47 protein-coding genes (1 of these 47 running past the window's edge) are annotated in these 57,671 nt (G+C 69.7%); 25 read left to right on the top strand and 22 right to left on the bottom strand.

Translation table 11 applies throughout. The features are described from left to right. The 8 genes from ACGFI9_RS30660 to ACGFI9_RS30625 all read left to right on the top strand — a co-directional run. Positions 1-906 carry the 3' portion of an MFS transporter gene (locus ACGFI9_RS30660; protein WP_393183471.1) on the top strand. It extends 414 nt beyond the left edge of the window, so 906 of the gene's 1,320 nt are visible here — the last part of the coding sequence; the start codon falls outside the window, past its left edge; the stop codon is at positions 904-906. A gap of 154 nt (positions 907-1,060) precedes the next feature. Next, positions 1,061-1,723: a TOPRIM nucleotidyl transferase/hydrolase domain-containing protein gene (locus ACGFI9_RS30655; RefSeq protein WP_393183470.1), complete on the top strand. Its 663-nt coding sequence runs from the start codon at positions 1,061-1,063 to the stop codon at positions 1,721-1,723. 36 nt (positions 1,724-1,759) lie between these two features. Beyond that, positions 1,760-2,116, top strand: a complete 357-nt coding sequence (locus ACGFI9_RS30650; RefSeq protein ID WP_393183468.1) for a VOC family protein — start codon at positions 1,760-1,762, stop codon at positions 2,114-2,116. Between the two features lie 147 nt (positions 2,117-2,263). Continuing rightward, the gene (locus tag ACGFI9_RS30645) at positions 2,264-3,883 is read left to right on the top strand and encodes a peptide-N4-asparagine amidase (protein WP_393183466.1); all 1,620 of its coding nucleotides are present in this window, start codon (positions 2,264-2,266) and stop codon (positions 3,881-3,883) included. A gap of 241 nt (positions 3,884-4,124) precedes the next feature. Next, positions 4,125-5,330, top strand: coding sequence for an acyltransferase family protein (locus ACGFI9_RS30640; protein ID WP_393183464.1), 1,206 nt, complete (start codon positions 4,125-4,127; stop codon positions 5,328-5,330). 61 nt (positions 5,331-5,391) lie between these two features. Continuing rightward, positions 5,392-6,411 carry an AraC family transcriptional regulator ligand-binding domain-containing protein gene (locus ACGFI9_RS30635; RefSeq protein ID WP_393183462.1) on the top strand — a complete coding sequence of 340 codons (1,020 nt, stop codon included), beginning with the start codon at positions 5,392-5,394 and terminating at the stop codon, positions 6,409-6,411. Between the two features lie 75 nt (positions 6,412-6,486). Beyond that, complete coding sequence (locus ACGFI9_RS30630; RefSeq protein ID WP_393183460.1) at positions 6,487-6,933, top strand: SRPBCC family protein; 447 nt, start codon at positions 6,487-6,489, stop codon at positions 6,931-6,933. A gap of 271 nt (positions 6,934-7,204) precedes the next feature. After that, on the top strand, positions 7,205-8,752 hold the full coding sequence (locus ACGFI9_RS30625; protein WP_393183459.1) for an alkaline phosphatase D family protein: 1,548 nt from the start codon (positions 7,205-7,207) through the stop codon (positions 8,750-8,752). Between the two features lie 263 nt (positions 8,753-9,015). Here ACGFI9_RS30625 and ACGFI9_RS30620 read toward each other — a convergent pair whose 3' ends face one another. The 11 genes from ACGFI9_RS30620 to ACGFI9_RS30570 all read right to left on the bottom strand — a co-directional run bounded on the left by ACGFI9_RS30620 (position 9,016) and on the right by ACGFI9_RS30570 (position 25,665). Further along, entirely contained in the window at positions 9,016-10,422 is a 1,407-nt protein-coding gene (locus ACGFI9_RS30620) for a mannitol dehydrogenase family protein (protein WP_393183457.1), read from the bottom strand. A gap of 302 nt (positions 10,423-10,724) precedes the next feature. Next, positions 10,725-11,732 (bottom strand): substrate-binding domain-containing protein, encoded by a 1,008-nt coding sequence (locus ACGFI9_RS30615; protein ID WP_393183456.1) that lies wholly within the window; start codon positions 11,730-11,732, stop codon positions 10,725-10,727. Between the two features lie 24 nt (positions 11,733-11,756). Then, positions 11,757-12,818 (bottom strand): ABC transporter permease, encoded by a 1,062-nt coding sequence (locus ACGFI9_RS30610; protein WP_393183455.1) that lies wholly within the window; start codon positions 12,816-12,818, stop codon positions 11,757-11,759. After that, positions 12,815-14,353, bottom strand: coding sequence for a sugar ABC transporter ATP-binding protein (locus ACGFI9_RS30605; RefSeq protein WP_393183453.1), 1,539 nt, complete (start codon positions 14,351-14,353; stop codon positions 12,815-12,817). Before ACGFI9_RS30605 ends, ACGFI9_RS30610 begins: the two co-directional genes overlap by 4 nt. A gap of 83 nt (positions 14,354-14,436) precedes the next feature. Next, complete coding sequence (locus ACGFI9_RS30600) at positions 14,437-17,691, bottom strand: DUF2961 domain-containing protein (protein WP_393183450.1); 3,255 nt, start codon at positions 17,689-17,691, stop codon at positions 14,437-14,439. Between the two features lie 286 nt (positions 17,692-17,977). Next, a complete protein-coding gene (locus ACGFI9_RS30595) occupies positions 17,978-19,612 on the bottom strand; it encodes a fucose isomerase (protein ID WP_393183447.1) in 1,635 nt (544 codons plus the stop codon). Beyond that, entirely contained in the window at positions 19,609-21,147 is a 1,539-nt protein-coding gene (locus ACGFI9_RS30590; protein WP_393183444.1) for an FGGY-family carbohydrate kinase, read from the bottom strand. Before ACGFI9_RS30590 ends, ACGFI9_RS30595 begins: the two co-directional genes overlap by 4 nt. 154 nt (positions 21,148-21,301) lie before the next feature. Next, complete coding sequence (locus ACGFI9_RS30585; RefSeq protein WP_393183442.1) at positions 21,302-22,396, bottom strand: glycoside hydrolase family 172 protein; 1,095 nt, start codon at positions 22,394-22,396, stop codon at positions 21,302-21,304. Between the two features lie 19 nt (positions 22,397-22,415). Further along, on the bottom strand, positions 22,416-23,252 hold the full coding sequence (locus ACGFI9_RS30580; RefSeq protein WP_393183441.1) for a carbohydrate ABC transporter permease: 837 nt from the start codon (positions 23,250-23,252) through the stop codon (positions 22,416-22,418). Further along, positions 23,242-24,213: a carbohydrate ABC transporter permease gene (locus ACGFI9_RS30575; protein ID WP_393183439.1), complete on the bottom strand. Its 972-nt coding sequence runs from the start codon at positions 24,211-24,213 to the stop codon at positions 23,242-23,244. The genes ACGFI9_RS30580 and ACGFI9_RS30575 overlap by 11 nt, the downstream gene beginning before the upstream one ends. A gap of 57 nt (positions 24,214-24,270) precedes the next feature. Then, a complete protein-coding gene (locus ACGFI9_RS30570; protein ID WP_393183436.1) occupies positions 24,271-25,665 on the bottom strand; it encodes an ABC transporter substrate-binding protein in 1,395 nt (464 codons plus the stop codon). Between the two features lie 436 nt (positions 25,666-26,101). Here ACGFI9_RS30570 and ACGFI9_RS30565 point away from each other — a divergent pair, with 436 nt between their 5' ends. After that, the gene (locus ACGFI9_RS30565; RefSeq protein WP_393183434.1) at positions 26,102-27,100 is read left to right on the top strand and encodes a LacI family DNA-binding transcriptional regulator; all 999 of its coding nucleotides are present in this window, start codon (positions 26,102-26,104) and stop codon (positions 27,098-27,100) included. 126 nt (positions 27,101-27,226) lie between these two features. On the opposite strand, the gene ACGFI9_RS30560 is transcribed toward ACGFI9_RS30565, so the two are convergent. The 5 genes from ACGFI9_RS30560 to ACGFI9_RS30540 all read right to left on the bottom strand — a co-directional run bounded on the left by ACGFI9_RS30560 (position 27,227) and on the right by ACGFI9_RS30540 (position 37,759). Then, positions 27,227-28,669 (bottom strand): FG-GAP-like repeat-containing protein, encoded by a 1,443-nt coding sequence (locus ACGFI9_RS30560; protein WP_393183433.1) that lies wholly within the window; start codon positions 28,667-28,669, stop codon positions 27,227-27,229. Positions 28,670-28,860: 191 nt separating this feature from the next. Further along, a complete protein-coding gene (locus ACGFI9_RS30555; protein WP_393183430.1) occupies positions 28,861-32,061 on the bottom strand; it encodes a DUF2961 domain-containing protein in 3,201 nt (1,066 codons plus the stop codon). Between the two features lie 87 nt (positions 32,062-32,148). After that, positions 32,149-34,203 carry a DUF4185 domain-containing protein gene (locus ACGFI9_RS30550; protein WP_393183428.1) on the bottom strand — a complete coding sequence of 685 codons (2,055 nt, stop codon included), beginning with the start codon at positions 34,201-34,203 and terminating at the stop codon, positions 32,149-32,151. Next, a complete protein-coding gene (locus ACGFI9_RS30545; protein WP_393183427.1) occupies positions 34,200-36,248 on the bottom strand; it encodes an N-acetylmuramoyl-L-alanine amidase in 2,049 nt (682 codons plus the stop codon). Before ACGFI9_RS30545 ends, ACGFI9_RS30550 begins: the two co-directional genes overlap by 4 nt. Before the next feature lie 44 nt (positions 36,249-36,292). Further along, on the bottom strand, positions 36,293-37,759 hold the full coding sequence (locus ACGFI9_RS30540; RefSeq protein ID WP_393183424.1) for an FG-GAP repeat domain-containing protein: 1,467 nt from the start codon (positions 37,757-37,759) through the stop codon (positions 36,293-36,295). Between the two features lie 360 nt (positions 37,760-38,119). Between ACGFI9_RS30540 and ACGFI9_RS30535 the strand changes: the two genes are divergently transcribed. Then, positions 38,120-40,711: an FG-GAP-like repeat-containing protein gene (locus ACGFI9_RS30535; protein ID WP_393183422.1), complete on the top strand. Its 2,592-nt coding sequence runs from the start codon at positions 38,120-38,122 to the stop codon at positions 40,709-40,711. Positions 40,712-40,805: 94 nt separating this feature from the next. On the opposite strand, the gene ACGFI9_RS30530 is transcribed toward ACGFI9_RS30535, so the two are convergent. Further along, positions 40,806-41,624 (bottom strand): PIG-L family deacetylase, encoded by an 819-nt coding sequence (locus tag ACGFI9_RS30530; RefSeq protein WP_393183421.1) that lies wholly within the window; start codon positions 41,622-41,624, stop codon positions 40,806-40,808. A gap of 204 nt (positions 41,625-41,828) precedes the next feature. On the opposite strand from ACGFI9_RS30530, the gene ACGFI9_RS30525 reads away from it, so the two are divergent. Together ACGFI9_RS30525 and ACGFI9_RS30520 are read left to right on the top strand one after the other, a co-directional pair. Further along, a complete protein-coding gene (locus tag ACGFI9_RS30525) occupies positions 41,829-42,236 on the top strand; it encodes a YciI family protein (protein WP_393183418.1) in 408 nt (135 codons plus the stop codon). 4 nt (positions 42,237-42,240) lie between these two features. After that, complete coding sequence (locus tag ACGFI9_RS30520; RefSeq protein ID WP_393183416.1) at positions 42,241-43,386, top strand: RNA polymerase sigma factor; 1,146 nt, start codon at positions 42,241-42,243, stop codon at positions 43,384-43,386. 92 nt (positions 43,387-43,478) lie between these two features. Here the strand turns inward: ACGFI9_RS30520 and ACGFI9_RS30515 are convergent, their stop codons facing one another. After that, complete coding sequence (locus tag ACGFI9_RS30515) at positions 43,479-45,092, bottom strand: FAD-binding oxidoreductase (protein WP_393183414.1); 1,614 nt, start codon at positions 45,090-45,092, stop codon at positions 43,479-43,481. A 121-nt stretch (positions 45,093-45,213) separates the two neighbouring features. Here ACGFI9_RS30515 and ACGFI9_RS30510 point away from each other — a divergent pair, with 121 nt between their 5' ends. Next, entirely contained in the window at positions 45,214-45,924 is a 711-nt protein-coding gene (locus ACGFI9_RS30510) for a DNA alkylation repair protein (protein ID WP_393183412.1), read from the top strand. 46 nt (positions 45,925-45,970) lie between these two features. On the opposite strand, the gene ACGFI9_RS30505 is transcribed toward ACGFI9_RS30510, so the two are convergent. Continuing rightward, entirely contained in the window at positions 45,971-46,543 is a 573-nt protein-coding gene (locus ACGFI9_RS30505; RefSeq protein ID WP_393183410.1) for an alpha/beta fold hydrolase, read from the bottom strand. 415 nt (positions 46,544-46,958) lie between these two features. Between ACGFI9_RS30505 and ACGFI9_RS30500 the strand changes: the two genes are divergently transcribed. Then, positions 46,959-47,138: a DUF397 domain-containing protein gene (locus tag ACGFI9_RS30500; RefSeq protein WP_393183408.1), complete on the top strand. Its 180-nt coding sequence runs from the start codon at positions 46,959-46,961 to the stop codon at positions 47,136-47,138. A 303-nt stretch (positions 47,139-47,441) separates the two neighbouring features. Here ACGFI9_RS30500 and ACGFI9_RS30495 read toward each other — a convergent pair whose 3' ends face one another. Further along, the gene (locus ACGFI9_RS30495) at positions 47,442-47,801 is read right to left on the bottom strand and encodes a hypothetical protein (RefSeq protein WP_393183406.1); all 360 of its coding nucleotides are present in this window, start codon (positions 47,799-47,801) and stop codon (positions 47,442-47,444) included. Between the two features lie 659 nt (positions 47,802-48,460). Between ACGFI9_RS30495 and ACGFI9_RS30490 the strand changes: the two genes are divergently transcribed. Further along, positions 48,461-48,967 (top strand): MarR family winged helix-turn-helix transcriptional regulator, encoded by a 507-nt coding sequence (locus ACGFI9_RS30490; protein WP_393183404.1) that lies wholly within the window; start codon positions 48,461-48,463, stop codon positions 48,965-48,967. Positions 48,968-49,096: 129 nt separating this feature from the next. After that, positions 49,097-49,285, top strand: a complete 189-nt coding sequence (locus tag ACGFI9_RS30485) for a hypothetical protein (protein ID WP_393183403.1) — start codon at positions 49,097-49,099, stop codon at positions 49,283-49,285. 228 nt (positions 49,286-49,513) lie between these two features. Here the strand turns inward: ACGFI9_RS30485 and ACGFI9_RS30480 are convergent, their stop codons facing one another. Next, positions 49,514-50,125, bottom strand: a complete 612-nt coding sequence (locus ACGFI9_RS30480) for a hypothetical protein (protein ID WP_393183401.1) — start codon at positions 50,123-50,125, stop codon at positions 49,514-49,516. 126 nt (positions 50,126-50,251) lie between these two features. On the opposite strand from ACGFI9_RS30480, the gene ACGFI9_RS30475 reads away from it, so the two are divergent. Next, a complete protein-coding gene (locus ACGFI9_RS30475) occupies positions 50,252-50,860 on the top strand; it encodes a hypothetical protein (RefSeq protein ID WP_393183399.1) in 609 nt (202 codons plus the stop codon). Between the two features lie 26 nt (positions 50,861-50,886). Here the strand turns inward: ACGFI9_RS30475 and ACGFI9_RS30470 are convergent, their stop codons facing one another. Beyond that, positions 50,887-51,339 carry a winged helix-turn-helix transcriptional regulator gene (locus tag ACGFI9_RS30470; RefSeq protein WP_393183397.1) on the bottom strand — a complete coding sequence of 151 codons (453 nt, stop codon included), beginning with the start codon at positions 51,337-51,339 and terminating at the stop codon, positions 50,887-50,889. A gap of 90 nt (positions 51,340-51,429) precedes the next feature. Between ACGFI9_RS30470 and ACGFI9_RS30465 the strand changes: the two genes are divergently transcribed. From ACGFI9_RS30465 to ACGFI9_RS30430, 8 genes are all read left to right on the top strand, one after another. Beyond that, a complete protein-coding gene (locus tag ACGFI9_RS30465; protein ID WP_393183395.1) occupies positions 51,430-52,023 on the top strand; it encodes a dihydrofolate reductase family protein in 594 nt (197 codons plus the stop codon). Beyond that, on the top strand, positions 52,020-52,205 hold the full coding sequence (locus ACGFI9_RS30460; RefSeq protein WP_393183393.1) for a hypothetical protein: 186 nt from the start codon (positions 52,020-52,022) through the stop codon (positions 52,203-52,205). Before ACGFI9_RS30465 ends, ACGFI9_RS30460 begins: the two co-directional genes overlap by 4 nt. 12 nt (positions 52,206-52,217) lie before the next feature. Further along, positions 52,218-52,601, top strand: coding sequence for a PPOX class F420-dependent oxidoreductase (locus ACGFI9_RS30455; protein ID WP_393183391.1), 384 nt, complete (start codon positions 52,218-52,220; stop codon positions 52,599-52,601). 247 nt (positions 52,602-52,848) lie between these two features. Beyond that, the gene (locus ACGFI9_RS30450) at positions 52,849-53,196 is read left to right on the top strand and encodes a hypothetical protein (RefSeq protein WP_393183389.1); all 348 of its coding nucleotides are present in this window, start codon (positions 52,849-52,851) and stop codon (positions 53,194-53,196) included. Positions 53,197-54,177: 981 nt separating this feature from the next. Further along, positions 54,178-54,360, top strand: a complete 183-nt coding sequence (locus ACGFI9_RS30445; RefSeq protein WP_393183387.1) for a hypothetical protein — start codon at positions 54,178-54,180, stop codon at positions 54,358-54,360. 354 nt (positions 54,361-54,714) lie between these two features. Further along, complete coding sequence (locus ACGFI9_RS30440; protein WP_393183384.1) at positions 54,715-55,107, top strand: hypothetical protein; 393 nt, start codon at positions 54,715-54,717, stop codon at positions 55,105-55,107. Between the two features lie 26 nt (positions 55,108-55,133). Beyond that, a complete protein-coding gene (locus ACGFI9_RS30435) occupies positions 55,134-56,237 on the top strand; it encodes a glycoside hydrolase family 26 protein (RefSeq protein WP_393183585.1) in 1,104 nt (367 codons plus the stop codon). A 143-nt stretch (positions 56,238-56,380) separates the two neighbouring features. Continuing rightward, complete coding sequence (locus tag ACGFI9_RS30430; RefSeq protein ID WP_393183383.1) at positions 56,381-57,514, top strand: glycoside hydrolase family 26 protein; 1,134 nt, start codon at positions 56,381-56,383, stop codon at positions 57,512-57,514. The last annotated feature ends 157 nt before the right edge of the window (positions 57,515-57,671 follow it).

The following is a 57,671-nucleotide window of genomic DNA, read 5'->3' as shown; positions in this document are numbered from 1 at the left end:
GCGCGTGACCTCGTCGAACGCCGAGAAGGCAGCGCCACCTCCACCGCGGTGATCGCCATGATGCGCATCGTGTTGTCCATCGGTTCGTTCACCGGATTCGGCATCGGCGGCCTCGGCCTGGCCTATTCCGGGGCACGTCCGCTGTTCCGGGTCGTGGCCGTCGTCTGCCTCGGCTGTCTAGCGCTGTCGGGGTACCTGCTGCGCGGGCGCGGCGCCGTTACCACCGCGGCGCCACAGCCCATGGAAGAGAACACCGACGGCGGGCACCACGTCCGGGACAGGACAGTCGGTGGTCAACGGCCACTGCTGATCCTCGTGGTCGTCATGGTGCTGTTCTCCAGCGGACGCGTCATGCTGCTGTCCCAGCTACCGATCCTGATGACCGTGTCCCTGCACGGACGGGTGCAACTGACCGGATTCGCGCTCGCGCTGCCGCCACTGTGTGAACTGGTCCTCATGCCGGCGATGGCGTTTGCGGCCGTGCGCTGGGGACGCGGCACGGTGTTCCTGGTGGGCGCCGCCGCCAGCGTGGTCTACTACGGCGGCCTGGTCGTGGTCGGCACACCGGGGCTGCTGATGCTGCTGCAGGTCGTCTACGCGGTTTTCGGCGCCGCCACGGTCATCGCCGGCATCGACCTCGCCCAGCGGTTGATGGCGGGTCGTGCCGGCATGGCGACGTCGATATACCTCAGCCACGAGAACGTGGCGACCGTCAACGGAAGTCTCGTGGCCACGGTGTCCGTTGCCACGCTGGGACACCAGATCGGCTTCCTCGTGCCGGCGGCGCTGTGCCTGGTGGCCTTCGCCCTCAGCGCCTGGGCGTTCACCCGGCACCCGGACACGTTCGACCTTCGCCGCAGGCCACCGAGCGGACAGCGGCCTCGGACACCCGCCGGGACGGCCTGACCTCACCGGCCGAACATGCCGGTCCCGTGCCACCCGGTGGGGATCCGCGTCCCGGCCGGGGTACCTCAGCCGCGTCGGGCGCGGAGCTCGTCGACCAGATCGGCCCTGGTTAAATCCCTGGTCGCCTCGTAGGCGTATCACCGATGATGGCGCCATGGCCACGACAGCTGAGATGTTCACCGACGGGGCGCTCGATGGCCACTTGGGTGGCAATGCCGCCTCGATCCGGGCGACGGCGCATGCCCTGTCGAAGGTCGAGTCCGCGGTGGCCGTGGTGCTCGTCGAGGGCATCAGCGACCAGATCGCGCTGGAAACGGCCGCGGTGGGCCGCGGCCGGGATCTCGAGGCGGAGCGGGTCGTGATCGTGCCGATCGGCGGGGCGCACGCGATCGGCCGCTTCCTGACGAGGCTGGGCGCGGAGGGCACCCGGGTGCGACTTGCCGGTCTGTGTGACCTGCGTGAGGAGGAGGTATTCCGGCGCGCACTGGAGGTGACCCGTGTCGGCTCACCCCGCACCCGTAGGGACATGGAGCGCCTCGGGTTCTACGTCTGCGTCAAGGATCTGGAGGACGAGCTGATCCGTGCCCTGGGCACCGCACGGGTCGAAGAGCTCTTCGACTCGCAGGACGACCTCCGGTCGTTCCGTTCGTTCCAGAGCCAGCCTGCGTGGCGCGGCCGGGAGCCCGAAGCGCAGATGTGGCGGTTCCTGCGCAGCAGTTCGCGCCGTAACCAGCGCTACGCACGCCTGCTCGTCGAGGCGGCAGTTGGCCGGGGCGCCTTGCCGCGGCCGCTCGATGCGCTGCTCACCACCGTGTGACCCACCGAAGGTCAAGCCCTCTGCCAGGATCAGCGCATGGCAAACGTCTGGTCCGGAGTCACGATCGACTGCCTTGACCCCGAGCGGGTGGCCCGATTCTGGAGCGCCCTGCTCGGTCGCGAGCCCGGACCGTCCCAGGAGGGCTGGGTCTACCTCGGCGAGCGAGGTGACCCGCAGCCGCGGCTGGTGTTCCAGCCGGTGCCCGAGCCCCAAACCGGCAAGGTGCGGATTCACCTCGACATCTCCGTCGACGACATCGACGAGGCCATGACGGCGGTCGTCGATCTCGGTGGCCGGTTCACCGGTGAGCGGCACGACTACGAGGAGGGCGTGGTCGTCGTCATGGCCGACCCCGAGGACCACGAGTTCTGCCTGGTCGAGTACTACGGCTAATGATCGAGCAAGGGCCGCGACCGATGAGCACGCCCGACGGCGAAGAGCTCTTTCCCCATCATGATCATTCCCGTAACGTCCGGTACCGGTGCCGCGCAGCATGGCGGGGCGCCACGGCATCGACCAGCAGAGCGCATCAGGAGAACGATGAGACGTCTCGTCGCCGTCGGGGCCGCCGTACTCGGCTTCGCCCTCTTCACCGGCACCGCGGCACACGCCGCCGTGCCACCGGAATTCGGCTCGGACTGGGCTGACCCCCGTACGGCGGATCAGCCCGTCCCGAAGCCGCCCACCCCGTCCTGCACCGTCACCATCGTCGACCACGAGTTCCGGGACTTCAGCCCGTACACCGGCACGTACACCCCGCCGGCCGGCTGCGTCGGGCCGTGGAACAAGGTCGTGCTGCGGATGGAGACCTCCATCGCCGGCCGGCAGTACGACCGCCTCGGCTCGCTGCGGGTCGGAGACGTGACCATCTTCAAGACCTCCACCGCCGAGCCGTCCGTCGACGGCATCCACTGGAGCGTCGAGAGTGACGTCACCCGGTACGCCCCGCTCCTCACCCGTCAGCAGCCGGTCTGGATGCTGATCGGCAACGTCGTCAACGAGACGTACACGGGGATCCTGGACACCACCGTCGAGTTGACGTTCTACCAGGCCACGAAGGACTACCCGGCGGCGGAGACCTCCGACGACGTACTGCCGCTCGCCGACGCCGCCCAGGCCGGCGGCGAACTGCACGGCACCGTCACGGTGGCCCGCAACACCGAGCGACTGGTCGCGGAGGTGTACGCCACCGGCTCCGGCGGCGGCTGCGAGGAGTTCTGGTACGGCACCACGCCGCCCGACACCGGCTACTCCTGCGCCACCGCGGCCGACGGGCCGTACCGGGAGGTGCAGGTGCTGATCGACGACCAGGTCGCCGGCATCGCCGCACCGTACCCGTACATCTACACCGGCGGCTGGTCCAACCCGTTCCTCTGGTACGTGCTCCCCGCGCCGCGCGCCTTCCAGATCCAAGCCATCCGGTACGACCTGACCCCGTTCGTGGGGCTGCTCACCGACGGTGCGCCGCACCGGGTGCGGGTGCGGACGATCGGGGTGCCGGCCGGCCAGTCGGGCTGGGACACGCCGACGAACTTCCTGGTGTGGCGGGACCACGGCAGCACGCAGACCACCGGCGGCCTGCTGAGCCACCAGCTTGACGCGCTGCGCAACGACGTGACCAGCTACGTCGAGGGCGACACGCACCACGTTGACGTCGACGCGGCGCACCGGTTCCGTACGGTCGGCTGGCTCGACACCTCGCACGGCCGGGTGGTGACCACCGTCGAGCAGGCCCTGACCAACCAGAACGAGCACTACTGGGGACCGGGCGAGAGCCCGGACGCCCAGCACGCGGTCTGGACCGACACCTCGACGGTGACGGTGTCCGGGCAGGGGTCGTCGCCGCGGGTCAACCGCAGCGCGAAGCGGTTCACCGTCGACGGTGGGATCACGATCGACGGTGACCGGCTGACCACCCGCATGACGCTCGGCGACTACGCCGATCAGACAACCGCCGGCACCGCGCAGGCGCCGTGGAGCCGGCTGGCGAACACGTTCACCGGTTCGGCGTCCTGGACACTGGGCGTACCGCGCGAGGAGCGGCACGCGGTCGGCGAGTCCGAGCAGCGGTACCGGCTGACCGGCCCGGACGGTGCCTGCTACGACCACCGGCTCGCCCAGCGCAACGGGTTCATCACGGCCGACGACCTGCTCTGCTGACGGTCACGCCGAGAGCGGGCGGGGGCGATGGTCGCCCCCGCCCGCTATCCGTTTTTACCGGCCCGGGCGTCGTTGACCGTCCGGCCTCGCGGACCTCGTCAGCGCGTCCACACGGACGCGTGGTGCCCGCTGTCGAGGGGCCGATTGCGGAAGGCATCCAGATGGGAGAACGGGGTAAGGAGAAGCGGCGGACGCGGCCGTGTGGGGACGGCCTGACGCACAGCGAAAGGAGACCGGCCAGTTGCTCTCGCCCGGCGCACCCGCTCGTGACCTCGGCTACCAGCCCGCCCTGGACGGCGTCCGCGCCTTGGCGATCATCGGCGTGCTGCTGCTGCACCTCAGCCTCTGGGGTGCCGTGCCGCGCGTCACCCCTGGTGGCCACCTGGGCGTCGCCGTGTTCTTCGTGCTCTCGGGGTACCTGATCACCAGGCTGTTGATGGACGAGCACGTCCGGAGCGGCAGGGTGGACATGTCCGCGTTCTACGCCCGCCGGGCCGCCCGGTTGCTGCCGGCGCTGCTGTTGCTGCTCGTGGTCCACACCCTCGTCTGGGGTACGCAGCGGCCGTCCTGGACCATCGCCCTCCAGATCGCGGTGGGACTCTGCTACCTCACGAGCCTGGTGCACCCGGTGATCTTCGACGTCGGCGGGCTGAGTTGGACCTGGTCGCTGTCGGTCGAGGAGCACTTCTACCTGTTCTGGCCCGCGGTGCTGCGGCGGGCACTCGCCGAGCCGCGGGGGCGGACCATCGCCATGTGGTGCTGCGGCGGGATGATCGCCGTCGCCGTCACGCTGCGCGCGCTGCTGAACGACTCCGCCACCTGGCACGACTTCGTCTACTACTCGACGCCCGCGCGGATGGACGCGCTGGCCGTCGGGTGCCTGGCGGCGCTGGCCACGCACGGGCGGCGGCTGACGGTTCCGGTGCCGCTGGCCTGGGCCGCGTTCGGCTTGCTGGTGGTCTCCTACTTCGTGCCGGCCCTCGGTCAGGGGACCAGGGTGATGAACCTGCTCGGGCTGCCCCTGCTGTCGGTGGCGACCGTGGTGCTCATCCTCGGCCTCGTCGGGCGTCCCGACCGTGGACCCGCGCGACTGCTCTCGGCCCGGCCCCTCGTGCACATCGGCAAGATCTCCTACGGGCTGTACCTGTGGAATCTGCTGGCCGGGCAGAGCATGCGGATGGTGTTCGGTGAGTCACGGACCGGTTGGCTCGGGACGGTCCTCGGTCTCGCGCTGACCCTCGTGGCCGTCGAGCTGTCGTACTGGTGCCTGGAGCGACCCGTGCTGCGGTGGACCCGGCACCGGCTCGCGGCGCGGCGGCAGCCGGCGCACCGAGTGGTCATCCCGCGGCAGCCCGGGGTGGAGCGGCGGACGCCCCAACCGGCCGTCACCCCGGCGACGATCGGTGCCGGCCAGTACGAGCCCACCCCTGTCGGCGGCCGCCGATAACGTCACCGTGACGACGACGGGCGGGACCCGCGGGTCGCCGGCCGTTCAGTACCCTCGGATCATGTCGGATGTCCGGGTCTCGGCCGAGGCTCCGCGGATGCTGCTGCACTCGCTGGCGCGCCTCGGCGCCGATCCCATGCGGCTGGCGCGAGAGGTCGGTCTCGACCTGAGCCAGCTCAAGGTGCCCGGATGGGTCAGTGCCGAGCGCGTGTACGCACTCTGGGGCCGCTCCGAGCGCCTCCTGGACGATCCGCTGGTCGGGGCACACGTCGGTTTCGGCCACGAGGTCGGCATGCTCGGCCTCCAGGACTCGCTCTACCTGACTTCCGATACGCTCGGCGAGGCGATCGAGGTCACGCTGCGTCACCTGGCCTCGCTGTCCCGCGTGGGCGGGGCGACGCTGATCGACAACGGCAGCCTCGTCACCCTGACCACGCATGTGCCGCCGGACCACGCCGCCATGACCAGCCTGCAGTCGGCGAGCTTCGGCGTCGCCTACCAGATCGCGATGGCCCAGCGCGCCACCGGGACCCGCGTCACGCCGTACAGTGTCGGCTTCATGCAGCCCGCGCCCCGGTGGCACCGTCCGCTGGCCGATGCATTGGGCGTGGAAGAAATCCGGTTCGGCGAGCCGACCAACACGGTGACCTTCCGTAAGGCGGATCTCGCCACCCGCATCCTCAGCGCCGATCCGGTGCTTGCCGCAGTGCTGCGCCGGCACGCCACCGGGCGGATCCAGACATTCCCCGCCGTCGACGAGCAGACGGCGGCGCTGGAGTCGGTGCGGCGGTGGCTCCCCCGCGCACTGGCCGACGGCGAGGTGAGTCTGACCGCGGCGGCGAAGCACATGCACGTCAGCGCCCGTACGCTGCAGCAGCGACTGCGCTCGGCCGGCACGACCTGGCGTACCGAGGTGGACGCGGCCCGGGCAGCACTCGCGGCGGAACTGCTGGGCGACAGCGCGATGCCGATCGCTTCGATCGCCGCCCGACTGGGGTACTCGGACGTACGCGCCTTCCGGCGAGCGTTCCACCGCCGGCATGGCAGCAGCCCCACAGAGTACCGGCGAGCCGCGTCGTAGTCTTGCGCCTTCGGCCCCCCGCACCGGCGCGAACTGTCCTCCCGCCGTGACGATCATGCCGCGAAGATTTCCGGCATGAGGACCATCACCACCGAGATCGAAATCGAGGCGGCCCCCGCCGCCGTGTGGGCGGTGCTGACTGACGTCGCCGCCTATCCGGAATGGAACCCCTTCCTGCGGGAGGCAACCGGCCGGCTGGCCGTGGGCGAGCGGCCGACTTTCCGCGCCCATCCCCCGGGCTCCAGCCCGTTCTCGCTCAAGCCACGGGTTCTGGCCATGACACCACCGCACGAGCTGCGCTGGATCGGTCGGCTGCTGATGCCCGGAGTGTTCGACGGGGAGCACACCTTCACCCTGACCGCCACCTCGGACGGCCACACCCGGCTCGTGCAGGCCGAGCGGTTCACCGGGATCCTGGTGCCTTTCACCGGCAGACTGCTGAACAACACGCAGGCGGGCTTCGTCGCACTGAACGAGGCCCTCAAGAAGCGGGTGGAAGGGTTAACAACTGCTCGCGGTTGAGTGGTCTCTAGCGTCCTTTCCAACGGTGAAGGGCGCGACGTCGGTGGTCGACGCTGTGGCCCGGCGAAGTCGACGCGATCCTCGCCGCCCCCGCTGATCGGTGTGAGCAGGCCGCGCGGGGACAGGCGGCCGGACGGCCATCCCCCGTCGCCCAGCCTCACCCTCGGATGTCTGCGGCCGCGTCCACCTGCGGTCTTCGGACGGCCACCCGCCGGCCATCTCGATCCCAAGAATCGGTGGTGATCTTTCATCACCCTGAAGGGACTGTCGCATGCCCTCACTTCACCGGCGCACATTCCTCGGGCTGACCGGCGCGGCCGGAGCGGGTGTCGCCGCCGCCATCGCCGGCTTCTCCGCGGCACCGGCCTGGGCAGACCCCAGTTTCGCCGACAACCCGTTCACACTGGGCGTCGCCTCCGGCGACCCGTACCCCGACGGGGTCGTCCTGTGGACCCGCCTGGCGCCGGACCCGCTGGCCGTTGACGGGTCAGGCGGGATGCCGCCGCGAGTCGTGCCGGTGCTCTGGCAGGTTGCCGAGGACGAGCACTTCCGGCAGGTGGTCCGCGCGGGCGAGGAGCACGCCACACCGGAGCTCGGTCACTCGGTGCACGCGGAGGTCACCGGGCTGCGCCCCGACCGCGAGTACTACTACCGGTTCCGGGTGGGCACGCAGCTCAGCCCGGTCGGTCGAACCCGCACGGCCCCCGCGTACGACGCGGACCGCCGGCGGCTCGCCTTCGCCTTCGTGTCCTGCCAGAACCTGCCGGCCGGGCACTTCACCGCCTACCGGCACCTGGCCGAGGAGGACCTGGACCTGGTCCTGCACCTCGGCGACTACATCTACGAGGGCCCGGGGGCCAGCGCCATCGGCCGCCCGCACCTGCCCGCCACCGAGATCTTCTCGCTCAGCGACTACCGGATCCGGCACGCCCAGTACAAGACCGACCCGGACCTGCAGCTCGCGCACGCCCGGTTCCCGTGGGCGGTCACCTGGGACGACCACGAGGTGGAGAACAACTACGCCGACGGGACCTCCGAGGACCCGAAGCAGTCGCAGGAGAGCTTCCGGCAGCGCCGCGCGGTCGCTTATCAGGCGTACTACGAACACATGCCGCTGCGCAGGATGAGCATCCCGCACGGGCCGGACATGCGGCTGTACCGCCGGCTCCGCTACGCCAACCTCGCCGAGTTCAACATTCTCGACGGCCGGCAGTACCGGTCCGACCAGGTGCCCGCCGGGATGGACAACCCGTCCCGGACCATGCTCGGCAGCGCCCAGGAGCAGTGGCTGCTCGACGGTCTGGCCGCCTCGACGGCCCGATGGAACGTGCTGGGCAACCAGACCGTGATCGCCGAAGCCGACCGCGATCCTGGTCCCGGCAAGCGGCTGTCGGACGACAACTGGAACGGCTACGCGGCAGCCCGGCAGCGTCTGTTTGACGGTGTGGTCGAGCGCGGCGTGGAAAACATGGTGGTGGTCACCGGCGACGCGCACTGCAGCATGGTCGCCGACCTGAAGCAGAACTTCGACGACCAGTCGTCCCGCACCGTCGGCGTCGAGTTCCTCGGCACCTCCATCACCTCCGGCGGCAACGGCTCCGACATGGATACCCGGGGCACCGAGTGGCTGGCCAGCAACCCGCACATGCGGTTCTACAACGCCCGACGCGGGTACGTTCGCTGCCAGCTCGACCAGGAGCTGTGGCGCACCGACGATCGCGTCGTGCCGTACGTCACCGAGCCAGGCGCTCCGGCGTCCACCCGGGCCAGCTTCGTGGTGGAAAACGGCCGGCCGGGCGTCCAGGTGGACGCCGCCTGACCAGTTCGATGGCCCGGCCAACGTCCGGGCGTCAGCAGCGGCGGCCAGGCAGGGCTTTTCGCCCGCCTGGCCGCCGCTGCCCGTGGCTGTTCCAGCTTCTCGAGGATCAACATCGCCGGAAGCGGCGGCCTGGCGTTCTCGGACAGCGCGGCCGCCGTGCGGCACATGCTCTCCTCCGGCGTACGCAGCGGGTGGTCGTCGTGGCCACGGTCAACGGGAGCGGCAGATTCCAGTTTGGCACGTCCTCCCTGTCACGCCTGCCCTCAACGGGTCCCGCCACTCGATGCCGCCACCGTCGCCCGTGCGCCGAGATCGTGCAACCGTTCAAGCGCGGTGGCGTACGCCGCGGCGAACTGATGGTCTTCGGCGAGATCGCCGAACAGGTCACGGTCGCGGATGAACGCCAGCAGATCGTCGTGTTGCCGGGCCGCGGCGGCCATGACGCGGTCCTTGAGCCGGTCCACGACGTCGATGGGCTGGCCCTGCTCGTCAACGCCCTCGGCGTAGCGGGCCCAGGCGGCCACGACCAGCGCCGAGAGCTCCACCTCTCCCCCGAAGCGGAGGTTGTCCCGGATGACGGGCAGCAGCCATTTGGGGATGCGGTCGGAGGACTCCGCGCACAGGCGGGCCAGCGTGTCGCGGATTTCCGGGTTGGCGAACCGCTCGATGAGTTGGTGGCGGTAGGCGTCGAGGTCGACGCCGGGAACGTCCGGCAGGGTGGGGCTGGCCTCGCGCTCCATGTAGGCCAACAGGAACCGCGTGAACAGCGGATCCTGGCAGACCTCGTGGGCGTAGCGGTAGCCGGCGAGGTAGCCGAGGTAGCACAGGGCCTGGTGGCTGGCGTTGAGCAGGCGCAGTTTCATCAGCTCGTAGGGCACCACGTCGTCGACCATCTGCACGCCGACGTCCTCGAGGGGTGGCCGGCCCTGGCCGAACCGGTCCTCGAGCACCCACTGCGCGAACGGTTCGCACACCACCGGCCATCCGTCCTGGACACCGAACTCGGCGGCCAGCAACTCGGCGTCCTCCGACCGGGTGGCCGGCGTGATGCGGTCGACCATGGCGTTGGGGAAGGGCACATGCGCCTCCATCCAGTCGGCCAGCGCCGGGTCCTTGAGACGGGCGAACGCGCAGAACATCCGCCGCGCCACGTCGCCGTTGTGGGGCAGGTTGTCGCAGCTCATCACGGTGAACGGCGCGCGACCCGCACGGCGGCGGCGGTCCAGGGCCGCGGTGATGAAGCCGAAGACCGTGGCGGGAGGGGCACCTGCGGCGAGGTCGTGCTGGACGGACGGGTCCGCGGCGTCGAACTCGCCGGTCACCTGGTTGACGAGGTAGCCACCCTCGGTGATGGTCAGCGACACGATTCGCGTCCGCTCGTCGGCGAGCCGGTCGACGACGGCCCCGGGGTCCTCGGGGGCGAACATCATCTCCACGACGGAGCCGATGACCCGCGGCTCGCGGCGGCCGTCCGGGTGCTTGAGGACGAGGGTGTACAGCCCGTCCTGGGCCTTGAGCGTGTCGATGATCCTGCGGTCGCGCGGCAGCACGCCGACGCCGCACAGACCCCAGTCGAGCGCCTCGCCCATGTTCATCAACCGGTCGAGATACATCGCCTGGTGCGCTCGGTGGAAGCCACCGACACCGAAGTGCACGATGCTCGCGGTCACCCGGGAACGGTCGTAGTCCGGTCGAAGGCCCGGACCGAGATGCCGCAGGTTCGCGCTGCACAGCGGAACCGCAGTGGTGGCGGGCGCGCCGTCGGATGCCGAACTCCGCAGAACGCCGGCCTGGTTCTCGATGTCGGGTACGGGCGAGGGAGACATCACGCTCCTTGCGTATCAGGTACACCGCCTAGGCTTCGTGTCCACCTCTGCGGCCGCTCTTGCCGGTGCCGGTGCGGGGACCGGACCCGAGAGGAAGGCGGTGCGGGTCCGCCGCCGGGCTGCGGCGGCGGACCCGCGTCCGGCTGCTACTGCTTTCCGCCGAGCGTGGTGTACGCCTGGGCGGCGTTGTCCTTGGTGATCTCCATGGTGCCGAGGATCGTCGTCTTCGGCACGTCCTTCGCGCAGTCGATCAGGATTTTCTTGGCCAGATCGATCGCCTCGCGCCCACCGGTCGGGTACTGGAACGTGGCCTGCAGGCGGCCCTGCTCGACGGCCTTGATGCCGCCGGACGGGACGGGCAGGGCGTCGATCCCGGTGAACTTGATCGTGGTTTCCTTGCCGGCGGCCTTCGCCGCCAGGTAGGCACCTTCCGCCATCGGGTCGTTGTGCGCGTACACGGCGTCGATGTCCGGGTGGGCCTTGAGCATCGCGTCCATGACGCTCTGCCCCTTCTCCCGCAGCCACTCGGCGGTCTGGCTGGCGACGATCTGGATCTTCGGGTTGCTCGCGATGCCCTCCCGGAAACCCTGGGCGCGCTCGGCGGCCGGGGTGGAGCCGGGCAGACCGGAGATCTCGACAACCTTGCCGCCCTGCGGCAGCAGCGTCTTCGCGTAGTACTCCCCCGCCGCCTTGCCGATCGCCACGTTGTCGCCGCCGATGAAGGCGGTGTAGGCGTCCCCCTCGACCTTGCGGTCCAGCACGATCACCGGGACGCCCTTGTCGTACGCCTTCTTGACCACCGCGGTGAGCGGCTTCGCCTCGTTCGGGGAGATCATCAGCAGGTTGATGCCCTGGGAGAGGAAGTTCTCCACGTCGGCGACCTGCTTGCTGTTGTCCTGAGCGGCGTCCGAGACGACCACCTTGAAGCCGGGCACGGCCTTGGCGGCGTTGGTCACGTCGTCGTTCATGACCTGGCGGTACGGCTCGGCGTTGTTGGCCTGGGACATGCCGATCAGGAAGTCCTTGCCGCTGCCGCACGCGGCCGAGGCTTCGGTGCCGCCGCTGCCGGCACCGTCCTTCTCGATGCTGCAGGCCGAGGTGGTGACGAGCGCGGTCAACGCCAGGATGGCGAGGGCTCTACTTGCGTGGCGCATGGGTTTCCTCCGGGTGGTGGTGGGTCAGGCGATGCGGGGGCGAAGCTTCTGCAACGCGGCGGCAGCCACGATGACCAGGCCCTTGACGAGCAGCTGCACGTTGGCGTCGATGTTGTTGAGGGCGAGGATGTTGTTCAGGATCCCGAGCAGCAGGGCGCCGGCGATGGTGCCGCCCATGGATCCGCTGCCACCGGCGAGGCTGGTGCCGCCGATGACCACGGCCGCGATGGCGTCGAGTTCGTAGCCCGCGCCGTCGTTGGGGCTGCCCTGGTTGAGCTGACCGGCGTGGATGACGCCGGCCAGCGCGGCGAGCAGGCCGGCGATGGCGAAGACGGTGACCCGGACGCGGCGCACGGGCACGCCGGAGAGACGGGCCGCCTTCTCGTTGCCGCCGATGGCGTAGACGTGCCGGGCGAAGGCGGTGCTGCGCAGCACCAGGAGCGCACCGACACCGATGGCGAGGAACAGCAGGGCCGGCACCGGCAGCACCCCGTTGATCGAGCCGCTCAGCAGCGAGAACGACTTGGGTGCCTCCTGCGGCCCGTCGCCGTAGGCGATGGGGATGCCGAGGCCGCCGGACCACATCCGGGCGATGCCGCGGGCGGCCTGCAGGCCGGCGAGGGTGACGATGAACGACTGGATGCCGAGCCGGGCCACGACAAGTCCCTGCGTGGCGCCGAAGGCCGTACCGATGAGGAGCACGATCAGGACGGTGGGCAGGATGCCCAGGCCGCTGTCCACCATCAGGGTGGCCGAGCCGACGGCGGCGAGCCCGAGCACCGCGCCGACGGAGAGGTCGATGCCACCGATCAGGATGACGAAGGTCATCCCGACCGCGATGATGCCGATCTCCGAGACGGCCCGGACGATGTTGGCCAGGTTTCCGGAGCTGAGGAAGACGTTCTCGCCGTTACGGGCCGGCGACACGATGATCGCGATCAGGAAGACGGCGACGAGGCCGAACAGGCTCTGGAATCGGAAGAAGGTCTCGACTACCCCGAGCCGGTCGGTGGGCAGCCGGAGCGGCCGGCGGCCGGGCGGCGCAGCCGGCGGCGATTCGGCGAGGGTGGTGTGGGGCGAGTTCATCGTGGCTCCTTGAGGTCGTCCCCGTTGGCCGCGGCGAGGATGGCTTGTTGGGTGGTGGAGGCACGGGGCAGCACCGCCACGGTGCGTCCGCGGTGCAGGACGACGACCCGGTCGCAGAGGCTCACCAGTTCCGGTAGCTCCGACGAGGCGAGCAGGATCGCCATGCCCGTGTCGGCGAGCTGGTGCAGCAGTCGGTAGATCTCCGCCTTGGCTCCGATGTCGACCCCTCGGGTCGGCTCGTCGAGCAGGAGCAGGCGGGGGCGCATCAGCAACTGCTTGGCGAAGACGACCTTCTGCTGGTTGCCGCCAGAGAGGGTGGCGGCGGCGACCGTCGGTGCGGCGGCCTTCACGGCGAGGGCGGCAAGCTGTTCGGCCACCGTCCGGCGCATCAGGGGGCGGCGGACGAACCCGAGTGTGGTCAGCGAGGGCAGCGCGGAGAGCACCACGTTGTCGGCCACCGAGTGCTCCAACATGAGCCCGGCGCCGCGCCGGTCCTCGGGTACGAACGCCACCCCGTGCGCGAGCCCCGATCGCGGTCCGCGGGGGCGGTACGGCTGGCCGTCGATCGTCACCCGGCCGATGTGTCGGCCGGGGCGGCCGGCGCCGAACAGCGTCTCGAGCAGTTCGGTGCGTCCGGCGCCCATCAGACCGGCGAGTCCCACGATCTCCCCGGCGCGCACGGTCAGGTCCACGCCGGCCGGTTCGGTCCGTCCGGGAGTCGGCCGGCGGGGTGTCACGGCGAGTCCGCGTACGTCGAGCAGCACGTCGCCGGGCTCGTTGCGGCCCTCGCCGAACAGCGCGTCGACCGGGCGGCCGACCATGAGCTGGATGATCTCGTCCCGGGAGGCCACCTTCGGGTCGACGGTGCCGGCGACGGTTCCGTTGCGCAGGACGGTGACCCGGTCCGCGATGACCTCGATCTCGGCCATCCGGTGGGAGATGTAGATGATTCCGACGCCGGCTCGGCGCAGCTCGGCGATCGTCGCGAACAGCCGCTCCACCTCGGCGTCGGCCAGGGCCGCGGTCGGTTCGTCCATGATCAGGACCCGGGCGCTCAGGGAGAGCGCCCGAGCGATCTCGACGAGTTGCTGCTCGCCGACGCGCAGCGATCCCACCAGCCGTCGTGGGTCCAGGTCGGCGCCGAGCGTACGCAGGTGGGCCGTGGCCTGGCGGCGCATCGCCTTGAGGTCTAGGGTGCCCAGGCGGGTACGGGGCTCGCGGCCGAGGAACATGTTCTCCGCGATCGACAGCCCGGCCACCAGGTCCAGTTCCTGGTGGATGGTGGCGATGCCGGCGCGTTGGGCGTCGGCCGGGCCGGCGAAGCGCACCGGTTCGCCGTCGACCTCGATCGTGCCGTCGTACTCGGTGATCACGCCGGACAGGACGTTGATCAGCGTGGACTTGCCGGCGCCGTTCTCGCCGAGCAGCGCGTGCACCTCGCCGGCGGTGACGGCCAGGTCGATGTCGCGGCAGGCGCGCACGCCGCCGAACCGTTTGCCGATGCCGGTCATCCGGACCAGCGGCCGATCTGTCATGCGGCACCTCGTGGCTCGTGTGGAGGTCTGCGGGTCTGGCCGGAGTCGGAGGCCCAGCGGGTGGGCCTCCGACTCCGGTCCGGTCACGAGGTGAGGCGGGCCTCGAGGTAGTCGAGGCCGGCCAGGAGTCCGCTCGACGCGGCGGCCTTGCCGGTGACCGTGAGGGTGAGGATGTGCCGGCCCGCGGTCAGCTCCCGCTGCCCGTAGTCCAGCGGGTCGCTGATGACCACCTCCGGCGAGTGGTACGCGTCGAACGCCTCGCCGACCCGGGTGCCGTCGATGGCCACCGTGTTGATGCCGTAGTCCCGGGCCAGCGTCTGCACCAGCCGCAGGTCGTAGGTGCCGGTGGTGGGGACGGTGAAGGCGACGGTGACGCTCTGGTTCGGCCCGGTCGGCCGGAACCACAGCTGCGCGCTCTGCGACCAGTGGACGCCGCAGCAGTCGCCCTGCACCTCCGCCGGCGCGTCGGTGGCGACCGCCGGCAGCAGCGATTCGGCTTCGATCCGCAGCATGTCACCGGTCGTGCCCGACACCGGCGTCGAGTACGGGCCGGTGTTGCCGGCGTCGTCCACCGCGCGCACCCGGTAGTACCAGGTCTCCCGCAAGCCGAGCCCGGTGTGCTGGAAGCTCGGCCGCGTGGTGGTGCCGACCCGGTTGTCCGGCCCGGGGGTGAATCCGGCGTCGCGGGAGGCGAACACCTCGTAGCCGGGCGCGTACACGTCGTCCCGCGCCGGCTGCCAGGCCAGCGCGACGGCGTTCGTCCTGCCGCTGGTCGTGCTGAGCCCGGTGACCTGGCCGGGCCGGATCCCGTCGACGAACGGGGTGACCAGGCTCAGGACCGCGTACCGGGCCGCCGACCAGGCGGGGGCGCCGGCGGTGGGGGTCAGCGTGACTGTCACCGCCTGCTTGCCGGCGGTCAGCGCGGCCGGCAGCCGGTACTCGTCGTCCAGCCAGCGGTGCGACCGGTTGGCCAGCGGCTGCGACCAGGTGCCGGCGTCGCGGCCGTCGACCTGGACCGCCACCGACTGGTATCCGGCGGACTGGTCGGCGACCCGGCGCAGCACGGCACCGGTGTTGTCCGGGTCGAGGGTCACCCGGAAGCGGATCGGCGTGGTGGAGGCGCGGCTGTCGTCGGTGACCGGCCGGGGGTCGGTGTCGTCGCCCTCGTAGCTCGCGGTGAGGACCTCGCGCTCGCCACCCGAGGCGTAGCCGTGGGCCGACTCGCTGCCGGGGTCGCCGACGTCGACCGTGTCGGTCCAGCGTTGCGCGACGGTGTCCTGCCCGTACCAGTACGCGGTCGACCCGTACCGGGCCGGATCCTGGTCGCCGGGGCCGTGTTCGATGCCGTACCGCAGGCCGGTCGCGAAGGTGACCGCGTCGGCGAGCATGAGCCGGTACGCGCCGGTGCAGTCGTACCGGCAGCCGTGGTCGCCGACCTCGTGCGCCGGGTTGCCGTTCGTGGGTGCCGAGAACGTGCCGTGGTTGAAGTACCAGCCGCTCTCGTAGAAGTCCTCGGTGCCGGTGCCGTGGATGCTCGGGCTCTGCCCGCCGTCCACGTAGACCCGCTCGTCGCCCTCGAGGTAGTTGCGCTGGTTGCCGGAGGGGATGTGGCCCTCCATGGTGTGCGTGACGCCGACGACCTTGCCGCGGCCGGCGACGTCGAGGAACAGGTGGTCGGCGCCGGGGGTGGTGTCGGCGCTGGTCGCGGTGGCGCGGAAGTAGCCGGCGTCGCCGGTGGGCCGTAGCGCCGCCGTCCAACGGGCGGACCGCACGGTGGTCACCGTGGCCACGGACGGCGTGATCGGCCGGGTGGATCCGTTGCGCAGCTCGACGGTGTACCGGGACCGGTAGGGCATCGGCCACCAGGCCGACAGGGTCGCGGTCGTGGTGTCCACGCCGAACATGAGGGACCGCACCGGATGCAGTCCGAGGCCGGTGCCGAAGAACTCCCCGAGCGGGGCGTCCACCGTGGTCGTGTCGTCGAACGAGATGCGCAGCCGGGTGTCCCGGAGGACCTCGTCGGAGGCGGCGATGGCCGCCTTGCGCGCGGCGTCCACCGGGTAGGACAGGGTGTTGGCGCCCTGCCAGGTCTGCGCGGTGATCCGGTAGTCGTGGGCGGCCTCCGCGTCGAGGTGGGCGGGGCCGAGGTCGAGCGTGTCGGTACGCCGGGCGGTGCCGGCCACCAGGCTGTCGACCCAGTAGGTGAACTCGTTGACGTCCAGGTCCGAGGAGACGAACGAGTTCCTGATGGTGAGGTGCGTCTTGCCGGCGGTGGCGCTGGCCGGCAGGTCGACGGTCTGGTCCTGCCAGGTGCCGAACGGCACCGGGTCGTTGCCCGGCCATTCGGCGACCGGTGCGCCGTCCACCAGGATCTGTGCCCGCTGGTGTCCGATGTGCGGGTCCAGCCGGCGGGTCAGCCGTACGCCGGTGTTCGCCGGGTCGACCGCCACGGTGAACTCGCTGCTGCCGCCCGGGCCGAAGGCGCGGCCGTCGTCGGCGACCGGTTCCGGCGCGCCGACCAGCTGCGGGATCCGCAGTCGCAGGGCGGTGACGGCGCCGGGGCCGGTACCGCTGGCGAGGGTCACCCGGGCGCCGGCGGGAACGGCGAAGTCCCGTTCGGCCGTCGTCGCGCCCGGTTCGGCCGGCTTGGGGTCGCGGGTGCCGGCAGCCTTGAGCTGTGCGATGACGTCCAGCGCCTGGTCGGACGGATCGAAGGTACGCACCCCGGTGGCGGTGGTGAACTTCCGGTACGTGACGTGGTAGAAGATCGGGTTCTTCTCGGTGACCACGCGCATCGAGCTGCGGTACGTCATGGGCGCCTTGATGTAGACGCCGCCGGAGCTCTGCGCCGCGTTTGCGACCACCGGGTGGACGAACGGAGCTCCGAGCCTGCCGTCGACCACGTCCTGAAGCTTCGCGTGCAGCACGGTCACGCCGTCCAGCACGATTTTGATCGTGCCGGTGGCGGAGACGTCGCCGTCGTCGCGGGTGAACCAGATGGAGTCGATCTCGCCGGCGCCGGCGGCCTCGGCGATGACGCAGCCCTCGCTGGTGCTGCGCAGGCACGAGTACCGGCCGGAGAAGCCGTCGTCGTTGCCGCCACTCCGGTCGAAGCTGGAGAACTGGTAGGTACGTGGACCGTCGGGAAGCTCGGGGAGCCGGTCGAGTTGCCGGTAGACGTCCCATCCCGTCGGGCCGTTGCCGGGCGTGCTGACGGCCGCCGAGTTGGCCACGGTGGAGCCGGTGAGCGTGAGCGCGGCGACGAGCGGCGCGACAAGCGTGGCGCGCAGCAACCGGCGGCGGGCGGCCAGTGGTGGCCGAGTCGCGGTGTGTCTCATGATTCGCCTTCCACATCGGTCGGTGGGGCGGGCTGAGGTGCGCAACGAGGAATCGATTTCTCGATATTGCGTCCAGGGTAGGCAGGCCAGCTGGGCTCAACTGCCGAGCCAGGGCCAGTGACGTGGCGACGTCAGACAGGGCCCGCACAACGAGCATTCACGATGCCGGATCAAAATTGAGCAAACGATTTCTACCCGACCGAGCGGCGACCGGGCGGCCGGACCGGCTGGACGGCCGCCGCTCGGTGGGCAGAATCGTGCTGGCGAAGGGCCGGTGGGACGGCTGTCAGAGATTGACCTCGCCGCACAGGTGCACCCGCACGCCCAGCTGGGCGAACATGGCAGCCTTCACCTGCAGCGCCTTGTCCGCCGTGGCGGCGTCCGGCGCGTACGCCACGTTGAGGTGGTTGGCCTTGTGCCGGGCCATCAGCTGGTCACGGCCGACACCGTGGAGCACCGCGTGCATGATCGGCCACTGCGGGGTGGTGGCGTCCAGCCGCCGCTGGGTTTCCTCGGCGGGCAGTTCGACGACGGTGCCGCGGCCCAGGTCGACGTGCAGCACCCCGTCCATGATGAAGACCCGGGACCAGACGATCTCGCCCGGCTTGGACACGCCGCTCAGGGTGCCACCGCCCAGCGGGAAGTACATCGGCGGTTGCCGCATGCTGTAGGACTTGTCGTAGCCACCGTTGTGGGAGGCGGGCACGGACCCGGAGATCTCGAACACCCAGACGAAGTCGTCACCGTACCGCTCGCCCCAGCGGATGTCGTGCAGCGTGGTGGCCGGGTCGAGGCCCATCGCGGTCCAGATGCGGTTGGTGACCAGCGAGTCGACGGCGACGCCCTCGTCCACCTCGTTGAAGTGCGGCAGCGCCGCGCCCGCGTACAGCTCGCGGCTCCCGTCGCGGCTGCGCACCGGCGGGCGCTGGACGTTGTTCAGCAGCCCCTCGGCCAGGTCGCTCGCCGGCACGGTGTCCTTCAGCCCCTGCTGGTACTGAATGCCCACCGCGTCCAGGCCGAAGTCGTCGGCGATGCGCAGCGCCGCGATGTACATCTTGAACTGACTGAGCAGCTGCTGCTCGGTCAGCTCGGTGGCCTCGTCGGTGCCGAGGTGGAAGGTCATGCCCGCCTCGTCCAGCCAGGCGCGCACCGCCTGGGCCTCCGCGTCGCTCACCCGCGCCATCTCGGCGACGAGCGCGCTCTGCGACAGCCGCTCCTTGTAGATGCCGAGCGGGTTGAGCAGCTCGTCGTCGATGATCGCGTTGTACATGCCCATGCAGCCCTCGTCGAAGACGCCGATGATCGCCTTCTCGGTCGACAGCTGCGCGGCGAGCGCCGTGCCCAGCTGGACCTCCGGGCTGGCCGGCAGCGCGGGCAGGTCGCGGACGTGGCTCAGGTCGTGGGAGAGTTCGCCCGTCTCCAGCCAGGTCTTCAGCCCCTTGAGCGCCCACTCGTCGGTGAAGTCCTCGCTCCAGAGCGCCGAGTGCCGCACTCCCGCCTTGGTGAGACTGGCGGTGAGGTTGAGCAGACCGACCAGGCCGGGAAACTGGCCGCTCCAGTTCGCCACGACCAGGATGGGCCCCTGGTGGCTGCGGAGACCGGCGAGGACGTGGTGGCTGTACTGCCAGACCCCTTCCACCACGATCAGCGGCGCGTCGACCGGCAGTCGCTTGAAGACCTCGATGCCGGCGCGCTGGCTGTCGATGAAGCCGTGCCCCTTGTCGGCGTCGAACTCGTGGCCGCGCCGCACCTGCCAGCCGAGCGTGGTGATAGCCGCCGCGAGATCGGACTCCAGTTTCTGCTGCACCGGCCAACAGGTGACATTGGCGCTCGGCCGGAGGTCGCCGCTGGCAACCGTGTAGACCGTGCCGGGTTCGGCCTTGGGACGCGCGGCCGTCACGGGCAACGTGTAGGTGGTCATCGGGCGACTCCTTCGGTGCGTACTTCGTGGTGAGTGCGGGCTGCGGCTGGGGTCATCAGGCGGGCCTGCCGGGCGGCGAGGCCGTGGGTGACCTTCCGGGAGCCGGCGTAGAGCTGGCGGTACAGGGTGTAGAGCTCGTCGTAGTCGGCGGCGAGTTCGGGCCGGGGAGTCCGGACCTCGCGGATCGGGTTCCACACGTCGATCGAGACGTCGCCGACCGCCTGCGCGGCGAGAAACGCCGCGCCGAAGCTCGCGCCGATGGTCTGTGCGGGGATCAGCTGGGGTCGCCCGGTGATGTCGGAGACGATCTGCGTCCAGAGGTCGCCCTGGGTGCCACCGCCCACCGCCACGACCCGACGGATCTCGCCGCCGGCCGCCTCCATGGTCTCGATGTTGTGGCGCACGCCGAGCCCGGTGGCCTCGAGCGCGGCCCGGTACAGGTCGCCGCGCGTATGCGAGACGGTGAGGCCGGCGATGACGCCGCGGGCCTCCGGGTCCATGATGGGCGTGCGCTCCCCCGCGAAGTAGGGCAGCATGAGCAGCCCTCGGGCGCCGGGTCCGGAGCGTTCGGCGAGCCGCAGCAGCTCCGGATAGTCGGGTGAGCCGAACAGCTCACGCAGCCAGCGGGTGATCGCGCCCGAGGTCGCCATGCCGGCGGCGAGGTTGCGGGTGTCCGGCAGGGCGCCGACCGTTCCCCACAGCGACGGGCTGGTGAGCCGGTTCGGCACGGTGTGGACCAGGAACATGGTGGTGCCGTACATGAGCATGAGGTCGCCCACGCCCTGGGCGCCGACGCTGATCGCCTCGGACCACGCGTCGATGGTTCCCGTGATGACGGGAATGCCGGGTGGCAGTCCGGTCACGGCGGCCGCCTCCGCCGTCACACCGCCGGCCACGTCCCCCGCCCACCCGAGCGGCGGCAGGTCGAGTTCGGGTGCGATCTCCCGGGCCCAGGGCAGGTACCAGTCCCGGTTCTCGGTGTCGTAGAGCGGGGTGCACTGGCTGGCGGAGTGCTGGTCGAGCACGTACCGGCCGGTGAGTCGGAAGGCGAGCCAGGAGCTGGGCATGAACAGCCGGCGGGCCCGCGCGAAGAGGTGGGGCTCGGTCTCGGCGACCCAGGCGATCTTGGCGCCCGCAGCCTGGGTGGAGAGGGCCGAGCCGCAGCGTCGCATGATCTCGTCCGCGCCGAACCGCTCGTTGAGCGTCGCGATCTGGCGGGTCGAGCGGGTGTCGATGCCGTACAGGATGGCCGGGCGCAGCGGTGTGCCGGCCGCATCGGTGAGCAGCACGCAGGGACCCATGCCGCTCACCCCGACGGCGACGACGTCCGCACCACCGGGTGCGAGGAGTTCCCGGGTGATGGCGACGAATTCCTGCCACCAGACCTCGGCGTCCATCTCGACCCAGCCCGGCTGTGGCCGGCCGACGTCGTGGTCCCTGATGCAGGAGCGGATGACCCGCCCGTCGAGGTCGACGAGGACGCCCTTGCTGCTCGACGTGCCGATGTCCACGCCGATGACGGCCGAAACCCCCATGTGATCCACCATTCCAGAAATCGATTTCTCGGCTGGGCGCGATCGGGTGAAGGCACCCTGACGACTCGGCGGCGCACCCGCCGCTCGCCCTGCCGGGGGCGGGCACCGCCCCCGGCGACGGCCGCCGCTGCGGCCGGCTGTCCGTGCGCCTCCGTCAGCGGGTCGGGAAGGGGATCCGCTCGGTGACCGGCGCCAGGTCGAAGGGACGATGAGGCAGGGTCTGGTACCAGTACGCCACCGACGAGAAGTCGTCGGACCGCTTGTTCGCGTGACCGTGCTCGATCGTCACCCGGATCGACTCGGTGAACGTCACCGGGTCCTCGACGTGGAACCGGTACAGCGAGATCTCACCGCTCCAGTTCTCGCCGCCCGGCAGGGTGATGCCGTGGTACGGCGCATGGTGCGACTGGGTGGGGCACCACGCGGTGTTGAAGTAGTCCTCGGTCCCGGTCCCGTGCAGGGACGGCGGGAACGGCTCACCGTCGATGAAGATCATGTCATCGCCCTCGCCGTACCAGTTCCAGTCGCTGGTCTGGCGGAGGTTACGGATGTTGAGCACGCAGCCGACGTAGTGTCCGCGGCCGACCGCGTCGAGGATGACGTAGTTGCCGTCGCCGGTCAGGTTCGTGCCCTCGACCTGGAACTGCCGGTTGGTCTCCGTGCCCTGCGGCACGCCGTCGGTCGGCCGTTCGCAGCGCCACTGGGCGTGGAAGTAACCCAGGCCGGCGGTGATGTCGTCGGCGGCGGCGGGCTCGAAGAGCTCGTAGTCGACGTAGTAGTAGAAGTACACCGGCTCGTGCTCGAGCTCGCTGATCAGCTCGACGCGCGCGTGCCGGGCGAACGGCATGTGGAACCACGAGTTGAAGGCCTTGCCGTCCTGCGGGCTCATCTGCAACGGCGCCGACACGAAGTTGGTCGTCTTGCCGTGCCCCATGCCGAAGAAGTCGCCGAGCGGCACCAGCACGCTGGGTGCCGCCGCGTCGTCCCAGGTGATGCGGAGCACGAGCCGACGCAGGTAGTCGCTCTCGACGGCGTCGGGGACGTCGCGGTGCGGCAGGGCGACGGTGCACCAGATGTGGTTGATCGATCCGGGGCCGTCGATGTCGGCCAGCAGCGCGGTGCTGCCGGGGGCGACGGTGAGCCGGTCGTCGTTGCCGCCGGTGCGGTCCCAGCTCGAGGCCCGGCGCCGGCGGCTCGTCCGCAGTCGGGGCAGGTCGCGCAGGCTGGAACCAAACTGGCCGTAACTCATGTCGTTTCCTTACGTGTGACTACTTGAGGCCGGAGGTCTTGATGGCGTCGACCAGCCAGCGCTGGCCGATCAGGAAGGCGACCACCGTCGGGACAGCGGCGATGACGGTCGCGGCGAGCACGTAGTGCCAGCCCGAGACGTACTGGCCCTGCAGGGTGGAGATGCCGACCTGCACCATCCGCAGGTCGGGATCCTGGGTGGCGATCAGCGGCCAGAGGAAGGCGTTCCAGTTGGCCAGGAAGAACAACACGCTCAGCGAGGCCAGGGCCGGCTTGCTCAGCGGCAGCACGATGGTCCACCAGCGCCGGAAGTAGCCGCAGCCGTCGAGGTCGGCGGCCTCCTCCAACTCCTTCGGGATGTTGAGGTAGTACTGGCGCAGCAGGAAGATGCCGAACGCGTGGAAGATCGCCGGCAGGATCAGGCCGGCGTAGCTGTCCAGCAGGCCGAGTTCCTTCACGACCAGGAACAGCGGTACGAGGATCACCGGCAGTGACACCAGCAGCGTCGAGATGATCACGCTGAAGATCAGCTGCCGGCCCGGAAAGCGCAGCCGGGCGAGCGCGTACGCCGCCATCGAGTGCAGGGCCAACGCGATCACCGTGACCGCCACCGAGACCACCGCGCTGTTGAGCACGTACCGGCCCAGCGGGATCTGGGTGAGCACGTAGGTGATGTTGTCCAGGGTGAGCCGGCTGGGCAGCCCCGGCCGGAAGACCTCGTCGCCCGGCTTGAACACGGTGAGCAGCAACCACAGCAGGGGCGCGACGGTCAGCGCGGCGATCAGGTACGCGACCACGGCCCGGATGCCGATGCGGGGCCGGCTGCGGACGACGTGGGTGGCAACCTCACTCTGCATGGAACCGGCCTCCCCGGGTCGCGACGAACATGATGCCGGTGGTGACGACCAGGAACGCCACCACGACGGTGGTCAGCGCCGACGCGTAGCCGTAGTGGTTGAAGCCGAAGGCCTGCTGGTAGATGTAGAAGACGACCGTGGAGGTGCTGTTGGCCGGGCCGCCCCGGGTCAGCACGTACACCAGGTCGAAGGCCTGCAGGCCGGTGACCGCGCCGACCATCGAGTTGACCACGACGAAGAAGCTGGTCGGCTTCAGCAGCGGCCAGGTGACGTGCCGGAACCGCTGCCACGAGCTGGCGCCGTCGATCATCGCCGCCTCGCTGTACTCCCGCGGGATGTCCTTCAGCCCACCCAGCATGATCAGCATGTTGTAGCCCATGAAGAACCAGACGCTGATCAGGATGTAGGTGACCATGGCCAGGCCGGGGCTGCCGAGGAACGACACGTTGCCCAAGCCCACCGGGCGCAGCAGGTTGGACAGCATTCCCTGCTTGTCGATGAGCAGGAACTGCCAGACGATGCCGACGACGACGAGGCTGATGACGTTCGGCGCGAACAGCGCCGCGCGTACCCCGCCGACCCCGGGGAAATGGTCCCGCACCAGCAGCGCCAGCCCCAGGCTGACCACGAAACACAGCGGGACGAACGCCACGACGTAGGTCCCGGTGACCCGCAGGCTCTGCCAGAGCTGGTCGTCCGACGCCATCAGGCGGAAGTTGTCCAGGCCCACGAAGGTGTATCCGCCGAAGCCGTCGGCCTCGTACAGCGAGACGCCCAGCGCGAGCGCCATCGGCAACCCGACGAAGACGAGCAGGCCCAACAGGTCGGGCGCGACGAACGCGTAGCCGGCGAGGGCCTCCCGGCGGCGCCGCCCGGCCAGCGAGCCCCTCGCCGGGCCCGACCGGGGCGCACCCCCCGGCCGGGCCGTGCGGCCCGGGCTCGGTCGTTGAACGACTGTCATGGTGACTTGCGCTCCTTGACTGATTCCGTGCCCGGGCATCCGGGCGTGGGCGATCCGTTACAGGATCGGGGCGCCCTTGTAGCCCTTGAGGAAGGTGTCGATCTTGCCGGCCGCGTCAGCGGCCGCCTGCGCCGGGTTCGCGCCGTTCAGCATGGTCGCCTGGATCGCGTCGGAGACCGCCTTGTAGACCTCGGGGGTGTAGCGCGGCTCGCCGCGGCCGCCCGGGGCCACCTGCTCCATGAAGATCTTCAGCGCCGGCTTCTCGAAGGCACCCGCCTTGGTCGCGGCGTCCTTGACCGACTTGCGCGCCGGGATGTTGGTCTTCACCACGGTGTTCCACTGGCGCATCCGCTCGACGCCGTCGGCGTCGGTCGAACCGAGCGCCCAGGCGATGAACTTGGCCGCCGCCGCCGGGTTGCCGCCCTTGGCGTTGGCCACGAACGCCCAGCCACCCATGTCCGTGGTGTACGTGCCCCCCGCGGGGGTCGGCAGCGGGAAGACGCCGTACTTGACGTTCTTGGCGTCGGTCTCCATCTGGGAGACCGACCAGATCCCGCTCTGCTGCATGGCGCAGTAGCCGGCGCCGAGGTGCGCGGGCAGGTTGCCGCCCCCCTCGGCCTTGGTCTTCTTCGGCGCCGCACCCGACTTGACCGCGTCCTGCCAGAGCCCGAGCGCCTTGTGCACCGCGTCGGTGTTGAAGCCCGGCTTGCCGTCCTCCGGGATGGCCGAGGCGCCGCCCATCCACATGAAGGGGTACCAGGTGAAGTTCTGGTAGTAGCCGGGCGCGGTCTCGAACATGACGCCGAACCGCTTCGGGTTGGTCAGCTTGCCGGCCACGTCGAGCAGCGCGTCCCAGGTCTTCGGCAGGTCGCCCTCGGACAGGCCGGCCTTCTCGAAGGCGTCGACGCTGTAGTACATGGCCAGCGGTTCGACCTCCATCGGCAGCCCGAAGACCTTGCCGTCCACCTTGCGGGTGTCCAGCACGCCGTCGCTGAAGTCGGCGATCGCGTCCGCGCCGAGGTGCGGGGTGAGGTCGGTGAGCACCCCGCCGTTGTAGTACCGCAGGAAGTCGCCGGGGCTGATGATGAAGATGTCCGGGCCCTTGCCGGAGGAGAACGCGGTCTGCAGGGCGGTGCCGCCCAGGTATTCGGTGACCGGCAGGTAGTGCAGCTTGATCTTGACGTCGTTGTTCTTGTTCCAGGTGTCGACCAGGTCGACGAACCACTTGCTCTGCGGGTTGCCGTCAGGGTTGGGGCCGTAGAAGTTCCAGAAGGTCAACTCCTTGGCGTCGCCACCGCCGCCGCTGTCGCTGCCGCAGGCCGACAGCAGCGGCGTGGCGCCGAGCAGGGTGGCGCCGACCAGGCCGCCGCCGATGCCACGCAGCAGCGACCGGCGGCTGAGTTGGGCGGGAGGCCGGACGGAGGCCGGGGACGGAAGGTCCGAGCGAAACATATGAAGCCTCTCTCTGGTGTGGGGGAATCCACCGCGGACCAGGGCCTTGGGGTGGCCCTTGCTGCGCCGACGGGAGGTGGTGGGGGTAGGCGAGCAATCGATTTCTCAGCAATGTACGAGCCCACCCGGGACGCGTCAACCCTTCGCGCCCCTCGGCGTTCGACGACGACCGCCGCCGGCGCCCGGCACCGGTTCCCGACCCCGCCCGAGCGTGGACGCCGCGAGGGAGGATAATCGCTGCTCATACGGCTCGACTCCCGGGCCCCCGCGCCCCTGTTCCGCCCACCGGCGGGGTCCGGCGGCGAGGCGGCCTCCGACCGGCCCCCTTGGAAATCGATTGCTAGGCAGTAGAATGCTGGCAGCGCGCCCCGGCGATCACCGCTGTTCGCCCCGTGGGTGATCACCAGCGTCGACGGACGTCAACGACAGGAGGCCGATGACGACAATCTACGACGTGGCGCGGCACGCCCAGGTGTCGCCAGCGACGGTGTCGCGGGTGCTGAACGGGCGAGCTTCCGTGGACCCCGTCATGGCCGCGCGCGTCCAGCAGGCGATGCAGGAGCTCAGCTACCGACCGAATGCCGTGGCGCGCAACCTTCGACTGAACCAGACAAATCTCTGGGCGGTCATCATCTCCGACATCGGCAACCCCTTCTTCACCGCGATGGTCCGCGGGGTGGAGGACGTCGCGCAGGAATCGGGCTTCTCGGTGGCGCTGTGCAACAGCGACGAGGACCCGGAGAAGGAGTCCCGTTACATCGCCGCGGCGGTGGCCCAGCGGATGGCCGGGGTGATCATCTCCACCTCCGGCCGGGCGAGCGTGGTCAACCGCCTCATCGAGGCGCAGATCCCCGTCGTCGCGATCGACCGGCAGATTCGCGGCGGGAATCTGGACACCGTGCTCGTCGACAACACCCACGGGGCGGAGCTGGCCACCGCTCACCTCCTCGACGGCGGGTACCAGCGGGTCGCCTGCATCACCGGTCCGCGCCGGATCTCCACCGCCGCCGACCGGCTGCGCGGTTACCAGCAGGCGCTGCGGTCGCGCGGGATCCGGCCGTCGGACCGGCTGATCCGGTTCGCCGACTTCCGGGAGGAGGGCGGGTACCAGGCGATGGCGTCGCTGCTGGACGAGACCGAGCCGCCGGACGCCGTCTTCGCCACGAACAACCTGATGACCGTCGGCGCGATGGAGTGCCTGGTCGATCGCGGTATCGAGGTTCCGGCCCGGTTCGGCGTCGTCGGGTTCGACGACATCCCCTGGGCGCACCTGGTCAAGCCCTCCCTGAGCACCGTCTCGCAGCCCACGTACGACCTCGGCCGGACGGCGGCGCTGCTGCTCACCGAACGCATCACGAACCCGGCGAAAACCCCGTCGACGGTCACCCTGCGGACCGGGCTTCAGGCACGGGACAGTTCCCGCCGGCCACGCTGAGGCGCCGGCACCCGGACCGCGAAGAGTGGCCGGGAGGGCGGCGAGCCGCCGCCTCCCGGCCACCATGTGGTCAGCCGCGACCCCGTCGGCCGGGTCACCGGCCCTCGGGCGGGACCGCAACCGGCCTCAGAAGGTCGTCTCCCCGGTGAGGCCGAAGAAGTCGTGCCACTTCGCGCCGCCCTGGAACCCGGTGCCGGTGGACAGGCCGACGTACACGTCATTGGTCGAGCCCTTGGTGAACACCACGATGTCGTCCTTGCCGTCACCGTTGAAATCACCCAGATACGGGAACTCCCCCGCCAAGCAGAAGAAGTCGTTCCACTTCACCGTCGTACCCACGAACGCCGACCCGTTCGACGTCGCCACATAGACGTCCGCGTCGCCGTTGCAGGTGAACGTCACGACGTCGTCCCTGCCGTCACCGTCCACGTCACCCACCCGCGGCTGCTCACCGCTGATCGAGAACAGGTCGTGCCACTTCACCCCCGGCCCGAAACCCGAACCCGTCGACAACGCCACATACACATCCCCCGCCGTCGCCGGACCCTGCGTGAACGTGACGATGTCGTCCCGACCGTCACCGTCGAAGTCCCCCACCGCCGGGAACTCCCCCGCCAGGGCGAACCAGTCATGCCACTTCACCCCCGGCCCGAAACCCGTGCCGGTCGACAACGCCACGTACACATCCCCTGCACCGTCATGCGTGAACGTCACGATGTCGTCCTTACCGTCACCGTTCACATCCCCCACCGCCGGCACCTCCCCACCCGGGGAGAACCAGTCATGCCACTTGGCACCCGCAGCGAACGACGACCCCGTCGACAACCCCACATACACATCACCCGACGAGCCACCCGTGAACGTGACGATGTCGTCCCGACCGTCACCATTGAAATCACCCGAGGACACCTTCTCCCCCGACAGCCCGAAGAAGTCGTTCCACTTCACCGACGTCCCCGCAAACGCCGAACCCGTCGACGACGCCACATACACATCGTTCAACGAACCCAACGTGAACGTCACCACGTCGTCCTTACCGTCACCCGAGAAATCCGTCGGCGAACCACCGAGCCACGCCGAGAACGGCGAACCACAGTTGTCGCTGGTGAGGAAGCGCTGGTTGTAGACGCTCGGGTAGGGCGCCAGGGACTGACCGTTGATGACGATCGTCTGACCGACGCCGTTGAGGAGTTGCTCGTAGTGCAGGTGAGGGCCGGACGAATTGCCGGTGCTACCGGTCAGCCCGATCTCCTGCCCCTGGGCCACCGCCGCACCGTTCGGCACCGAGTAGGCGCTGAGGTGGAAGTAGTAGGTCTTCCACCCACCGCCATGGTCGATCGCGATGTAGTTTCCCGCACCGTCCGGCTGCGAGTACCGGTAGGCGACACCGGCCGCCGAGGCGAGCACCGGCGTCCCGTTGGTGACGCCACCGTCGGAACGGACGAAGTCCAGCGCCAGCCGGACCTCGCCGTCGTGGTGGCTGTAGGTCCACTCCTGCCCGCAGGGGAAGGGTGCCTTGAAGTTCGGTGCCGCGTACGCGGGAGCCGCGTCGACCACGGTCGCCCCCACGGCGACGAGGAGCGCGGCGAGGACGGTTCTGAGAACGAGGCGGGCTGGACGGCCCATGACAGCTCCTCTCGGCGGGCCGGGCGGCAGCCCGCCCGGCAAGGCAGAAAACCGATATCCGTCAACTGCTCGGCGTCCGGATCGGCGCGGAACAGGGTGCTCCGCGCCAATCCGGACCCCACGATCGAGGCGCGTCAGCCGAGAATGGCCGAGGGGCGCGGCAGATCCGTGTCGGGCACGAACTGGTCGGACCACTTCCAGCCGTTCTGCACGAACCGGGTGCCATCGGAGAGGCTGACGTACACGTCGGCGGTGGTGCCGCGGGTGAAGGCGAACACGTCGGCCCGCCCGTCGCCGGTGACATCGGCCGTGCCCGGGACCTCGGTGCCCCCGGCGAACCAGTCGTGCCACTTCACCGCGGTGCCGAACGCCGCACCGGTCGACCGGGACACCCACACGTCCCCGGCCGTGCCACCGGTGAACGCGACCACGTCGTCGCGGCCGTCGTTGTCGACGTCCGCCAGCACCGGCAACTGCCCGTCCCCGGCCACCTGCCCGGACCACAGCCAGCCGTTCTGCACGAACCGGGTCCCGTCGGACAACGCGACGTAGGCGTCGGCGGACGTGCCGCCGGTGAAGGTGACGATGTCGTCGCGGCCGTCGCCATCCACGTCACCGACCTGCGGCGTCTCGGTGCCGATGGCGAAGTTGTCGTGCCACCTCACGCCGGGCCCGAACCCGGACCCGGTGGACAGCGCCACGTAGACGTCGGCGGTGCCACCCCTGGTGAAGGTGATGATGTCGGTCATCCCGTCGCCGTTGACGTCACCGACCGCCGGGATCTCCTGGTCCACGGCGAACCAGTCGTGCCACTTCACACCCGGCCCGAACCCGGACCCGGTGGACAGCGCCACGTAGACGTCGGCCGCGCCGCCCCGGGTGAAGGTGATGATGTCGGCCCGGCCGTCGCCGTTGACGTCACCGGTCAACGGGATCTCCTGGTCGACGGCGAAATAGTCGTGCCATTTGCTGGCGGGCCCGAAGGACGAACCCGAGGAGAGCGCGGTGTAGACGTCGGCGGTGACGCCGCGGGTGAAGTCGAGCACGTCGTCGCGCCCGTCGCCATCGATGTCGCTGACGTTGCGGGTCCGGGTCGTCCCGGACACGGCGACCGAACCGAGGCCGGCGTTGCCGGCGCCGTCGACGGCGACCACCCGGTAATAGCGGGTCTGGTTGGCCGGTAGCGGGCCGTGCCGGAAGGAGGTTCCCGTCGTGGTCCCGACGAGGTTGTCCGCCGTGATCGCGACGGAGGACGAGGTCGACGAGTACACCCGGTACTGGGTGACCCCGGCATCGTCCGAGGCGGGCGACCAGGAGAGGGCCAGGGCGTGGACCCGGCCCGGGCCGACGGCCAGGCCCGCCACGGTCGCCGGGGCGGTGGTGTCGAGGTAGGGCGGCGCCACGGACAGCGCGGTGTACCGGCTGGCCGTCCACGGCGGCGAGCCGGCCTGCGGCGACAGGGTCACCGTGATCGACGACTTGCCGGCGGTCAGCGCCGCGGGCAGGGCGTACTCGTCGGTCAGCCAGCGTTGGCTCGGGTTGCCCAGTGGCTGCGTCCACACGCCGGCCGGCTGGCCGTCGACCGACACCGCCGCGCTCTGGTAGCCGTTCTGCTGATCGGAGGTGCGGCGCAGGCGTACGCCCTGGTTGGCGGCGTCGATGGCGAGCGCCAGGCTCACCGCGCCGGACGAGGCGCGCACCTGGTCCGTGACGGGCGTCGAGTCGTCGTCGCCCTCGAAGGCGGAGGTGAGGCTGGTGCCGCCACCGGCGGAGAGCGCGGCTGCCTGCCGGACGGTCACCGTCGGTTGGGTGTAGAGGTAGGCGGTCGACCCGTACGTGGCCGGCATGTCGTCGGCCGGGCCGTGCTCGATGCCGAACCGCAGCCCGGCGGCGTACGCCACCGCGTCCCCGAGCATCAGCCGGTACGCCGAGTCGCATTCGTAGCTGCACCCGCCGGAACGCAGCAGGTGGGCCGGGTTGCCGGTGAACGCGCCGCTGTAGGTGCCCCGGTTGAAGTACCAGCCGGACTCGTAGAAGTCCTCCGTGCCCGTGCCGTACAGCTGCGGGCTGGCCGAACCGTCGACGTGCACCCGTTCGTCGCCCTCCAGGTAGTTGCGGGTGTTGCCGCTCGTGATCTGCCCGTGCACGGTCTGGGTGACCCCGACGAACCGCCCGCGTCCCGGCAGGTCGGCGAAGGTCCAGTCGCGGCCGTCGGTGACCGCGCCGGAGCGCGCCTGGGTGGTGAAGTACCCGAAGTCGGTCAGCGCGTGCGGCGCCGAGGTGATCTCGGCCTGTACGCCGTTGACGCTGGTGCCGGTGGTGTTGGCCAGGCTGACCGTGGCGCTGCTCAGGAACGGCATCGGCCACCACGCGCTGTACCAGCCGCCCGCCGCAGTATCCATGGCGAACATCAACGACCTGACCTGCCGCTCCCCCAGCCCCGAGCCGAAGAACTCGCCGACCGGGGCGTCGACCGTCTGCCGGCCGTCGAAGCTGATCCTGAGCCGGAGCCCGGTCAGCATGGCCTCGCTCGTCAGGCTGTCCGGGATCCGCAGCCGCAGCGCGGAGATGGCCCGCTGGCCGGTGAGCGTCGCGAGGGTCGCGGAGGACTGGCGGGCGACGTTCACGCTGCTGCTCACAGTCGAGGCGCCGGGCTGGGCCGGCTTCGGGTCGCGGGTGCCGGCCGCGGCCAGGTTGCCGAGCACGTCCGACGCGCGGTCACCGGGATCGAAGGTGGACACCGCCTGGGCGTCGGCGAACCTGCGGTAGGTCACGTGGTAGAAGAGCGGGTTGTTCTGGGTGGTGATCCGCATCGAACTGCGGTAGGGCATGGGCACCTTGATGACCACGCCGCCGGAGTTCTGGTCGGCGTTGGCCACGAGCGGCGCGACGAACGGCGCGCCGAGGCCGCCGTCGACGAGGTTCTGCAGACCGGTGTCCACGACGGTGACCCCGTCGAGCTCGATCCTGATCCAGCCGGTCGCCGTGACGTCGCCGTTGTCGCGCGTGAACCAGATCGACTCCACCTCACCGGCGCCGGTGTCCTCGGCGATCACGCAGCCGTTGAGGTTACGCAGGCAGGAGTACCGCCCGGAGAAGCCGTCGTCGTTGGAGCCGTCGCGGCCGAAGCTGGAGAACTGGCGGGTCTGCGCGCCGGTGGTCAGCACCGGCAACAGGTCCAACCGGCGGTAGACGTCCCAGCCCACCGGGCCGTTGCCGGGGGCTGCCTGGGCCGCAGCGTCCTGGGTTGCCGCCCGGTTCGGCGGCCCGGCGGAGGGTGGAGAGGTCGGGGCGCCGGCGGCGAGCACCAGCGCGGCAACGATCCGAGCGAGCATCAGGGAATTCCCTTCGGGCGGGAGGAAGGATGGGGAGGCCGTGGCCGGGAGGGTGGGGGCCCTCCCGGCTGGCGGATGGCAGCGGTTTTACAGGGTTGTTTCGCCGGTCAGGCCGAAGAAGTCATGCCACTTCGCGCCGCCGAGGAATCCGCTGCCGGTGGAAAGCCCCACGTACACGTCGTTGGTGGAGCCCTGGGTGAACACGATCGCGTCGTCGCCGCCGTCGCCGTCGACGTCGCCCAGGTAGGGGAACTCGCCGGCCAGGCAGAAGAAGTCGTTCCACTTCACGGTGGTGCCGACGAACGACGACCCGTTCGACAGTGCCACGTAGACGTCGGCGTTGGCGTCGCAGGTGAACGTCACGATGTCGGCTCTGCCGTCGCCGTTGACGTCCCCCACCCGTGGCGACTCGTCGCCGACCGCGAACAGGTCGTGCCACTTCTGCCCCGGTGCGAAGCCCGTGCCGGTGGACAGCGCCACGTAGACGTCGGCGGCGGAGGCCGGCCCCCGGGTGAAGGTGACGAGGTCGTCGCGTCCGTCGCCGTTGACGTCCCCCACCGCCGGGAACTCGCCGTACGGCGCGAACCAGTCGTGCCACTTCGTACGAGGGCCGAACGACGAGCCGGTGGAGAGCGAGACGAAGACCTCGCCCGCCCCGTCGTGGGTAAAGGTGACGACGTCGTCCCGCCCGTCGCCGTTGACGTCCCCGACCGCCGGCACCTCGTTGCCGAACAGCAGCGCGTCGTGCCACTTCGCGCCGGCCCCGAACGACGAGCCGGTGGAGAGCGCCACGTACACGTCGTTCGTCGGGTCGTGGGTGAACGTCACGACGTCCGTGCGGCGGTCGCCGTTGAAGTCGCCGGTCAGCGGTGTCTCCTCGAACGGCGCGAACCAGTCGTGCCACTTCGTGGAGGTGCCCGCGAATCCGGTGCTGGTGGAGGTCGCGACGTAGGTGTCGCCGAGTGAGCCGTGGGTGAAGGTCACGATGTCGTCGCGGCCGTCGCCGGTGAAGTCGGCCGGGCCGCCGCCGAACATCCCACCTCCGGTGAGCCGGGTACGCATCAGATAGACGTTGTACGGGTCCCACTGCGACATCGTGAAGTACAGGTACGGGCTGTCCGACGCGGCCGACCACGGGTGGATGAACGCGCCGTACAGGCCGGGGTACTGCGTGCCGGTGGCGAGGACCTCCTCGGCGCTCCACGGCCCGGCCGGGCTCGGCGCGCTGCGTAGCACCAGGGCGGCCCGGTTCTCGTTCAGGTACGTCATCACGAACCGGCCGAGATACCGGCTGTACTGCACCGACAGCTCGCCGACCGGGCCGGACGCGACGGGGACCGACGCCCACTGGTCGGTCACCCAGCCCGATCCGTTCCAGTAGCGGTACGCGGCCGGTTGCAGCACCTGGCTCTCCGGCACCCTGGACAGGTAGGCGTTGCCGAACCGGCCGTTGGGCGTGCCGTAGAGGTAGACGTACCCACCCTCGCGCAGGAACGCGCCCATCTGGAAGCGCTGGTCCCACGCGGACGTGTTGTACCAGCGGGCGCCGGGATCCTTCACCCACGTCTGCCCGTTGTCGTCCGAGTACGCGATCCCGGAGTAGTTGGTGAACCACTGCCCGGCCGGGCCCCAGTGGTTGACCGACATGTAGTGGAGGTACTGCCGTCGGCCGACCGAGACGCCGGCGGTCGGGATGACCGTCATCTCGTCGTTGTCGATCTTCTTGCACGGCAGCACCTGGGCGGCGTGCCCGGGCCGGTCGAGCACGGCGTCGTCGAAGGTCATGCCGTCGGCGAGGACGTGGTCGGCGCTGCGTACCAGGGTGTTGCACCGCCAGTCGATGGTGGCGGGGTCCCCCACCCCACCACCGGGACCGGTCCAGCCGTTGCCGAAGGTGTCGCCGAACGCGGTGAGGATCTGGCCCGAGCCGTTGTCCCACATGATGCCCAGGTCGGTCGCCTTGATCTGCCAGCGGGTGTCGGTGGCGTTGATCGAGCCCGGGCCGGTGAGCTTCGCGATCCGCTCGGCACCGCCGGTCACCACGGCCGCCGCGGCGGGTGTGGGCGCGACGAGCGCCGCCGGGGCGACGGCGCTGGCCGCCGCCCCGAGCACTGCCACCAGGGCGATACGGATCGCCCTCACAGCGTGGTCTCCCCGTTGAGGCCGAAGAAGTCGTGCCACTTCGCGCCGCCCTGGAACCCGGTGCCGGTGGACAGGCCGACGTACACGTCATTGGTCGAGCCCTTGGTGAACACCACGATGTCGTCCTTGCCGTCACCGTTGAAATCACCCAGATACGGGAACTCCCCCGCCAAGCAGAAGAAGTCGTTCCACTTCACCGTCGTACCCACGAACGCCGACCCGTTCGACGTCGCCACATAGACGTCCGCGTCGCCGTTGCAGGTGAACGTCACGACGTCGTCCCTGCCGTCACCGTCCACGTCACCCACCCGCGGCTGCTCACCGCTGATCGAGAACAGGTCGTGCCACTTCACCCCCGGCCCGAAACCCGAACCCGTCGACAACGCCACATACACATCCCCCGCCGTCGCCGGACCCTGCGTGAACGTGACGATGTCGTCCCGACCGTCACCGTCGAAGTCCCCCACCGCCGGGAACTCCCCCGCCAGGGCGAACCAGTCATGCCACTTCACCCCCGGCCCGAAACCCGTGCCGGTCGACAACGCCACGTACACATCCCCTGCACCGTCATGCGTGAACGTCACGATGTCGTCCTTACCGTCACCGTTCACATCCCCCACCGCCGGCACCTCCCCACCCGGGGAGAACCAGTCATGCCACTTGGCACCCGCAGCGAACGACGACCCCGTCGACAACCCCACATACACATCACCCGACGAGCCACCCGTGAACGTGACGATGTCGTCCCGACCGTCACCATTGAAATCACCCGAGGACACCTTCTCCCCCGACAGCCCGAAGAAGTCGTTCCACTTCACCGACGTCCCCGCAAACGCCGAACCCGTCGACGACGCCACATACACATCGTTCAACGAACCCAACGTGAACGTCACCACGTCGTCCTTACCGTCACCCGAGAAATCCGTCGGCGAACCACCGAGGTACTGGCCGCCACCGGAGTTGACCAGGGACATGTAGTAGTTCCAGTTCCAGTACGGGCCGGGGTCGGTGTGGTCGTTGCCGGGCATCTCGTTGTGCCCCTTGATGTGGTTGCGGTCGCGCGGCAGCCCCCACTTGTCGGCGAGGTAGCGGGTCAGCCCGGCGGACGCCCGGTACATCGAGTCGGTGAACCAGGACGGCTGGTCCACGTAGCCCTCGTGCTCGATGCCGAGGGAGTACGAGTTGGCGTCGCGCACGTGCCAGGCGGTGTCCTCCTCGCGCACCATCTGGGTGATGTCGCCGTCGCCCGAACGCACCACGTAGTGCGCGCTGACCTGCGCGGACGGGTTCTGGAACCAGTTGATGGTGCCGGCGTAGGAGCCCTGGGTGACGTGGATGACGATCGTGGTGATCGCCGACGACCGGCCGGCCGAGTAGTTGGCGGTGCTCGCCGGCACCCAGTGCGCGGACGGGTACTGCGGCACCGCCGCCGCCAGCGTCGACGGCGCAGGCGAGGCCGTGGACAATTCGCCGGCCGGACGCACCTGCGCGTAACGGCCGAGCTCCGGCGCCGCGCGGTGCGCGGCGAACCGCCCGGGCACGCCCCGCTGCAGGAGCTGGTAGACGTAATCGGCGGACAGCCGCGCGGTCGGGTCGTCGCGGGCGCCGGCGTAGGCGGCCACCGCCGGGTACCAGGCCGTGATCCGGTCCCGGTCCGCGCGGCTCAGCCCGGCCTCGTCGGCGTACGCGGACAGCACGGCGGCCGCGCCGAGGACGTTGGCCGCGGCGTCCGTGCGGAGGGTGGCCACGTCCAGTCCGGTGATCGAGGCGGCTTTGTCCAGGCTGTGGTTGGTGGGGTTGCTCGCCAGGTGCATCGGGCCGTAGCCGTTGTCCTGGCTGGCCAGGCCCCGGTGGTCCTGGAGGTGGGTCTCGCTGTAGCCGACCGCCATCAGCAGGTCGCGTGGCACGTCGTAGCGGGCCGAGGCCGTGGCGAAGGCGGCGTCCAGGCCGGTGCCGGCGGCTGGGCGGGCGACGGCGGTGCCGGGGCCGGCCGCCAGGGCGACGCTCGCCGCCACCGCGGCAACGAGCAGTCTTCGTGTTCTCATCGTTCCTCCATCGAGCTGTCCGGGCGTCGCCGCCGCGGAGGTCGTCACAGGGTCGTCTCGCCGTTGAGGCCGAAGAAGTCGTGCCACTTCGCGCCGCCGAGGAAGCCGCTGCCGGTGGAGAGCCCCACGTACACGTCGTTGGTCGAGCCCTTGGTGAACACCACGGCGTCGTCCTTGCCGTCGCCGTTGACGTCGGACAGGTACGGGAACTCGCCGCCGAGGCAGAAGAAGTCGTTCCACTTCACCGTCGTGCCGACGAACGCCGACCCGTTCGACAGCGCCACGTAGGCGTCGGCGTTGGCGTCGCAGGTGAACGTCACGATGTCGGCTCTGCCGTCGCCGTTGACGTCCCCGACCCGGGGCAGCTCGTTGCCGACGGCGAACAGGTCGTGCCACTTCACGCCGGCGGCGAAGGACGAGCCGGTGGAGAGGCCGACGTACACGTCGGCGGCGCTCGACGGGCCCTGGGTGAAGGTGATGATGTCGGCCTTGCCGTCGCCGTTGACATCGGCGACCGCCGGGTACTCGCCGGCCGGGGCGAACCAGTCGTTCCACTTCAGGCCCGGCCCGAACGACGTGCCGGTGGAGAGCGCCACGTACACGTCGCCGCGGCCGTCCTGGTCGTGGGTGAAGGTGACGATGTCGTCCTTGCCGTCACCGTTCACGTCCCCCACGGCCGGGATCTCCGCGGCCGGGGCGAACCAGTCGTGCCACCTGGCGCCGGCGAGGAACCCGGTTCCGGTGGAGAGTCCGACGTAGACGTCGCCCCCCACCGCCGCGTTGGACGCTCCCTCCGTGTTGGACCCGTGGGCGAAGGTGATGATGTCGTCCTTGCCGTCACCGTTCACGTCGCCGGTCAGCGCGGTCTCCCCGCCGACGGAGAAGAAGTCGTTCCACTTCTCGGAGGGTTCGAGGAATTGGTACCCGGTCGAGTTGCCGACGTAGACGTCGGCCAGCGAGCCCTGGGTGAAGGCGACGATGTCCTCCTTGCCATCGCCATGGAAGTCCGTCGGTGAGCCCGCCGCCATCTCCGCGTAGCGGCGCGCGGTCGCCATCAGGCCCTGGGCGGTCCCCTGCGCCTGGTCGTAGCGGTCGGGGAAGGCCGAACCCTGGACACACTGCGCCACCTGCCCGGGGCTGTACGTCGGGTGGTTCCGATCGCAGACGACCGCGCGGGTGAAGAACTGGGTCGCCGCGTAGACCGGGTCCATGATCTGTTCCGGGGTGCCCCATCCGTAGTCCCAGCGCTGCTGGAACACCCCCAGCGACGACTTGTCGCCACAGGCGAGGTTGTTCATGTGCGACTCGACCCAGCCGGCCTCGAACCCGGCCAGGAGGACCTTGTCGTTGACCACGACGTTCTTACCGACGCGGTGCACGACGAGCAGCACCGACGGGTCGGCGGTGGGCGGGATGTACGAGCAGGAGGCCTGGGCGGGGGTGGCAGTGACACCGACGGCCAGGCCCGAGACGAGGAGAAGGGTGCCGAGGATGGCGCTAAGTCTTCGCATGGCTGCTCCGAGGACGAGGGTGCCCAGGCGGGCACGGGGGATCACGGCCCGCGCCGGGCGGGCCGGGTGATAGATAGAGGTCAATCCTGAAGCGGACAGGTTGCCGGCGAACTTACAACCATCGATGACCGGTCGTCAAGAAATCGTTTTCGCGGTTGCCGCACAACATTGCCCAAGCGGGCCCCCTCCGGCGGACCCTCCGGCGGGTGGCACCAGCGACGAAGCGTCCGCCGATCAAGGCCAGGCACGCATTTTGCGCCCCCGCGGCCACCCCTCGGCCTTGACCAACCAGGCTCGTGAATGTACTTTCCGCAGAAATCGATTGCTCATCCTGACCCCCCGTCCCACGGGAGTGCGCCGATGCGCCTACGTCACACCATCACCGCGACCGTCCTGACCGTCGGCGTCCTCGCCGCCGCTGCCGCCCTGTCAGCCCCGCCGGCGCCGCCCTGGCGGACCGCCGCGTCCGGCTCGCCGCCGGCGAGCTCCTTCTTCTCCACTGTCGACATCGAGCAGCACGCCACCACGCAGGCCGACGGCGACGGCGACCTGTGGGCCAACTGCTGGTCCGACGACGACAACGTCTACGCCGCGCACGGCGACGGCAAGGGCTTCGGCGCCACCTTCGCCGACATCGGCGTCAACCGCATCAGCGGCATGCCCGGTTCGCTGACCGGCACCACCCTCGCCCTCGGTGACCAGGTCGGCCAGGTGTGGACCGCCAACCACACCCGCAAGCCGACCGGCATGGCGTGCGCCGACGGCTCGCTGTACCTCGCGGTGCAGGACCTCGCCCTGGACTTCGACGACGCCCCGGCCGCCACCATCGCCCGCTCCACCGACCACGGCCGGACCTGGACCTGGGACCGCTCGGCGCCGATGTTCGGCAACGGCGTCTTCACCACGATCATGTTCCTCGACTTCGGCCGGGACTACGCCAACGCCATCGACGGCTACGTCTACGCGTACGGCCTCGACGGCAACTGGCGGGACTCGTTCAGCGACCGGGTCGCCGACCCCGTGGACGTCTACCTGGCCCGCGTGCCGCGCGGGTCCGTGCAGAACCGCTCGGCCTGGCAGTTCGTCTCCGGTTTCGACGCCGCCGGCAACCCGCTGTGGACCTCGGACATCACCCGGCGGACCGCGGTGCTGCACGACGACCGCCGCATCTACCCCGACGTCATCACCGCCGGGCACGTCCGCAACCTGAGCGTGATCAGCCAGGGCGGGGTGGTCTACGACAAGCCGCTCAACCGCTACCTCTACACCTCGTGGACCGAGTACACGTTCGAGTTCTACGAGGCGCCCACCCCCTGGGGGCCCTGGCGGCACTTCGCCACCAAAGACTTCGGCGGCTACCCCTGGACCACCGCCAAGCACGGCGGGTACGCCACCACCCTCCCGTCGAAGTACATCAGCGCCGACGGCCGGTCCCTGTGGATCCAGTCCAACGTCTGCCCCTGCGGTGGCGGGGGCACAGCGGTGTACACCTACTCCCTGCGGCCGATGACCCTGCAACCCTTCACCCCGACGACCGCCGCCAACGGCTACGACCCCGGCCGCAACCTCGCCCGGGAGGCCGGCACCGTCCGCATCGAACGGGCCAACCACTTCGGCAACACGTCGTACTACAACGACGGGCGCCGCGACCTGAGCGAGGACGACTGGAACGACGAGCGCAAGACGGACAGCTGGTGGGGCTACACCTGGCCCCGGCGCTACCTGATGAACAAGGTCGTCTACACCACGGGCGCGATGTTCTCCGACGGCGGCTGGTTCGGCGGCGGCCTCCGGGTGCAGGTGCGGCGCGACCACCAGTGGACCGACGTACGCGGCCTGAAGGCGACGCCGGTCTACCCGTACGACAACACCGCCGGCGCGTACCGGACCTACACCCTCGGCTTCGACCCGGTCGACGGTGACGGCGTACGCATCATCGGCTCATCGGGCGGCACCGCACGGTTCACCTCGATCGCCGAGCTGGAGGTCTACTACGGCGCCTTCGCCGGAACCGTGCAGACCGGCAGCTCGACCGACCTGACCGGCGACGGCAAGGACGACATCGTCACCTTCACCCAGAACCCGTCGGCCGACGTGTACGTCGGCGCCTCCACCGGATCGGCGTTCGGCGGTGGGGTCAAGTGGCACGACATGTTCGCGCTGCCCGGGGAGGCGCCGATGACCGGCGACGTCACCGGTGACGGCCGGGACGACCTGATCACGTTCACCCGAGGCCCGCTGGCCGACGTCTACGTCGCCCCGTCCACCGGCACCGGACTCGGCGCCACCACCAAGTGGCACGACTGGTTCGCCGCCGGCTCGGAGACCCCGCTCGTCGGCGACGTCAACGGGGACGGCAAGGACGACATCATCACCTTCACCCAGGACGCGAACGCCGACGTCTACGTCGCGCTCTCCACTGGGTCGTCGTTCGCCGGGACCGGCACCAAGTGGCACGACTGGTTCGCGCCGGCCGGCGAGGTGCCGGCGGTGGGGGACGTCAACGGCGACGGCAAGGACGACATCATCACCTTCACCCAGGGCGCGAACGCCGACGTCTATGTGGCCCTGTCCAACGGGTCGTCGTTCGGCCCGGGGGTGCGCTGGCACGACGCCTTCTCCCCCGGGGGGCAAACGCCCCGGATCGGTGACGTCAACGGCGACGGCCGGGACGACATCGTCTCGTTCACCGGAGACACCGCGGCCGACGTGTACGTCGCCCTGTCAACCGGCACCGGCTTCGGTCCCCCGGTGAAGTGGCACGACCAGTTCGCGATCCCCGGCCAGTTCCCCTACCTCGGCGACTTCAACGGCGACGGGCGGGCCGACCTGGCCGCCTTCAGCAGCGACCCCGGAGCGGACGTCTACGTCGCCCTCTCCTCCGGCACGTCCTTCGGCACCGTCGCCAAGTGGAACGACTTCTTCGGACTGCCCGGCGAGACCGCCCTCTAGCTGGCCCGGGACGGGGCGGGCCCGCGAGCCTGCCCCGTCCCCGACAGCGATCCTCCCGGCATCGCCGTCGGCACGACGGCCACTCCGTGTCCGGTCAGCGCAGCCCGGCGAACAGGTCGTCCTCCGGCGTCGGCGTGCCGGTGGTGTCGCGGACTCGGACGAAGGTTTCCACGCCCATGAGTTCGGTGAACCGCTCCTGGCCCAGTTGCAGGAAGAAGATGTTCTCGGCCTGGCTGGCATGTGCGGCCAGGGATTCGAACTTCTGCCCGCCGTAGGCGCTGGTGTCCACCCAGGTGGTGATCTCGTCGTCCGGCAGGCCGAGCTCCGGCATCTCCTCCGGCTCGGGAAACTCGACGCCGATCTCCTTCATGACGCGGCCGAACTCCTGGAACGCGCTGTGCGGCACGGTGGTCCAGTACACCTTCGCGGGGATGTCCGTCCGCTCGACCGCGGCCATGGTGATGCGGTGGGCCTGGATGTGGTCCGGGTGGCCGTAGAAGCCGTTCTCGTCATAGGTGACGACGACGTCGGGCCGGTAGCGGCGGATCAACTCGGCCAGCCGGTCGGCCGCCTCCTCCACCGGCGTGTTCCAGAACGCGCCGGGCGCGTCGTTGGCCGCCCAACCCATCATTCCGGAGTCGGCGTAGCCGAGGGTCTCCAGGTGCGTGACCTTCAACGCCTCACAACTGGTCGCCAACTCAGCCTGGCGCATCGCCACCACGGCCTGCGGGTCGTGGCCGGGGTCGCCCGGCTTGACCCCACCAGGCCCGTCGCCGCACCGCCCGTCCGTGCAGGTCACAAGCACTGTTGTGATTCCCTCTGCCGCATACCGCGCGAGGATGCCGCCGGTGCTCGTCGCCTCGTCGTCGGGGTGGGCGTGCACCGCCATCAAGGTCAGGGATCGCTCAGTCACCCCACCACCATACGAGGGAGGTCCGACGGCAGTGCCCCACCGGTTCTCGGCGCCGGATCCATGCGCCTATCGTCAGGGCTGGCGCAATCGCTCACCTGTCGGAGCAAAAAAGTTCGGACGGTGATGTCGAGAACCGGTGACTGGCTCCGTCCCCGTGGTGAACGTGACCAAGATGGGTCGCACCAGGATCGAGGAGAAACTCCGATGGCCAAGTACCTGCTGCTCAAGCACTACCGCGGCGCTCCGGCTGCCGTCAACGACGTGCCCATGGACCGGTGGACGCCGGAGGAGATCTCGGCGCACGTGCAGTACATGCGCGACTTCGCGGCCCGGCTCGAGCGCACCGGTGAGTTCGTCGACGGTCAGGCGCTCGCCCCGGAGGGGGCGTGGGTCCGGTACGACGGTGAGGGGCGTCCGCCGGTCACCGACGGCCCGTTCGCCGAGACCAAGGACCTCATCGCCGGTTGGATGGTGATCGACGTGGACAGCTACGAGCGCGCCGTCGAGCTGGCCGGGGAACTGTCGGCCGCCCCCGGGGCGGGCGGCAAGCCGATCCACGAGTGGCTCGAGGTACGTCCCTTCCTGGCCGAGCCGCCCACCATCACGGAGTGATCTGATGGACGAGGCCCTGCTCCGGAGCCTCACGCCGGCCGTGCTCGGCATCCTCGTCCGCCGCGGAGCCGACTTCGCGGCGGCCGAGGACGCCGTGCAGGACGCGCTGGTCGAGGCGCTCCGCGTCTGGCCGGCCGACCCGCCGCGGGACCCGAAGGGCTGGCTGGTCACCGTGGCCTGGCGCAAGTTCCTCGACACGACCCGCGCCGACGCCGCCCGCCGCCGGCGTGAAGAGCTCGTCGACGAGGAGTTGCCGCCCGGGCCCGCGCCCGCGGTCGACGACACGCTCCAGCTCTACTTCCTGTGCGCCCACCCGTCGCTGACGCCGTCGTCCGCGGTCGCGCTCACGCTGCGTGCCGTCGGCGGGCTGACCACCCGCCAGATCGCCCAGGCCTACCTGGTGCCCGAGGCGACCATGGCGCAGCGCATCAGCCGGGCCAAGCGCACCGTCTCCGCCGTACGGTTCGACCAGCCCGGCGACGTCGCCACCGTGCTGCGCGTCCTCTACCTGGTCTTCAACGAGGGCTACTCCGGCGACGTCGACCTGGCCGCCGAGGCCATCCGGCTCACCCGGCAGCTCGCGGCCGCGATCGACCACCCCGAGGTGGCGGGGCTGCTCGCCCTCATGCTGCTGCACCACGCCCGCCGCGCCACCCGGACCGCGCCCGACGGCAGCCTGGTGCCGCTCGCCGAGCAGGACCGCGGCCGATGGGACACCACATCCATCGCCGAGGGCATCGAGATCCTGCAGGCGGCCCTCGCCCGCGACCAGCTGGGCGAGTTCCAGGCCCAGGCCGCCATCGCGGCACTGCACGCCGACGCGCCCACCGCCGAGGAGACCGACTGGGTGCAGATCGTCGAGTGGTACGACGAACTCGCGCGCCTGACCGACAGCCCGATCGTCCGGCTCAACCGCGCGGTCGCCGTCGGCGAGGCCGACGGACCGCGCGCCGGGCTGGCGGCGCTCGCGGCACTGGACGACTCACTGCCCCGCCACGCGGCGGTCGCGGCATACCTGCACGAACGCGACGGCGACCTGGCCAGGGCGGCACGGTTGTACGCCGAGGCGGCCCTGAAGGCCCCCAACCTCGCCGAGCGCGACCACCTGACGCGCCAGGCCGCCCGGCTCAACACCCGCCCAGGTCGCTGACCGGTCGCGCCCGGATCCCGGCAGCAACTTCCGTACCTGCCCCGTCAGCACTGTGCCTGTCGGGAAGCCAGGCGTCGCGGTGCCGACCCGAGTCAGCCAGCGGGATCGACGAGGACGCCGGGGTTGAGGATCCAGGACGGGTCGAGGGCGTTCTTGGCGGCGCGCAAGGCGAGCGCGATCGGGTCCGGGCGCTGCCGGTCGTACCAGGGTCGGTGGTCGCGGCCGACGGCGTGGTGGTGGGTGATGGTGCCGCCGGCGGCGAGCAGCGCGTCGGAGACGGCGTGTTTGATCTGGTCCCACTGGGCCAGGGTGGCGCCCCAGCGGCCGCTGGCGTACACGCCGAAGTAGGGGGCGGGGCCGTCCGGGTAGACATGGGTGAAGCGGCAGGTGACCACACCGGTCGCGGCGACGGCGCGGAGCGCCTCGCCGGCCGCGTCGAGCACGGCGGCGCGCAGGGCGGGGAATCTGTCCCAGGTGCAGGCGGTCTCGAACGTTTCCACGATCATCGACCGGGCGGCGAGCGCGTCGCGCTGGTACGGCATCCGCAGGAACGCTGACCGCCAGGCCTCGGCGGCGGCGGTGCGCTGCCGCGGACCGGACGAGTCGTCGCCGCGGGGCGGCTCCGGCAGGGTTCCGCCGTGGTCGCGGCACAGCTCGACGGCGCGGTCCAGCCATGGTGTGACCGGATGGTCGGCGGACTCGAATCCCAGGACGAGCACGCCGCCGGTGGTGGCGGCGCCGGCGTTGAGGAGTGCCTCGGCCGGGTCGAGCAGCCGGCAGTTGCTCGGGTGCAGCGCGGACTGGGCGATGGCCCGGGTGGCGGTGACCGCCTCGTCGTAGTCGGTGAAGTGCACCGAGGCGTCCGCCCGCCAGCGCGGCCGATCCTGCAGCCGCATCCACGCCTCGGTGATGACGCCGAGCGCGCCCTCCGAGCCGAGGAACAGCCGGTCCGGGGACGGCCCGGCGCCGGAGCCGGGCAGCCGGCGTGACTGGCTGGTGCCCGCCGGGGTGACCACCCGCAACGACTCCACCAGGTCGTCGATGTGGGTCAGGACGGTGGCATAGTGACCGCCGGCGCGGGTGGCCAGCCAGCCGCCCAGGGTGGAGAACTCGAACGACTGCGGGAAGTGCCGCAGCGTGAGGTCGTGCCGACGGAGTTGCTCCTCCAACGCCGGGCCGAACACGCCGGCCTGGATGCGGGCCGCCCGGCTGGTCGGATCCACCTCGAGCACCCGGTCGAGGCGCCCGAGGTCGAGACTGACCGCCGCGGGATACGCGTCGTCCAGCCGCGCCTCCACGCCGCCGACCACCGACGAGCCGCCGCCGTAGGGGATCACCGCGATGTCCCGGCCCGCGCACCAGTCCAGCACGTCCACGACGTCCTGCTCGGTCACCGGCCGGACCACCAGGTCCGGCGGGTCGTGGACCTCCCCGTGCAGGTTGCGCACGACGTCCCGGAACGCCTTGCCGTGGGTGTGCGCCGCCCGGTCGGCCGGCTCCGTCGAGCACAGCCGGGCGAGTGACGCCGGCGGATCGACCCGCGGCCGGCGCAGGTCGAGTTCGGCCACCGGCGGCGCGACGTGCTCGGTCAGGTCGGCGTCGGGCAGCAGGGTACGCACCCGGTCGGTCAAGGCTGTGGCCTCCGCGCCGGTCACTGCGTCCTCGACGTGCCCCCAGCCCCACCACGAACGGTGCTTGCCGGCCATGCGGCCTCCCCGCCGTCCACCACCGCCAGATCGACTCCGCGGGTAACGTACTCGACTGCCAGCACCGCGTCGATGCCGTCGTGGTGGGCTTGGACTGCCTGCGCCGGTAGGTTGCACAGTCATGGCCACGACCGCGGACGTCCGTCGGGAACTCGCCAGCCTCGCCGACCCGCGCCGGGCGGCGGAAGTGAGCCGGTTTCTGCAGATGATTCCAGGCGGGTACGGCGAGGGCGACCGGGCCATCGGCGTCTCCGTGCCGGAACAGCGCAGGGTGGCCGGCCGGTACTGGCGCGACCTCTCCCTGGCGGAGACGGCGCTGCTGCTGACGAGCAGCGTGCACGAGGAGAGGCTGACGTCGCTGTTCATCCTGGTGCGAAAGTTCACCAAGGGGGGCGAGGAGGAACGGGGCAGGATCTTCGACCTGGTGCTGGCCAACACCGGCCGCATCAACAACTGGGACCTGGTGGACTCATCCGCGCCGTACATCGTCGGTCCCTGGCTGATCGACAAGGACCGCCGCGTACTGGATCGGTTGGCCGAGTCGAGCGTGGTGTGGGATCGGCGGATCGCCATCATGGCGACTTTCGCCTTCATCAAAGCCGGCGACTTCCTTTGGACCTTCCGGCTCAGTGAACGGCTCCTGCGCGACCCGCACGACCTCGTCCACAAGGCGGTGGGCTGGATGCTGCGCGAGGTGGGCAACCGTGACCGAGCGGCGGAGGAGGAGTTCCTGGCCCGACACTACCGGGCCATGCCACGGGTCACGCTGCGGTACGCGATCGAGAAGTTCGAACCGCAGCGACGTAAGGAGTACCTGTCCGGCATGGTCTAGATGACCGATATCGGGATACTGGAAGTCGAGGTGTCGGCTCAAGTCATCAGTGCCGGGCGATGGCCCACGGGTCAATAATCGTCCTCGCCACCTCGCTCAGGTCATTGTCCAGCTGGTGATCGCGCCCGGGCAGCCGGTGCAGCTGTGCCTGCGGGATGGCGCGGGCGTACAGGTCGGCGTGCGACGGTGGGGCGGTCTCGTCCTGGAGTCCATGGAACACATGCACCGGCACGCCGTGCGGCAGCCTCGCGCCGAGGTCGCGCGGCAGCTCGAACTCGTCACCGGGCCAGCCGCCCGCACCGACGAACGGAGCGGCGATCAGCACGATCGCCCTGAGCGGCGGCCCCGGTGGCCGCTCGGCGAGCGCGTTGATGAGGATCGTCCCGCCCACCGAGTGGCCGGTGACGACCGCGCCGTCGCCCAAGGCCGTCATCTCACGCCGGATGGCCGCGCTCCACCTGGCGTAGCTCGGCTCGTCCTCGTCGGGCATGCGCGGGTATCGGACCTCGTACCCGTCCCCGAGCTCCCGCCTCAAGCTGTCGACCAGCTTGTCGTCCCATTCGTCGTGCGTGCCCGCGCCGCCGCCCTGGATGAACAGGATCCGCCGGGTCCCTGCCATGACGCTCCTCCGTCGCACCCTCGTGACGACCCGGTTCGATACCCGCTGCCAGCCCGTGCGAAGCCGGCGCGGCCTACCGGGCCCGTTCCAGCCGCGCCCGACCTGGGCACAGGGCTGAGTCGGCGTCGATGCCCTCACCCGGTCGCCGTCGATCGCCTCCGCTACCAGGACATCCACACCCGGTGGCTACGGGCGGCATGATCGTCGCGCACGATCAACTGGTGCTCGAACGGGTCTCCTGGCAGCTCCCGCCCCAGACCAATCGACGGCGTTACTCGAGCTCATCCTCAGCGGGCCGCGGAACGGCCCGCACTAAGACAGTGTGACATTCTCACCCGCTTGGCCGATTAGACCCAATGACCGCCCTTGTTCAATTCTGGCCGTATCCGCGGCCGGCTGACGGCAGGAGAACACCATGCGATGGATCCGCCCGAACCGATGCGACAACTCCGGCCCGAACTGCCTGGAGGTCGCCGTGACGCCGGAGGGTGACCGGGTGCTGCGGAACTCGCAGCGGCCGGAGGTCACCATCAAGGTCGACGCGCAGGAGTGGTCAACGTTCATCGACTCGGTGCGGGCCGGCCAAAGCTTCTGACCGGTCCCCCGACGGCGGGCGGTTGCCGCCCCAACGAGCCGCGCCGCTGGTGGTGTCAGTCCTGCCCGGACAGCGGCGCGAGGGAGCCTCGGCACCGCCTGCCGCCTGGCCGACGACGACGTGGACCCGTACCGCCCCGCCCGGTCCGGGCGGGGCGGACAAATGTCGGCGGACGTGTGGTCTGGCACAGGGCTCGGATTCTTCGCCGCGAGCCCGGCTTCGGAAGCCAGGTGATGGAGGCGGCTGTCGTCGCCGAAGTGTGTCGAGCGCCGGTCCTCGGTTCGTCGAGCCAGGCAGGCCGCCTCAGGATCGTTGGCGCAGAACGAGTGCCACCAACCCGCCTACGGCCGCGAGGCCGACAGCCGCCAGCGGCAGCGCTGCGCGCAACCTCGAGGGAGGGTCATCGTCCTGGACCGGCTCCCGCGTAAACGCTCGGATCCAGTCCGCCGTCAACAGGGGCTCAGCGGCCCCGAGCGCGTGCGCGTGCAGGCGCTGCCCGGCCGTGCGAATCTGCTGCTCGGCCCGGTCGACGGCCGGGCCCGCGCCAAACTTCGCGCTCGCCTCCGCTGCCAACGCCTCGACCGCCTCGCTGAGCGCGGCCCGGGTCCGTGTGATCTCTTCCCGCAACTGCTGCAGGTCAGGGCCAGTTTCCAACCTTGTCACGACGCCCGTCCTTCCCGAACCGCGCTGTTCACCGCGCCACCAACGCGCAGTGTCAGCTCCTCGCCCGCTGTCGTGGCGATGTGCGGGGCCGCCTGGCTGATCAGTTCCAAGGTCGCCATCCCGGCGCCCGGTCGCCCATCGGCTGCTGCCTGCGGTTGCATGTCGCCCAACTCCCTCCGCGTACCGCCGTCGTTCCCAGGCGATCCAAGAACGAAACACCGGCCACGCCGCTCCTTGTGCGGCGGACAAGCAGGCAAGCCGGGGAATGGCTGTGCCTGTGCGCGGGTCGGGCCGGTCAATCGTCGAGGTTGATGACGCCGGTCATGGTGTGCTGTCCGATCCCGCGTTGATGTCCAGGCCGGGGACGAGTTGGCGGCAGATCCAGATGCCGCGTCCGCTGAGGGCTGCATGGTCCGGTGGTCTGGCCCGACCGTCGGGTCGGCCATGCCAGGGCGCTGATCGCTGACCTGCAGGTGCAGGGCGTTGTGGTCGCGCCGTAGCCGTCGCGGGCCGGGCACCGCCGCCGTGCCGGATGGTGCGTGGCCGGCTCACACGATGAGTAGTTGCTCGATTTGCCCGGTGTGGCGCCGAGCGCTGCGGCGTGCGCGGGGGGGGGGCGCACCGCCCGTCTTGCCGCCTCCGTCGGCAATGATGGCCCTGTGCAACCACTCACCGCGGGGACCGAGCAGGCCGCCGTTGAGGCGCTCATGGCGGCCAGCCGAGCGTTCGTCGGCCTCGCCGCCCGCTCGCTGGCCGACCTCGAGGCCGAGGTCACGCTGCCGCAGTTCCGGGCGCTGGTCGTGCTGGCCACCCGGGGACCGCAGCGCGCCGTCGACATTTCCGCCGAGCTCCAGGTCGCGCCGTCGACCGGGACCCGGATGTGCGACCGCCTGATCCGCAAGGGCCTGGTCCGGCGGTCCCGCTCGATCAGCGACCGGCGGGTGGTCCGCCTGCAACTCACACCCGCCGGGCGGGCTCTGGTGCAGGAGGTGATCCAGCGGCGCCGAGAGGAGTTGTCCCGCATCGTCGGGGCGACCTCGGCGTACTGGAAGCCGGCGGTGACCGAGGCGCTGACCGCGTTCGCCACTGCGGCCGGCGAGGTGCCCGAGCAGGAGTGGTGGCTGGGGTTCACCGCGTCGGAGCACGTCGCCGAGGCCGAGGACTGAACACCCGACCGGAGGAACCTGGCATCGGTGCCTGGTCGAAGTACTGGCACAGTGCAATGATGGGCATGTGCAAGCGACGGTGTGACGGCACCGCCGACAGGCCTCACGACCAGTAACGGGAGGCAGGTCATGGACCGAGACGGACACCACGAGGTCGCCCGGATCGACGACACGGTCACCCCGGACGGGCTGCACGAGCGGGCCGAGCGGGTCGCCGTGCCCGACTTCGACTACCTCACCCAGACCATCGAGGCGGTCGCCGAGGGGCTCACCCCGCACCCGTCCACCGGGACCGTCCAGCACCGACGTCGAACCTAGGCGGCCGAGGCGATTATCACGTCGTTCTGCAGGACGAGGTCGCGGTTGGTGGCGCCGGCGTCCACGGGGATCATCCGGCCGATCACGCGATGACCGAGACGGCGATCGGGCTGGGTTCGGCCACGAGCTTCGGTGGCTTGCGGTGCGTGACCAGGGCGTTGGTGCTGTCGCTGCCACGCTTCACCTCGGCCGGCCCACTGCTCCTTCGAGCCTTGACGTCTTAATCAGTCAGCTCGGTAACGCGATCTCGGTGATGCGTTCGCGCAGTTGTTGTTCCGCCGTGTCCAGCGTCGTCCACAGGTCGAACCACACCCGGCTGCGCGTCTGCTCGCCCCGGTCGAGACCGGCGACTGCGATGCTGTAGACGCCCCACAGGATCTCGTGGCGGCTGGGAGGGGAATCGACGCCGATGGCGAAGGACGCGGCCAGAGCGGCGCGAGTGACGATCAGGCTGTCCGGGTCGTCCGGGGCACGCCGCCCGGCGGTCAGGAACCGCGGCTCGTCGGTGATCTTCATCCATCGCACCGTCGCGCCCGGCACCTGCTGGTCGATGATCTCGGCGACCGATTGCCGGACCGTGGTGGCCGGATCGTCTCCCAGCCAGTCGAGGAAATGGCCAGTGCCGACGAGCCTGGTGAAGTCATCCTGGACAGGCCCGTACGTCGGATTGGGCTGGAACTCACCGGTGAGCTTGCCACCAGCGTCCACCTTCCACACGCGCCGGATGGCTTCAGCTGGGATGTAACCGTTCGGGTCGCTGATCAACGTCTGGTCGATCTCTGCGACCGAACCTCCCGGATTCCGTGCCGCCTCGGCAAGCAATCCGGTCGGCGGGGTCACGTTTCGCCCTGGTGCTTCGCCCGGGCCTGTCGGCATGGTCATGGCCCCTAACTGCGCTCCCGACGGACAGAATGGTCACGTGGAAGGTAGATCATCCGTCATGCACGAACCTTGTCAGGTCACGAGATGGATCTCGACGGACTGAGAGTCTGGCGCGAGGACCTGCGACACGCGGCGGCCTCCGCCCTCCTCGGCTTCGAGACACGCTACGGGTACCCGCCCGGCGAGAACGGCATCAGCCCACCCGACCCCGCTGGGACCGCCCGGCTCGCCGCAGTCGACACCATCCCCCAAGATCTGCTGCTCCTGTACCGCGCCGTCGGCGGGATCGACCTGCCCGACGTCGGTAACGGGTTCTTCCTACACACCGCCTCCCACATCGCGCGCTTCCACGAGTCACGCCAACTCCGACACGTCCGCGGCGGACACCACGCCGATGTCCTCGTCTTTGCCAGCGACGGCGGCGGCACCCAATACGCGCTCGACACACCCACCGGAGTACCGGTCTATCGGCTCCCGCCAGCCGCCGTCATCGACGGCACCTACACCTCGGACGATCCGCAGTTCGGCCCCGCCGCCCCGGACCTGGCCACCTTCCTCGGCGGCCTGCTCAACGCCGTCGAAGCATTCGCCGCGTCCGGCACACCGCCACAGTTGCAAGAGACCGGACCACCTCGACAGGGGCCTCGGGCTTGCCAAGGGGTCACCAGTCAGGCGGGGAGCAGCGAGGCGTAACCAGTTCGGTCTTCTCCGGGATTGCGTCAGGTCGCCGCACCGGGCCCGGGAAGCAGGTCGACGTCGCCGGCATGCATCGGCTCGCCGCAGTGCGCGCAGCGCAGGTCGACGCTGCTGACCTGGCCACATGCGTGGTGGCGGTACAGCACCGGCGCGCCGGCCTGACCGGCGAGCCACTTGTCGCCCCAGCGGACCATCACCATCAGCAGGTCGACGAGCTCGGTGCCCTTCTCGGTCAGGACGTACTCGAACCGGGGTCGCCGGTCGTAGGGCCGGCGCTCGAGTATCCCCTGTTCGACGAGGTGGTTCAGCCGCTCGGTCAGGACCTTGCGTGAGATGCCGAGATCCGCCTGGATCTGCTCGAACCGGGTGAACCCGGCGTACACGTCACGCAGGACCAGCGGTGACCAGGGCTCGCCGATCACGTCGAGCGTGCGCGCGACCGAGCATGCCATCTCCCCGAAGTTCGTGCGCTGCATGAAGCCAGCTTAGCAGGCTGGGTTCCCTTAAGGAACTTCAGCTGTTACGGTCACGGAGTCTCTTGAAGGAACTAAGGAAGGGGGGCGGGAATGAGCAAGGTGTTCATCGCACTGGCGGTCTCGGTCGACGGGTACATCACCGGTCGCGATCCCGGCGCCGGGCGCGGGCTCGGCGACGCGACGATGCTGTTCGACTGGTACTTCGACGGCGATACCCCCAGCCAGGTGTTCGACGGGTTCCGGCTGAGTGAGCCGAGTGCCCGGGTGTTCGACGCCATCGCCGGTCGCGTCGGCGCCACCCTGGCCGGCCGCAACACCTACGACGACTCCGAGTGGGTCCACGGCGGGGCGCCACACCCGACCGCGCCGCTGTACGTGCTCAGTCACCGGCCGGTGCCCGGCATGAGCGACCGCCAGACGCTGATCACAACCGGGGTCGAGGACGCGGTCGCGGCCGCGCGGGACGCCGCCGGCGACAAGGACGTCGCCCTCATGGGCGGCGGCGTCGCGACAGCGGCCTTGGCGGCGGGACTCGTCGACGAGGTGATCCTGCATCAAGTGCCGATCCTGCTCGGCGGCGGCCGACCCTACTTCCAGTCACTCCCGCAGCACGTGCGGCTCCGACTCGTCGACGTCGTCCCGGCGCCGGGCGTGACCCACCTCCACTACGAGGCGGTCCGATGATCTCCGGCGGGCTGATCGCCCTCCTGTTGACTGGGCAGACTTCACAGCACGACACGTACAACGTCTTCAGCGGCCGGCCGTACACCACCCGGCTCACGCAAGACACCGGCTTCAGCCCCACCTTCGACCTCGCCACGGCGGTCGCCGACCAGGTCGCGTGGCGCGCCGACAACCCTCGTTGAAGGAGCACACACATGCTTGACCCCGACGTACGCCGCGTACTCGACGGCATCTCGATCGCCCACCTCGCCACCGTCCTCCCGGACGGCTCGCCTCACACCGTTCCCCTGTGGATCGGCACCCTCGGCGACCGAATCGTCTTCTTCACCGGGCCGGGCTCCCGCAAAGCACGCAACCTGCGCCTCGACCCTCGAATGGCGCTGTCCATCGCGCCCGTCGACAACCCGTTCGAACCCGTCGTGATCCGTGGACGGATCGTGGAATGGATCGAGGGAGACGCGGCATGGCCGATCATCGACCAACTGTCCACGAAGTACACCGGGGCGCCCTACTCCCGGGAACAGCAACGCGTCGTGGCCGTGGTCGAGCCAGAACGACAGACGGTCGGGATCGGCTAGGTACCCGTCGCTGACCCCGTACGACCCGTTCACCGACATCATCGACGGTCGTTCTCAATTGACGGACGTCCGGACTACGAGACGTCCCTTAGGCGCAGGAAGCCATCTGAGCAGACAAAGCGACGACCTTCGACAGCTGATCGAGGCATTGATGTGCCTGATCGCCTTGGACTTCCGTGTGAAGAGCTCCGGATCACGCCGATTCCACCGAGGCAGTTGATGGCTGGACCCCAGTGATGGAGGGCGTTTGCTCGCGTTGTCGGGCGAATTGGTCTGGGCGAGCACGTGGATGGCAGAGGCGAACGAGGTCGTCGCGCCCCGGCTCGACCTTCCCGTACTGGCATTCGTGGACTGGCCAGACCATGAGGAACCACTGCGCGGCGTGCACTGGAAGACCGCGCCCTTGACACGGTGGGCGGCAGGACGCCCGTTCGTCTGGCTGGACGACGAAACCACCGACGCCGACCGGCGATGGGTCGCCGCACACCACTCGCAGCCAGCGCTGCTGCGCCACGTCGACCCATACCTCGGCTTGACCGGCGCCGACCTTGCGGCAGTGCGCCAGTGGCTCAGACCGCACGACGAAGCCGCTTGATCAGCCGCGCGCGGTAGCCGCACAGCACTCGCCACTGCCACTGGCGACAAGCAGCCCGCACGCACCCTCTCCTACCGCCTTCTACCGCACCTCATGTTCAGGTCGTCAACACCTGCGGCGGGGTGAGCATCGGCGGACGACAGACCAGCGTGGGCATGCCGCTTGCCGGTCAGCGGGTCAGGGTGCGTCTCAAAGGCGTCCTCCTGCACGTCGTAACGAGGCCGGGCAGCTGCGCCGCACCCTGCGCTGCCCCCTTGACACCGACCGCCTGCGGTCCCATTCGCGACGCCCGATCGGCTTCTCCGGTCCCACCACCGGCCACCGGGTCAACGGTTGAGCGGGTCGTGTCGGTCAACGGTAGCTTTCAGGTCGCCGGGCAGAAGATCCAAGTCGGGAAGGTCTACGCCCGCAAACTCGTCACCGTCGCCCTCGACGAGCCCACCGTCACCGTCTACGACGCCGACACTCCGATCCCGGCCGGACCCCGCCCCAGCAACACCAAACTGAACCGCACCAGAGCCAAACACCAGATCACCATCCCGGCTCAGCTCAGCAGCCTCGCCTTCATGCGTGACCTGGCGACTTGTAGTCGGCTATGTGGTTGGCCTAACCCGAGCGCGCTGTGTTCGATGACGCCTGCGGGGGTGTCAGTGCGTCCAGACTCCTGTGATGTGAGCGCGACCAGCTCGGTGCGCAGGTCCACGGCAGTTCACCGAGGACGATCGCGCTGAGCACAAGCTCGACCATCACCCGGTCGTATCGATCGGAGGTGCGACGATAACGCGACGGGTCGGACTCCATCGTCGCCGCTGAGATACGCCAACCACCGCCGCCAACGGGCGAGAACGATGCTTCGAAGATCCCGTGCCGGTCCAGCTGCGATGCAGGAACGCGACATGTCCTCAACGAACACGTTCCACTTCTCGTCCATGTCGCGAGCCTCGTAACCGAGCTTGATCCGTCCCCTGCTCGTCGGAGAACGTGCGGGTCGGCGGCTCGGCCGTCGGCATCGGCATCGGCATCGGCATCGGCATCGGCATCGGCATCGGCGACACGATCGGCAACACGTGCCGCAACAACGACCGGGTGACCGGCTCGGTTTCACGACGACGGCCTGAAGGTGAGTCAGCGGAGAGGGGCTCACCGTCAACTCCGAAGCCATGATCAAGATCGCGATGATTCGACTCATGGCGATGCGTCTGGCCGGTAAAAGCATCCGCTGGAGCAACGCCAGGAACGCGAAGCCGCCCGACGCATCAACGCCGAACAACTTATCACCGCGTAGCAACCCGGTTACCCGACGGTCTCTTACAGACCCCTGGCCTGTTCGTCGCGCATTTCACGGCTTTCCACCCAGACGCGCGCTTTCTCCGCTTTTGCGGCGTTCATCCGCAGTTGGTGAGGCTTGCTCAATATGCTCCAAGGCGACGCGCAGCCCCCGACCTGGGACACCCTGGCAAGGCTTCGCGCTGCTCGGTCCACCCACCATGAGGACAACCACCCGGCGAGGAGATCGACATGGCGTTGGCCCTGTTCGCCGGGCCCATCTACGTGGCCGCCGGCTTCACCGCGCTGCTGCGCCGAAAGCTGGGCTTGGTGGTGACCGCCAAGGGGAAGCTGCGCACCACCGAGTCGTTCCGCACGTTCCGGCTGCACTTCTGCTGGGCGGCCGTCTCCGCCGGCCTGCTCGGCGCGAGCTTTCTGCTGGACAACAGCTCACTCCTGCTGCGGGTGTGGCCGGTCGTGACCCTCCTGACCGGTCTCGGTCCGCCACTGATCGTCCTCGTCTCGAACGTTCGGGCCGACCGTGAGCAGCACGACGACACGGCCGCGCCCACCGCCCACGCCGACAGCGAGGAGCGCCGTCCGCCGAAGTCACGGGTGGCGGCTGAGGAGGGGGTTCGGCGATGATGAGGTTGACCGTTCCGCGGGTCGTGATGGCGTTGACCTGCGCCCTGCTGCTGACCTACGCCTTCGCCATAGCGCCCGCCACCACCTCCGAGGGCCGAGGCAGGGCGGTGACGGCCGAAGCGAAGGCGCCCGCCCAACCCAGCGCGTCGCCCCGACCTCGAGAGCTCTTCCCTCCGGCGGGAAAGACGTTCATCGGTGTCATGACCGACAAGGGCCCCCACGACTTCACGCCGGTGGACAGGTTCATGGCGGCCGCACAGCACCAGCCGCAGGTCATGCTCTTCAGCGAGGGCTGGGCATCCGCCACGTTCGACCGGACGCTCTTCGACCGGATTCGTGATCGCGGCATGATGCCGATGCTGGGCTGGGAACCATGGGACTACCGGCTGGATGAAAGGGCTCGGCAGCAGAAGCTGACCGCCCAGGAGATCGACAGGATCCGGTCGGACCAACCCACCTACCGGTTGTCCCGCATTGCGGACGGAGAGTTCGACAGCTACGTGCGGTCTTGGGCGGAAGGAATCAAGTCACTCGGCTACCCGGTGGCCATCCGCTTCGCTCACGAGATGAACGGCTACTGGTACCCGTGGTGCGAGCTGGTCAACGGCAACCAGCCGGGTGACTACGTGAGAGCCTGGCGCCACGTACACGATGTGTTCAGGACCGCCGGGGTCACGAACGTCATCTGGGTGTGGAGCGCTAACGTCAGATACACCGACCTGACCCCCGCGCTCTCCACCTACTACCCCGGCGACGACTACGTGGACTGGCTCGGCGTCACGGGCTACTACGGCAAGTACGACTTCGCGGAGTACCTCTCCTTCGACGAGATCTTCAAGAAGACCATCACCGAGATCCGCACCTTCAGCAAGAAGCCGATGATCGTCACCGAGACCGGTGCTTCCGACCACATAGGGCGCAAGGCCGAATGGATCAAGCAGGCCTTCCAAACGCTGCCCAGCTACCCGGACATCATCGGGCTGATCTGGTTCGAGGTGAACAAGGAACTCGACTGGCGCATCGTGAGTTCCCCGGCGGTGGCCACGGCCTTCGCAAAGGCGGTCAACGACCCTCGCTACCAGGTCACCTGGTCGCCGGACATGCTCCTGCGTACGAAACTGGCGGACTAGATGTCGCGGTGTAGGCGGAGATCCCGGCCGCGAGTTTGTCGACCAGAACCTGCCCGCGGATGACGAGATGGCCGAGCCGGTCGCTCACACCGACAGCGAGGAACGCCGCCGACGTCACGAGTGGCGGCTGAGGAGAGATTGCAATGATGAGGCTGACCGTTCCGCGGGTCCTGATGGTGCTGGGCGGCGCGCTACTGCTGACCTACGCGGTCGCCACAGCACCGGCCACCATGTTTGGAGGCCGGGCGGACGGCCAGTCCGACCGGCTTGCGAAGGCCGAGCCGGGTGCAGCGCCCCGGCCGGCTGCGGAGCTCTTCCCGCCGGCCGGCAAGGCGTTCATCGGTGTGATGACCGAGAAGGGCCCACACGACTTCGCGGCGGTGGATACGTTCACCGCTGCCGCGAGACACCAGCCGAACGTTCTGATGTTCAGCTCGTGGTGGGCGTCTGACGCATTTGACCGGATGCTCTTCGACCGGATCAGCAGCCGCGGCATGCTGCCGATGCTGGCCTGGGAACCATGGGACAACACATTGGACGAAGCGGCCCGCAAAAGGGGCCTGCCCGTCCGTGACATCGACCAGATTCGGTCCAACCAGCCCAACTACCGGTTGTCCCGTATCGCTGGCGGGGACTTCGACCCGTACCTTCGGTCCTGGGCGGAAGGGATCAAGTCACTCGGCTACCCCGTGGCCATCCGGTTCGCGCACGAGATGAATGGGGACTGGTATCCGTGGTCCGAAGCGGTCAACGCCAACCGGCCGGGCGAGTACGCCAGGGCGTGGCGCCACGTACACGACCTGTTCCGGGCCGTCGGGGCCACGAATGTGACCTGGGTGTGGAGCCCGAATGCCAGATGGGGCGACTCGACGCCGAGACTCTCCGGTTTCTATCCGGGCGATGACTACGTCGACTGGGTGGGCCTCTCGGGCTACTACGGCATCGGGTTCTATACGGACTACAGGTCCTTCGATGAGATCTTCGACCGCACCATCACCGAGATCCGCGCGTTCAGCAGAAAACCGATGGTCATCACCGAGACCGGCGCCTCCGACGCCACGGGGCGCAAGGCCGAATGGATCACGGAGGCCTTCCGACTGCTGTCGCGCCATAAGGAGATCATCGGCGTCATCTGGTTCGAGGTGGACAAGGAGGTGGACTGGCGCATCGTCAGCTCACCGGCCGTGACAGAGGCCTTCGCCAAGGCGGTCGCCGATCCTCGCCACCAGTTCAGCTGGTCGCCGGACATGCTCCTGCGCACGAAGTTGGCGGACTAGGGCGTGTCTCGAAGTAGGTGTGTCGGTGGTCGATAGATGGCGAGGTCTCCGGTAGAGGGTTCATCGACCAAGAAGAACCTGAACACCGGAGACCTCGTGGCCACCTTAACGGTGACGAGGCGGTTCGACCTGACCGACGCTCAGTGGGCGGTGCTGC

Origin of the sequence: Micromonospora sp. NPDC048930, assembly GCF_043197935.1 — a bacterium.
Lineage (GTDB): Bacteria > Actinomycetota > Actinomycetes > Mycobacteriales > Micromonosporaceae > Micromonospora.
The sequence above is the reverse complement of the archived record's forward strand: the minus strand, read 5'-3'. Positions and strand labels throughout refer to the sequence as shown.

What these genes read in the sequence shown, in the direction of transcription:
- ACGFI9_RS30555 (WP_393183430.1), bottom strand. Translation starts at nt 32,061, where the DNA reads ATGCTCGCTCGGATCGTTGCCGCGCTGGTGCTCGCCGCCGGCGCCCCG.
- ACGFI9_RS30580 (WP_393183441.1), bottom strand. Translation starts at nt 23,252, where the DNA reads ATGCAGAGTGAGGTTGCCACCCACGTCGTCCGCAGCCGGCCCCGCATC.
- ACGFI9_RS30430 (WP_393183383.1), top strand. Translation starts at nt 56,381, where the DNA reads ATGATGAGGCTGACCGTTCCGCGGGTCCTGATGGTGCTGGGCGGCGCG.
- ACGFI9_RS30625 (WP_393183459.1), top strand. Translation starts at nt 7,205, where the DNA reads ATGCCCTCACTTCACCGGCGCACATTCCTCGGGCTGACCGGCGCGGCC.
- ACGFI9_RS30650 (WP_393183468.1), top strand. Translation starts at nt 1,760, where the DNA reads ATGGCAAACGTCTGGTCCGGAGTCACGATCGACTGCCTTGACCCCGAG.
- ACGFI9_RS30515 (WP_393183414.1), bottom strand. Translation starts at nt 45,092, where the DNA reads ATGGCCGGCAAGCACCGTTCGTGGTGGGGCTGGGGGCACGTCGAGGAC.
- ACGFI9_RS30520 (WP_393183416.1), top strand. Translation starts at nt 42,241, where the DNA reads ATGGACGAGGCCCTGCTCCGGAGCCTCACGCCGGCCGTGCTCGGCATC.
- ACGFI9_RS30565 (WP_393183434.1), top strand. Translation starts at nt 26,102, where the DNA reads ATGACGACAATCTACGACGTGGCGCGGCACGCCCAGGTGTCGCCAGCG.
- ACGFI9_RS30525 (WP_393183418.1), top strand. Translation starts at nt 41,829, where the DNA reads ATGGCCAAGTACCTGCTGCTCAAGCACTACCGCGGCGCTCCGGCTGCC.
- ACGFI9_RS30485 (WP_393183403.1), top strand. Translation starts at nt 49,097, where the DNA reads ATGGACCGAGACGGACACCACGAGGTCGCCCGGATCGACGACACGGTC.
- ACGFI9_RS30465 (WP_393183395.1), top strand. Translation starts at nt 51,430, where the DNA reads ATGAGCAAGGTGTTCATCGCACTGGCGGTCTCGGTCGACGGGTACATC.
- ACGFI9_RS30505 (WP_393183410.1), bottom strand. Translation starts at nt 46,543, where the DNA reads ATGGCAGGGACCCGGCGGATCCTGTTCATCCAGGGCGGCGGCGCGGGC.
- ACGFI9_RS30655 (WP_393183470.1), top strand. Translation starts at nt 1,061, where the DNA reads ATGGCCACGACAGCTGAGATGTTCACCGACGGGGCGCTCGATGGCCAC.
- ACGFI9_RS30635 (WP_393183462.1), top strand. Translation starts at nt 5,392, where the DNA reads ATGTCGGATGTCCGGGTCTCGGCCGAGGCTCCGCGGATGCTGCTGCAC.
- ACGFI9_RS30440 (WP_393183384.1), top strand. Translation starts at nt 54,715, where the DNA reads ATGGCGTTGGCCCTGTTCGCCGGGCCCATCTACGTGGCCGCCGGCTTC.
- ACGFI9_RS30590 (WP_393183444.1), bottom strand. Translation starts at nt 21,147, where the DNA reads ATGGGGGTTTCGGCCGTCATCGGCGTGGACATCGGCACGTCGAGCAGC.
- ACGFI9_RS30435 (WP_393183585.1), top strand. Translation starts at nt 55,134, where the DNA reads ATGGCGTTGACCTGCGCCCTGCTGCTGACCTACGCCTTCGCCATAGCG.
- ACGFI9_RS30615 (WP_393183456.1), bottom strand. Translation starts at nt 11,732, where the DNA reads ATGCGCCACGCAAGTAGAGCCCTCGCCATCCTGGCGTTGACCGCGCTC.
- ACGFI9_RS30605 (WP_393183453.1), bottom strand. Translation starts at nt 14,353, where the DNA reads ATGACAGATCGGCCGCTGGTCCGGATGACCGGCATCGGCAAACGGTTC.
- ACGFI9_RS30630 (WP_393183460.1), top strand. Translation starts at nt 6,487, where the DNA reads ATGAGGACCATCACCACCGAGATCGAAATCGAGGCGGCCCCCGCCGCC.
- ACGFI9_RS30585 (WP_393183442.1), bottom strand. Translation starts at nt 22,396, where the DNA reads ATGAGTTACGGCCAGTTTGGTTCCAGCCTGCGCGACCTGCCCCGACTG.
- ACGFI9_RS30455 (WP_393183391.1), top strand. Translation starts at nt 52,218, where the DNA reads ATGCTTGACCCCGACGTACGCCGCGTACTCGACGGCATCTCGATCGCC.
- ACGFI9_RS30500 (WP_393183408.1), top strand. Translation starts at nt 46,959, where the DNA reads ATGCGATGGATCCGCCCGAACCGATGCGACAACTCCGGCCCGAACTGC.
- ACGFI9_RS30570 (WP_393183436.1), bottom strand. Translation starts at nt 25,665, where the DNA reads ATGTTTCGCTCGGACCTTCCGTCCCCGGCCTCCGTCCGGCCTCCCGCC.
- ACGFI9_RS30540 (WP_393183424.1), bottom strand. Translation starts at nt 37,759, where the DNA reads ATGCGAAGACTTAGCGCCATCCTCGGCACCCTTCTCCTCGTCTCGGGC.
- ACGFI9_RS30470 (WP_393183397.1), bottom strand. Translation starts at nt 51,339, where the DNA reads ATGCAGCGCACGAACTTCGGGGAGATGGCATGCTCGGTCGCGCGCACG.
- ACGFI9_RS30510 (WP_393183412.1), top strand. Translation starts at nt 45,214, where the DNA reads ATGGCCACGACCGCGGACGTCCGTCGGGAACTCGCCAGCCTCGCCGAC.
- ACGFI9_RS30595 (WP_393183447.1), bottom strand. Translation starts at nt 19,612, where the DNA reads ATGACCACCTACACGTTGCCCGTGACGGCCGCGCGTCCCAAGGCCGAA.
- ACGFI9_RS30610 (WP_393183455.1), bottom strand. Translation starts at nt 12,818, where the DNA reads ATGAACTCGCCCCACACCACCCTCGCCGAATCGCCGCCGGCTGCGCCG.
- ACGFI9_RS30535 (WP_393183422.1), top strand. Translation starts at nt 38,120, where the DNA reads ATGCGCCTACGTCACACCATCACCGCGACCGTCCTGACCGTCGGCGTC.
- ACGFI9_RS30545 (WP_393183427.1), bottom strand. Translation starts at nt 36,248, where the DNA reads ATGAGAACACGAAGACTGCTCGTTGCCGCGGTGGCGGCGAGCGTCGCC.
- ACGFI9_RS30460 (WP_393183393.1), top strand. Translation starts at nt 52,020, where the DNA reads ATGATCTCCGGCGGGCTGATCGCCCTCCTGTTGACTGGGCAGACTTCA.
- ACGFI9_RS30475 (WP_393183399.1), top strand. Translation starts at nt 50,252, where the DNA reads ATGGATCTCGACGGACTGAGAGTCTGGCGCGAGGACCTGCGACACGCG.
- ACGFI9_RS30575 (WP_393183439.1), bottom strand. Translation starts at nt 24,213, where the DNA reads ATGACAGTCGTTCAACGACCGAGCCCGGGCCGCACGGCCCGGCCGGGG.
- ACGFI9_RS30645 (WP_393183466.1), top strand. Translation starts at nt 2,264, where the DNA reads ATGAGACGTCTCGTCGCCGTCGGGGCCGCCGTACTCGGCTTCGCCCTC.
- ACGFI9_RS30600 (WP_393183450.1), bottom strand. Translation starts at nt 17,691, where the DNA reads ATGAGACACACCGCGACTCGGCCACCACTGGCCGCCCGCCGCCGGTTG.